The sequence below is a fragment of the Rhodococcus sp. BP-241 genome, from assembly GCF_019836145.1.
Lineage (GTDB): Bacteria > Actinomycetota > Actinomycetes > Mycobacteriales > Mycobacteriaceae > Rhodococcoides.
Map to the genome: position 1 here is coordinate 170821 of NZ_JABUEI010000002.1, position 57671 is coordinate 228491.

47 protein-coding genes (2 of these 47 only partly in view) are annotated in these 57671 nt (G+C 68.2%); 30 read left to right on the plus strand and 17 right to left on the minus strand.

The genetic code is table 11. The features are described from left to right. Positions 1-9697, plus strand: the 3' end of a protein-coding gene (locus HQ308_RS04210; protein WP_222645514.1) for a non-ribosomal peptide synthase/polyketide synthase. It extends 16811 nt beyond the left edge of the window; the window shows 9697 of its 26508 coding nt (coding positions 16812-26508); its start codon lies off the left edge, out of view; the stop codon is at positions 9695-9697. 52 nt (positions 9698-9749) lie between these two features. On the opposite strand, the gene HQ308_RS04215 is transcribed toward HQ308_RS04210, so the two are convergent. After that, complete coding sequence (locus HQ308_RS04215; RefSeq protein WP_027504637.1) at positions 9750-11129, minus strand: wax ester/triacylglycerol synthase domain-containing protein; 1380 nt, start codon at positions 11127-11129, stop codon at positions 9750-9752. A gap of 409 nt (positions 11130-11538) precedes the next feature. Between HQ308_RS04215 and HQ308_RS04220 the strand changes: the two genes are divergently transcribed. Then, positions 11539-20037, plus strand: coding sequence for a non-ribosomal peptide synthetase (locus tag HQ308_RS04220; protein WP_222645515.1), 8499 nt, complete (start codon positions 11539-11541; stop codon positions 20035-20037). On the opposite strand, the gene HQ308_RS04225 is transcribed toward HQ308_RS04220, so the two are convergent. The 7 genes from HQ308_RS04225 to HQ308_RS04255 form a co-directional block, all read right to left on the minus strand. Next, positions 20034-21476 (minus strand): wax ester/triacylglycerol synthase domain-containing protein, encoded by a 1443-nt coding sequence (locus HQ308_RS04225; protein ID WP_222645516.1) that lies wholly within the window; start codon positions 21474-21476, stop codon positions 20034-20036. The two genes, HQ308_RS04220 and HQ308_RS04225, sit on opposite strands and share 4 nt — an antisense overlap. Before the next feature lie 144 nt (positions 21477-21620). Continuing rightward, positions 21621-22466, minus strand: a complete 846-nt coding sequence (locus tag HQ308_RS04230; protein ID WP_027504639.1) for an ABC transporter permease — start codon at positions 22464-22466, stop codon at positions 21621-21623. Beyond that, positions 22463-23263, minus strand: a complete 801-nt coding sequence (locus HQ308_RS04235; protein ID WP_037184733.1) for an ABC transporter permease — start codon at positions 23261-23263, stop codon at positions 22463-22465. Before HQ308_RS04235 ends, HQ308_RS04230 begins: the two co-directional genes overlap by 4 nt. Continuing rightward, positions 23260-24258, minus strand: a complete 999-nt coding sequence (locus HQ308_RS04240; RefSeq protein WP_027504640.1) for a daunorubicin resistance protein DrrA family ABC transporter ATP-binding protein — start codon at positions 24256-24258, stop codon at positions 23260-23262. Before HQ308_RS04240 ends, HQ308_RS04235 begins: the two co-directional genes overlap by 4 nt. 230 nt (positions 24259-24488) lie before the next feature. Further along, entirely contained in the window at positions 24489-25454 is a 966-nt protein-coding gene (locus HQ308_RS04245; RefSeq protein ID WP_222631715.1) for a hypothetical protein, read from the minus strand. 50 nt (positions 25455-25504) lie between these two features. Further along, positions 25505-26965 carry a wax ester/triacylglycerol synthase domain-containing protein gene (locus HQ308_RS04250; RefSeq protein ID WP_222645517.1) on the minus strand — a complete coding sequence of 487 codons (1461 nt, stop codon included), beginning with the start codon at positions 26963-26965 and terminating at the stop codon, positions 25505-25507. A gap of 103 nt (positions 26966-27068) precedes the next feature. Beyond that, on the minus strand, positions 27069-28517 hold the full coding sequence (locus HQ308_RS04255; protein WP_081821133.1) for a wax ester/triacylglycerol synthase domain-containing protein: 1449 nt from the start codon (positions 28515-28517) through the stop codon (positions 27069-27071). A gap of 247 nt (positions 28518-28764) precedes the next feature. Here HQ308_RS04255 and HQ308_RS04260 point away from each other — a divergent pair, with 247 nt between their 5' ends. Both HQ308_RS04260 and HQ308_RS04265 read left to right on the plus strand, forming a co-directional pair. After that, a complete protein-coding gene (locus HQ308_RS04260; protein ID WP_027504644.1) occupies positions 28765-29799 on the plus strand; it encodes an alpha/beta hydrolase family protein in 1035 nt (344 codons plus the stop codon). An 87-nt stretch (positions 29800-29886) separates the two neighbouring features. Next, positions 29887-30777, plus strand: coding sequence for a glycosyltransferase (locus tag HQ308_RS04265; RefSeq protein ID WP_222645518.1), 891 nt, complete (start codon positions 29887-29889; stop codon positions 30775-30777). A 117-nt stretch (positions 30778-30894) separates the two neighbouring features. Here the strand turns inward: HQ308_RS04265 and HQ308_RS04270 are convergent, their stop codons facing one another. Further along, positions 30895-31371, minus strand: coding sequence for a hotdog fold domain-containing protein (locus tag HQ308_RS04270; protein WP_027504645.1), 477 nt, complete (start codon positions 31369-31371; stop codon positions 30895-30897). A gap of 588 nt (positions 31372-31959) precedes the next feature. Here HQ308_RS04270 and rpsJ point away from each other — a divergent pair. The 12 genes from rpsJ to HQ308_RS04330 all read left to right on the plus strand — a co-directional run bounded on the left by rpsJ (position 31960) and on the right by HQ308_RS04330 (position 38056). Beyond that, positions 31960-32265, plus strand: coding sequence for a 30S ribosomal protein S10 (rpsJ, locus tag HQ308_RS04275; protein ID WP_003938093.1), 306 nt, complete (start codon positions 31960-31962; stop codon positions 32263-32265). A 14-nt stretch (positions 32266-32279) separates the two neighbouring features. Continuing rightward, positions 32280-32945: a 50S ribosomal protein L3 gene (gene rplC, locus HQ308_RS04280; RefSeq protein ID WP_027504646.1), complete on the plus strand. Its 666-nt coding sequence runs from the start codon at positions 32280-32282 to the stop codon at positions 32943-32945. Beyond that, entirely contained in the window at positions 32942-33631 is a 690-nt protein-coding gene (gene rplD, locus HQ308_RS04285; protein WP_027504647.1) for a 50S ribosomal protein L4, read from the plus strand. The genes rplC and rplD overlap by 4 nt, the downstream gene beginning before the upstream one ends. Beyond that, on the plus strand, positions 33628-33933 hold the full coding sequence (gene rplW, locus HQ308_RS04290) for a 50S ribosomal protein L23 (RefSeq protein ID WP_027504648.1): 306 nt from the start codon (positions 33628-33630) through the stop codon (positions 33931-33933). Before rplD ends, rplW begins: the two co-directional genes overlap by 4 nt. Positions 33934-33980: 47 nt before the next feature. Then, on the plus strand, positions 33981-34817 hold the full coding sequence (rplB, locus tag HQ308_RS04295) for a 50S ribosomal protein L2 (RefSeq protein WP_027504649.1): 837 nt from the start codon (positions 33981-33983) through the stop codon (positions 34815-34817). A gap of 17 nt (positions 34818-34834) precedes the next feature. Then, positions 34835-35116: a 30S ribosomal protein S19 gene (gene rpsS, locus HQ308_RS04300; protein ID WP_027504650.1), complete on the plus strand. Its 282-nt coding sequence runs from the start codon at positions 34835-34837 to the stop codon at positions 35114-35116. Continuing rightward, on the plus strand, positions 35113-35517 hold the full coding sequence (gene rplV, locus HQ308_RS04305) for a 50S ribosomal protein L22 (RefSeq protein WP_027504651.1): 405 nt from the start codon (positions 35113-35115) through the stop codon (positions 35515-35517). The genes rpsS and rplV overlap by 4 nt, the downstream gene beginning before the upstream one ends. Continuing rightward, positions 35517-36320 (plus strand): 30S ribosomal protein S3, encoded by an 804-nt coding sequence (gene rpsC, locus HQ308_RS04310; RefSeq protein ID WP_027504652.1) that lies wholly within the window; start codon positions 35517-35519, stop codon positions 36318-36320. Before rplV ends, rpsC begins: the two co-directional genes overlap by 1 nt. A gap of 3 nt (positions 36321-36323) precedes the next feature. Continuing rightward, a complete protein-coding gene (gene rplP, locus HQ308_RS04315; protein ID WP_027504653.1) occupies positions 36324-36740 on the plus strand; it encodes a 50S ribosomal protein L16 in 417 nt (138 codons plus the stop codon). Further along, entirely contained in the window at positions 36740-36985 is a 246-nt protein-coding gene (gene rpmC, locus HQ308_RS04320) for a 50S ribosomal protein L29 (RefSeq protein ID WP_027504654.1), read from the plus strand. Before rplP ends, rpmC begins: the two co-directional genes overlap by 1 nt. After that, a complete protein-coding gene (gene rpsQ / locus HQ308_RS04325; protein ID WP_027504655.1) occupies positions 36982-37263 on the plus strand; it encodes a 30S ribosomal protein S17 in 282 nt (93 codons plus the stop codon). Before rpmC ends, rpsQ begins: the two co-directional genes overlap by 4 nt. Before the next feature lie 100 nt (positions 37264-37363). After that, complete coding sequence (locus HQ308_RS04330) at positions 37364-38056, plus strand: hypothetical protein (RefSeq protein ID WP_222645519.1); 693 nt, start codon at positions 37364-37366, stop codon at positions 38054-38056. Between the two features lie 6 nt (positions 38057-38062). On the opposite strand, the gene HQ308_RS04335 is transcribed toward HQ308_RS04330, so the two are convergent. The 6 genes from HQ308_RS04335 to HQ308_RS04360 all read right to left on the minus strand — a co-directional run bounded on the left by HQ308_RS04335 (position 38063) and on the right by HQ308_RS04360 (position 47021). Beyond that, on the minus strand, positions 38063-39607 hold the full coding sequence (locus tag HQ308_RS04335; protein ID WP_222645520.1) for a sodium:alanine symporter family protein: 1545 nt from the start codon (positions 39605-39607) through the stop codon (positions 38063-38065). A gap of 76 nt (positions 39608-39683) precedes the next feature. Beyond that, positions 39684-40688 carry an aldo/keto reductase family protein gene (locus tag HQ308_RS04340; protein ID WP_222631698.1) on the minus strand — a complete coding sequence of 335 codons (1005 nt, stop codon included), beginning with the start codon at positions 40686-40688 and terminating at the stop codon, positions 39684-39686. A 42-nt stretch (positions 40689-40730) separates the two neighbouring features. Continuing rightward, the gene (locus tag HQ308_RS04345; protein ID WP_222645521.1) at positions 40731-43850 is read right to left on the minus strand and encodes a helicase HerA domain-containing protein; all 3120 of its coding nucleotides are present in this window, start codon (positions 43848-43850) and stop codon (positions 40731-40733) included. A gap of 14 nt (positions 43851-43864) precedes the next feature. After that, on the minus strand, positions 43865-44551 hold the full coding sequence (locus tag HQ308_RS04350) for a hypothetical protein (protein WP_027504659.1): 687 nt from the start codon (positions 44549-44551) through the stop codon (positions 43865-43867). Beyond that, positions 44548-45570, minus strand: coding sequence for a DUF559 domain-containing protein (locus HQ308_RS04355; protein ID WP_308115666.1), 1023 nt, complete (start codon positions 45568-45570; stop codon positions 44548-44550). Before HQ308_RS04355 ends, HQ308_RS04350 begins: the two co-directional genes overlap by 4 nt. A gap of 137 nt (positions 45571-45707) precedes the next feature. After that, entirely contained in the window at positions 45708-47021 is a 1314-nt protein-coding gene (locus HQ308_RS04360; RefSeq protein ID WP_222645943.1) for an AIM24 family protein, read from the minus strand. Between the two features lie 182 nt (positions 47022-47203). Between HQ308_RS04360 and rplN the strand changes: the two genes are divergently transcribed. The 5 genes from rplN (at position 47204) to HQ308_RS04385 (ending at position 50369) form a co-directional block, all read left to right on the plus strand. Next, positions 47204-47572: a 50S ribosomal protein L14 gene (gene rplN, locus HQ308_RS04365; RefSeq protein WP_027504662.1), complete on the plus strand. Its 369-nt coding sequence runs from the start codon at positions 47204-47206 to the stop codon at positions 47570-47572. A 1-nt stretch (position 47573) separates the two neighbouring features. Beyond that, positions 47574-47888, plus strand: coding sequence for a 50S ribosomal protein L24 (gene rplX / locus HQ308_RS04370; RefSeq protein WP_027504663.1), 315 nt, complete (start codon positions 47574-47576; stop codon positions 47886-47888). After that, positions 47888-48454 carry a 50S ribosomal protein L5 gene (gene rplE, locus HQ308_RS04375; RefSeq protein WP_027504664.1) on the plus strand — a complete coding sequence of 189 codons (567 nt, stop codon included), beginning with the start codon at positions 47888-47890 and terminating at the stop codon, positions 48452-48454. Before rplX ends, rplE begins: the two co-directional genes overlap by 1 nt. Positions 48455-48458: 4 nt before the next feature. Then, the gene (locus HQ308_RS04380; RefSeq protein ID WP_027504665.1) at positions 48459-48644 is read left to right on the plus strand and encodes a type Z 30S ribosomal protein S14; all 186 of its coding nucleotides are present in this window, start codon (positions 48459-48461) and stop codon (positions 48642-48644) included. A 210-nt stretch (positions 48645-48854) separates the two neighbouring features. After that, positions 48855-50369, plus strand: coding sequence for an APC family permease (locus tag HQ308_RS04385; RefSeq protein WP_051613170.1), 1515 nt, complete (start codon positions 48855-48857; stop codon positions 50367-50369). 71 nt (positions 50370-50440) lie between these two features. Here the strand turns inward: HQ308_RS04385 and HQ308_RS04390 are convergent, their stop codons facing one another. Further along, on the minus strand, positions 50441-50926 hold the full coding sequence (locus tag HQ308_RS04390) for a hypothetical protein (protein WP_222645522.1): 486 nt from the start codon (positions 50924-50926) through the stop codon (positions 50441-50443). Positions 50927-51614: 688 nt separating this feature from the next. Between HQ308_RS04390 and rpsH the strand changes: the two genes are divergently transcribed. The 9 genes from rpsH (at position 51615) to map (ending at position 57251) form a co-directional block, all read left to right on the plus strand. Continuing rightward, the gene (gene rpsH, locus HQ308_RS04395) at positions 51615-52013 is read left to right on the plus strand and encodes a 30S ribosomal protein S8 (protein ID WP_027504667.1); all 399 of its coding nucleotides are present in this window, start codon (positions 51615-51617) and stop codon (positions 52011-52013) included. A 14-nt stretch (positions 52014-52027) separates the two neighbouring features. Then, positions 52028-52567, plus strand: coding sequence for a 50S ribosomal protein L6 (rplF, locus tag HQ308_RS04400; protein ID WP_042574890.1), 540 nt, complete (start codon positions 52028-52030; stop codon positions 52565-52567). Continuing rightward, positions 52567-52989 carry a 50S ribosomal protein L18 gene (gene rplR, locus HQ308_RS04405; RefSeq protein WP_037184745.1) on the plus strand — a complete coding sequence of 141 codons (423 nt, stop codon included), beginning with the start codon at positions 52567-52569 and terminating at the stop codon, positions 52987-52989. The genes rplF and rplR overlap by 1 nt, the downstream gene beginning before the upstream one ends. Positions 52990-53035: 46 nt before the next feature. Next, positions 53036-53707 carry a 30S ribosomal protein S5 gene (gene rpsE, locus HQ308_RS04410; protein WP_027504670.1) on the plus strand — a complete coding sequence of 224 codons (672 nt, stop codon included), beginning with the start codon at positions 53036-53038 and terminating at the stop codon, positions 53705-53707. Further along, positions 53700-53885, plus strand: a complete 186-nt coding sequence (gene rpmD / locus HQ308_RS04415) for a 50S ribosomal protein L30 (protein WP_027504671.1) — start codon at positions 53700-53702, stop codon at positions 53883-53885. Before rpsE ends, rpmD begins: the two co-directional genes overlap by 8 nt. Continuing rightward, a complete protein-coding gene (gene rplO, locus HQ308_RS04420) occupies positions 53882-54325 on the plus strand; it encodes a 50S ribosomal protein L15 (protein ID WP_027504672.1) in 444 nt (147 codons plus the stop codon). Before rpmD ends, rplO begins: the two co-directional genes overlap by 4 nt. Before the next feature lie 221 nt (positions 54326-54546). After that, the gene (gene secY / locus HQ308_RS04425) at positions 54547-55869 is read left to right on the plus strand and encodes a preprotein translocase subunit SecY (RefSeq protein ID WP_027504673.1); all 1323 of its coding nucleotides are present in this window, start codon (positions 54547-54549) and stop codon (positions 55867-55869) included. Then, a complete protein-coding gene (locus tag HQ308_RS04430; protein WP_222645523.1) occupies positions 55866-56453 on the plus strand; it encodes an adenylate kinase in 588 nt (195 codons plus the stop codon). Before secY ends, HQ308_RS04430 begins: the two co-directional genes overlap by 4 nt. A gap of 3 nt (positions 56454-56456) precedes the next feature. After that, positions 56457-57251, plus strand: coding sequence for a type I methionyl aminopeptidase (gene map / locus HQ308_RS04435; protein ID WP_056441857.1), 795 nt, complete (start codon positions 56457-56459; stop codon positions 57249-57251). Between the two features lie 28 nt (positions 57252-57279). On the opposite strand, the gene HQ308_RS04440 is transcribed toward map, so the two are convergent. After that, a protein-coding gene (locus HQ308_RS04440) for a glutathione S-transferase family protein (RefSeq protein WP_222631663.1) crosses the window boundary here: on the minus strand, positions 57280-57671 show its 3' end. 628 nt of this gene lie beyond the right edge of the window; the window shows 392 of its 1020 coding nt (coding positions 629-1020); the start codon falls outside the window, past its right edge — the gene reads right to left on this strand; the stop codon is at positions 57280-57282.

Here is a 57671-nt window from a genome sequence, read left to right on the forward strand (position 1 = left end):
TCTCGCCGGCCTCGGCGACGCGCTGCCGCTGCCCACCGACCGCCCCCGCCCCGCGGTGCAGTCGTTGCAGGGCAAGTCGATCCGCTTCGAGATCTCCGCGGACACCACCGCCGCGCTCACCCGCATCGCGCAGGAGCGCCGCGCGACGCTGTTCATGGCGATGCACGCCGCCTGGTCCGTCACCCTGTCCGCACTCAGCGGCAGTCGCGACATCGCCGTCGGCACCCCGATCGCCGGTCGCGGCGAGCCGGAGCTCGACGACATGGTCGGCATGTTCGTGAACACGCTGGCACTCCGCGTCGACGTGGACCCGGACCTCACGTTCGGCGCCCTCGTGGACGCGGTTCGCGAGTCCGATCTCGCGGCCTTCGGCAACGCCGACGTGCCCTTCGAGCAGCTGGTCGAGGCACTGAACCCCGTGCGCTCCACGGCGTACCACCCGTTGTTCCAGGTGGGCTTCTCGTTCCAGAACCTCTCGCCCGTCCGGTTCGAACTCCCCGACCTCACGGTCTCCGACGCGGGCTTCGACTTCGACGTGTCGCAGTTCGACCTGCACCTCATCGTCAGCGAGGACGCCGCCGCAGGACAGATCGCGATGCTCACCTTCGCCACGTCGCTCTTCGACGAGTCCACGGCACAGGTCTTCGTCGACCGCTTCCTGCGCGTGCTCGACGCCGTCACCGCGCGGCCCGAGGACCGCATCGCCGCCGTGGACGTCCTGTCGCCCGAGGAGCGCCGCGACATCCTCGTCACGCGCAACGACACCGCGGTGGCCGGCGTGCCCGAGCTCCTCACGGACATGTTCGCCGCGCGCGTCGCGGCGGCGCCCGACACCACGGCACTGACATATCTCGACGACTCGATCACCTACGGTGAGTTCTCCGAGAGGGTGTCCCGTCTCGCCCGGTTCCTCATCGGTGAGGGCGTGCGGACCGGTGACCTCGTCGCCGTCGCGATCCCGCGCTCGATCGACGCGATGGTCGCGATGTACGGCGTCGTCGCGGCGGGTGCCGGCTATCTGCCGATCGACCTCGACCACCCTGCCGAACGCACCGAATACGTCCTCGACAGCGCGTCCCCGTCGGTCGTCGTCATCGCGGGCACCCCGCTGTCCGTCGAGACCACGATCCCGACGGTGGATCTGGCGACCGTCGACGTGTCGCTCTTCGACGGCTCGCCCATCACCGACATCGATCGCAGTCGGCCCCTGTTGCCGCAGGACCGCGCCTACGTCATCTACACGTCGGGATCGACAGGTCGTCCCAAGGGCGTGGCCCTTCCGCATCGCGCCGTCGCCAATCAGATGACGTGGATCCAGAACGAGTACCGGCTCACGGCGACCGACGCGATGGTGCAGAAGACGCCCGCGACGTTCGACCTGTCCGTGTGGGAACTGTGGTGGCCGCTGACCGCCGGCGCGCGTCTCGTGCTGGCGTCGCCCGAGGGGAACCGCGACCCGTCGTACCTCGCTCGTCTGATGCGCGAGGAACGCGTCACCGTCGCCGACTTCGTGCCGTCGTTGCTCGGTGCGTTCTGCGCCGTCGCGTCGCGGGAGGACCTCGTGTCCCTGCGCGCCGTCCTGTGCATCGGCGAGGCGCTCCCGCGTGACGTCGTCCGGGCGTTCGAGGCACTGTCCGACGCGCCGCTCGACAACCTCTACGGACCGACCGAGGCCGCCGTCTCCGTGACCGCCCACCGCACGGTGCGCGGCGCGACCGGAGCCGTGCCCATCGGTACACCCGAGGCGAACGTGCGCGTCTACGTTCTCGACGACCGGCTGCGTCCGGTCCCGGCCGGCGTCGGGGGAGAGCTCTATCTCGGCGGCGTCCAGCTCGCACTCGGCTACGTCGGTCGCCCGGATCTGACGAGCGACCGCTTCGTGGCGGATCCGTTCGGCGAGAACGGGTCTCGGCTCTACCGCACCGGTGACGCCGTGCGATGGAACGCCGACGGCGCACTGGTGTTCCTCGATCGCACGGACACCCAGGTCAAGATCCGCGGGTTCCGCATCGAGCTCGGCGAGATCGAGAGCGTGCTCGTGTCCCACGAGTCGGTGGCCGCGGCCGCCACCGCCGTGTCCTCGGGACGCGGTGGAGACACCCTCGTCGGCTACGTCGTCGCCCGTCCGGACACGACCGTGGACGTCGACGCCGTACGGGCCGCGGCAGCGGAACAGCTGCCGTCCTACATGGTTCCGCAGCGCGTCGTCGTGATCGACGAACTGCCGTTGAGCGTCAACGGCAAGCTCGACCGACGTCGTCTGCCGCAGGTCGGCGTGGACACCGCCTCGACCTACCGCGCGCCGTCGACGCCGGTGGAGGAAGTGGTGGCGGGAGCCATCGCCTCGGTGCTCGGCGTGCCGCGCGTCGGCGTGGACGACAACTTCTTCGAGCTCGGCGGCAACTCGCTGTCGGCGACGCAGGTGATCGCCCGCGTCAACGCCGCACTGAACGCCCGCGTCGGGATCCGGGAGATCTTCGAGGCGCCCACCGCGGCCGGTCTCGCCCTGCGCGCCGAGCGTGCGGTGGAGTACGGCACCCGCGTACCGCTCGCTCCCCGCGAGCGCCCGGACGAGATCCCGCTGTCGCTCGCTCAGCAGCGCATGTGGTTCCTCAACCGGTTCGACGCGTCGTCTGCGGCCTACAACATCCCGCTCGCCATCAAGCTCACCGGCGATCTCGACGTCGCGGCACTCGAGCAGGCGGTCGTGGACGTCGTCGGGCGGCACGAGGTGTTGCGCACGGTCTACCCCGAGGGCGAGAACGGCCCGCACCAGGTGGTACTGCCGATCGACCGCACGGGGCTGTCGCTCACGGTCGACGACGTCGACGAGGCGGACGTCCGCGCACGCCTCTACGGCTTCGTGACTCGCGGGTTCGACGTCACCACCGAGGTGCCCGTGCGAGCGGCGATCTACCGGACCGGACCGTCGGAGCAGATCCTGGCGTTCGTCATCCACCACGTGTCGTCGGACGGGTTCTCGCTCGGGCCCCTCGCCCGCGACGTCATGGTGGCGTACTCGTCCCGCATCGCCGGCAACGCTCCGGTGTGGGCGCCGCTTCCGGTGCAGTACGCGGACTACACCCTGTGGCAGCTCGAGGTGCTGGGAGACGAGTCGGATCCCGAGTCCGTGCTCGCCCGGCAGGTCGAGTTCTGGCGTACCGCACTGGCGGGCATCGAGGGACCGATCGAGCTGCCGTTCGATCGCCCGCGCCCGGAGATCCAGGCCATGGAGGGCGAGTCGGTGCGCTTCACCATCTCCGCCGACCGTGCGTCCGCTCTGAACCGTGTCGCCGCGGCGTCGCGTTCGACGCTGTTCATGGCGATGCACGCCGCGTTCGCGGTGACCTTGTCGAAGCTGTCGGGATCGCGCGACATCGTGGTCGGCACCCCCATCGCCGGCCGCGGCGAGCAGGAGCTCGACCAGATGATCGGCCAGTTCGCGAACACGCTGGGCCTGCGGCTCGACGTCGACCCCGACAGCACGTTCGCCGATCTCGTCGAGCAGGCGCGCGGCCGCGATCTCGCGGCATTCGGCAACGCCGACGTCCCGTTCGAGCGTCTCGTCGAGGCGATCAACCCCGAGCGGTCGACGGCGTACCACCCGCTGTTCCAGGTCGGCTTCTCGTTCCAGAACCTCGAGCAGATCTCGCTGACCCTGCCCGGTCTCGAGATCTCCGACCTCGGCGTCGAGACCGGCGCGGCGCAGTTCGATCTGCAGTTGCTCGTGGGTGCGGAGGAAGGTGGCGACGGTGTGACCAGCGCGCTCGACTGCGCGTTGACGTTCTCGACGGCGCTCTTCGATCGCAGTACCGCAGATCAGCTCGTGGAGCGGCTGCTGCGCGTTCTCGACACGGTGACGGACGATCCGACGGTGCCGGTGCGCGCCGTCGACGTCCTGTCCGACGCCGAACAGCGCACGCTGATCGACTCGGTCAACGCCACCGACCGCGACGGTGCGCCGTCGCTGCTCTCCGCGATGTTCACGTCGCAGGTCGCGGCCACCCCGGACGCGGTCGCCGTCACGTTCGAGGGCGAGTCCCTGACGTACGCCGAACTCGGCGCCCGTGTCGCTCGCTCCGCTCGCCACCTGATGGCGTCGGGAGTGGGCACCGGCGATCTCGTCGCCGTCGCGGTTCCGCGGTCGCTCGACTCGATCGTCGCGCTGTACGCCGTCGTGCAGACCGGCGCCGCGTACCTGCCGATCGATCCGGATCACCCGGCGGACCGCACCGAGTACGTGCTCGCGGACGCCGGGCCGTCACTCGTGATCACCGGACCCGACGGGCTCGCCGTGTCGAGCGACCTCGTGCAGATCGATCTGTCCTCGGTCGACCTCTCGACGTACCCGTCCGATCCGGTCACCGATGCCGAACGCAGCCGCACACTCCTACCAGGTGACATCGCGTACGTCATCTACACCTCCGGGTCGACCGGCAGGCCGAAGGGCGTGGCCCTGCCGCACTGTGCCGTCGCGAACCAGATCTGGTGGATGCAGTCGGAGTTCGCCCTCACGGTCGACGACGCGATGGTGCAGAAGACGCCCTCGACCTTCGATCTCTCGGTCTGGGAACTATGGTGGCCCCTCACCACGGGCGCCCGGCTCGTCGTGGCGAACGCCGAGGGCAACCGCGATCCGGTGTATCTCGCGCGCCTCATGCGCGACGAGCGCGTCACGGTGGCCGACTTCGTGCCGTCACTGCTCGGTGCGTTCACGGCCGTCGCGACCCGCGACGACGTCGCCGCGCTGCGTGCCGTCGTCTGCATCGGCGAGGCGCTGCCGCGCGACGTGGTCACCGCGTTCGCGCGCCTGTCCGACGCGCCCGTGATCAACCTGTACGGGCCGACCGAGGCCGCGGTCTCGGCGACCGCCCACCGCATCACGGCGGCCGAGTCGGGTGTCGTGCCCATCGGCGCACCCGAGGCGAACGTGCGTGTGTACGTGCTCGACGACCGGTTGCGACCGGTGCCGCAGGGCGTCATGGGAGAGCTCTACCTGTCCGGCGTACAGCTCGCCCGCGGCTACCACCGTCGGCCGGGTCTGACGTCGGAGCGCTTCGTCGCCCACCCGTTCGGCGAGGGCCGCCTGTACCGGACCGGCGACGCCGTGCGCTGGAGCGCCGGCGCCGACGGGCCCGAACTCGAGTTCGTGGCGCGGACCGACGACCAGGTGAAGGTGCGTGGTTTCCGCATCGAGCTCGGCGAGGTCGAGTCCGCCCTCACGTCGGCCGACGGTGTGTCCGCAGCCGCGGCCGCGGTCAAGCGCATCGCCGGCGGCGACGTCCTCATCGGCTACGCCGTGCCCGAGGCCGGCAGCACGGTCGACGTCGACGCCGTCCGGGAGACCATGCGAGGGCTGGTCCCCGCGTACATGGTTCCGGCGCGGATCGTCGTCATCGACGAGCTGCCGCTCAGCGTCAACGGCAAGCTCGATCGCCGACTGCTCCCCGCGGTCGACGCGTCGGTCACCCGTGAGTACCGCGCACCCTCCACTCCCGTCGAGGAAGCGGTCGCGGACGCGTTCGCCTCCGTCCTCGGGGTTCAGCGTGTCGGCGTCGACGACAACTTCTTCGAACTCGGCGGCAACTCGCTGTCGGCCACGCGGGTCATCGCGCGGATCAACGCGCGCCTCGGAACCTCCGTCGGCATTCGCGAGATGTTCGAGACCGCGGATGTCGCCGGGTTCGCCGCGAGGGTGGAATCGGCGACGTCCGACACCCGCGCGCCGCTGGTCGCCAGGGAACGGCCGGACCGCATCCCGCTGTCGCTCGCGCAGCAGCGCATGTGGTTCCTGAACCAGTTCGACACCGTCTCGCCCGCCTACAACGTGCCGCTGGCCGTGCGACTCACCGGGCCGCTCGACGTCGACGCGCTCGTGCGTGCGGTGCAGGACGTCGTCGCCCGGCACGAGAGCCTGCGCACGTACTACCCGCAGGACGAACTCGGACCGTTCCAGAAGATCGTTCCGGCGGCCGAGCTCACCCTCGACTTCGAACGGGACTCCGTGGCCGAGGACCGCGTGCGGGGGCGACTGGTGTCGTTCGTCGCCCGCGGGTTCGACGTCACCGTGGGGGTGCCGGTGCGCGGTCTCCTGCTCGAGACCGGCGCGGACAGCCACGTGCTGATGATCGTCATGCACCACATCTCGGCAGACGGTTTCTCCGTCGCTCCGCTCGCACGTGACGTGATGATCGCGTACGGATCCCGGTCCGAGGGCAACGCACCCGTGTGGAGTCCGCTCGAGGTGCAGTACGCGGACTACACGTTGTGGCAGCGCGACGTTCTCGGAGCCGTGGACGATCCGGATTCCGTTCTCGCCGAACAGCTCTCGTACTGGAAGGAGTCGATGGCCGGGCTGGACGGGCCCATCGAACTGCCCTTCGACCGACCTCGTCCCGAGGTCCAGTCCATGAGCGGACACGAGATCGGGTTCTTCGTCCCGGCGCGCGTCATGGACGCGTTGCAGGAGGTGTGCCGAGGATCGCGGGCGACGCTGTTCATGGGTGTGCACGCGGCCTTCTCGGTGGTGCTCTCCAAGCTCGGCAACACCCGCGACGTCGTCGTCGGCACCCCGATCGCCGGTCGCGGCGACGAGGCGCTCGATCACCTCGTCGGCATGTTCGTGAACACGCTCGCGCTGCGACTGGACGTCGATCCCGACCTGTCGTTCGTCGATCTGGTGCGCAGTGCGTCGGCGGTCGATCTCGGCGCCTTCGCCAACGCGGACGTGCCGTTCGAGAACGTGGTCGAGGCGGTGGACCCGGAACGGTCGACCGCCTTCAACCCGCTCTTCCAGGTGGGCTTCTCGTTCCAGAACCTCGCACCGGTACAGGCGACGCTCTCCGGCCTGGAGGTCGCGGCGCTCGAACCGGGCTCCGAGATCTCGCAGTACGACCTGCATCTGGTCGTCGCCGAGGGACACGAGAACTCCGAGTACGGACGCGGTCTGGAGATGGCGTTCACCTACGCGACGTCGCTCTTCGACGAGGCGACCGTGCAGAGCTTCGCCGATCGTCTGCTGCGCGTGCTCGAGTCGGTCGCCTTCGCACCCGACACTCGGGTCCGCGACATCGAGATCATGAGCGACGACGAGCGGTCCGTCGTGGTGGTCGAGCGCAACCGCACCGAGATGGCGGGAGTGCCGCCGACGGTCACCGAGATGCTCGATCGTCAGTTCTCGGCGTCACCGGACGACACCGCGATCGTGGCGGGCGACGTCTCGCTCACGTACCGCGAGTTCGACGAGCGGGTACAGGCGCTCGCCCGCTATCTGATCGCCCACTCCGTCGGACCGGGAGACCTCGTGGCGGTCGCGATTCCGCGATCGTTCGACATGATGATCGCCCTGCACGCGATCGTGCGGTCCGGGGCGGCGTACCTGCCGATCGACCTCGAGCATCCGCCGGAGCGCACCAGGTACGTGTTGGCGAACGCGCGTCCGCGCGGCGTCCTGACGGTCTCCCCGGTGGTCCTGGATCTGGACGAGACGGGATGCTCACGCGTCGACGTGGACACGTTGGATCTGGACGAGTTCGCCCTCGGACCGATCCGCGAGGAGGAGCGCACCAGGCCCATCACGGGCGACGACCTGATGTACGTCATCTACACGTCGGGATCGACGGGCAAGCCGAAGGGCGTCGCGGTGGGTCATTCCGCCGTCGCGAACCAGCTGGCCTGGATGACGCGGGAGTACTCGCTGTCCACGGCGGACGCGGTGATCCAGAAGACGCCGGTCACGTTCGACGTGTCCGTGTGGGAGCTGTGGTGGCCGCTGACCGCGGGCGCCACGGTGGTGCTGGCCAAGCCGGGCGGGCAGAGCGATTCGCTCTACATCGCGGATCTGATCCGCACGCGGAACGTCACCGTCGCGGTGTTCGTGCCGTCCCCGTTCGTCGCCTTCCTCACGGTGGCCGAGGCCGCCGACGTGGCGTCGGTGCGTGCCGTGCTCTGCGCCGGCGAGGCGCTGCCGAGAGACAGTGTCGACGCGTTCGGCCGGATCAGCGACGCGCAGGTGGACAACCTCTACGGCCCGACCGAGGCCGCCGTCACCGTCACCCGTTTCTCGGGCGCGTACACCGGTACCTCGTCGTCGATCCCCATCGGGCGTCCGGCCGCGAACACCAGCGTCTACGTGCTCGACGGTGCCCTGCGTCCGGTCCCGGACGGTGTCGTGGGCGAGCTGTACCTGGCCGGCGACCAGCTGGCATGGGGATACTTCGGCCGGACCGAACTCACCGCGGACCGATTCGTTGCCAACCCCTTCGAGCCCGGCCGGATGTACCGCACGGGTGACGCCGTCCGGTGGACCACAGCCGGCGACATCGAGTACATCGGCCGTACCGACGATCAGGTGAAGGTCCGCGGCTTCCGCATCGAGCTCGGCGAGGTCGAGAAGGTTCTCGCCTCGTTCGACGGCGTGACCGTGGCCGCGGCCGCGGTCAAGCGCTTCGGCGGCAGCCCCGCCCTGATCGGCTACGTCGTCCCACAGGAGGGCTCGACGGTCGATCTCGCCGCGCTCGAGGAGTTCGCGGGAACCAGACTGCCGTCGTACATGGTGCCGAGCCGGATCGTCGTCATCGACGCCATCCCACTCGGAGCCAGCGGCAAGATGGATCGCAAGTCGCTGCCCAGCCCCGAGATGGCGGCCCAGCGGGAGTACCGGGCGCCCTCCACCCCGATCGAGGCCGCGTTCGCCGAGGCCTTCGCGTCGGTACTGGGCGTCGACCGGGTCGGCGTGGACGACAACTTCTTCGAGCTCGGCGGCAACTCGCTGAGTGCGACCAAGTTGCTGAGTACTGCCAGGGCGTCCGAGGCCATCGAACGCGACGTTCCGTTGCAGTGGATCTTCACCTCGCCCACGCCGGCGACGCTCGCGGCGAAGGTCGAGGCGGGATCGGTCGGGGACGACAAGGACGCGCTCGGCGTGCTCCTGCCCATCCGCACCACGGGCAGCCAGGCGCCGCTGTTCTGCTTCCATCCGATCGTCGGGTTGGCGTGGAGCTTCACCGGTCTGGCGTCGCGATTGAGCCCGGAGATCCCGATCTACGGCATCCAGACGCCGGCCCTGTCCGGGGACGACACCCTGGAGGAGTCGATCACAGCGGTCGCCGAGCGCTACCTGGCGGAGATCCGCACCGTGCAGTCGGAGGGCCCGTACCGGTTACTCGGGTGGTCGTTCGGTGGCACCGTCGCCCAGACGGTGGCGAGCATGCTGCGCGAGGCAGGGGAGACCGTCGAGCTGGTGGCGATCCTCGATTCCCGTGGCGGTCCTGCACCGACCGAGGCGAGCGGCGAGGAGACCTCACTGTCTCTGGCCGAGCTCCTCGGCGCTCTGGGCGTGAGCACCGAGGGCGTCCCGGACGTGCCCCTCGGCAGCTTCGAGGAGGCCGCTCGCATGATCGCGTCCGCACCGGCTGTCGCGGATGTCCTCGACGAACGCACGGTCGAGCTGATGCTGCGGGGTGCTGCGCACAACGGTGTGCTCATGGAACAGCACGAGTCGCCCTACTTCGACGGGACGCTGCTGTTCTTCGCGGCTGCGGCGGACGATCCGACCGGCCGCGTGTTCGCCGACAGCTGGATCCCCTACGCCGATGTCGTCGACGCGTACTCGGTGCCCGTGACGCACTGGTCGATGACCACCGACGCCGCGTGGGACGTCATCGTCCCGGTGATCCGCCGGGCCATCGGGGGCTGACGACGCCGGACCGGCGGGCGGGGCGACGCGACCAGCGCCGTCCCGCCCGCGGTCAGGCCCGAGTCGTGTCGACGTCCGGGTCCAGCAGATCGAGTGCGTGTCGGACGACGTCCATGTAGTGCTCGATGTCCGGCAGGGACCGTGCGTTCGCTGCGACGGACAGGGAGATCGACGTGCCGACCGACCGCGCCGAGTGCGTGAGATGCACCCCGCGCACGGCGGGAAGAACTCCGTAGCAGCCGACCACCGGCGCGCCGAGCAGCGCGAGTGGCCCGCGTCCGTAGCTCACGTTGCTGAGCATCGTGGTCACCGGCGCGGTCGCGGGATCGGTCGACGGCGCCCGCGTGAGGGCACCGATCACGGGGACCACGACGGAGGGCAACGCACCGAGAGGGTGTGGTGGGCCCGTGCGCTCGGTGGAGCGAGCCACCGATTCCTTCGCCGCCACCAGCGACTCGTGGATTCTGCGGAGGCGTTCCGCCGGATCCGGCACGTCGGTGTGCAGGTCGACCATCATCGGCGTGAGTTGGTTCGCGGTGGTCGCGTCGGTGAGCGAGCGTGTGCTCATCGGCATCGAGATCGAGAGACTGCCCGCGGGCAACTCGCCTCGTTCCTCGAGATAGGTCGAGAGGGCGAGCGAGATGATCGCGGTCAGCATGTCGTTGACCGTCGTGCCCGGGTACGCGGACTTGACGCGCCGGATGCGGTCGAGGTCGAACCAGGCCAGGTCCCACGACATGTCCGGTTCCTTGTCACCGTTGAACCGTGTCGCGGGCACTGCGGTCGGCGCGGTCGACGACGCCGGTGGGGTCCCGGCACGAGACCGCGTCGACCAGCGGACCGCCACCGCGGCGAGGCGCACCAGGTCGGCCGGAACGCGAGAGAGTGCCCGCACTCGACCGGGAACCGGAACCTCGGCGGTCTCCGGTCGCGGCTCTGCCGGAGTGGGGGACAACATGCGGGAGATGAGGTCGGAGGCACTCACACCGTCGATCGCGCTGTGGTGGAACTTGGCGATCATCACCGTGCCCCCGTCGGGGACCCCGTCGACGCCGTGCAGGTCCACCAGGAAGTGCAGTTGCCACGCCGGCCCGGTGGTGAAGTCGAAGAACTCACGGGAGAGTTCGACCGTCCGGCGGCGCACGATCTCGACGTCGCCGTCCTGCTGGTGCGTCACGGTGACGTGCGAGTCGACGTCCGCGTCCGGGTCGTCCACCCAGAAGGGGTAGTGGATGTCGCCGGGGTAACGGTGGAGCCGCTGCCGGAAGATCGGGTCGAGGTGCACGATCGAGCGGGCGTAGGCCACCGCATCGGCGTGCGTGCGTAGTCCGGTACCGGGGCCCGCGGCGACGTCGACCACGAAGGCGTGGATGAGGATCGCCGACGTGTGCGGCGACTCGAGATAGAGGTTGAGGGCGTCACGGGACGTCATCGGTCGCCCTCGGGTGGGGGTGGAGCGTCGTGTGGTTCGCCGGAATCGGCTCACGGGATCTCCTGTGCATGTCACGTCGGGTGGTGCCGCTTCCACGGTAGACAGCGGTGTCTCCGTCCAGGTGGTTCGTGCCTGATCCCGACAAGGTTCGGTCTGCTTTGTGTACTCTCCCGAATCGTGACGAATCAGTGATCGCGTCTCGCTTTCGCCGACCGACTCGGGTCGTACGTCGTCGGCTGACCGTGCAGCGAACTCGATGGTCGGACCCGGTTGCCTTGTCGGGGTTTTGGGACTGTGAAACACTGAATAACCGGATCGAGGACCAGCAGTCGAGGGTGGCGCGGACCGGGTTGCGATCCTCATCGACGACGCAGAGTGCGGTCGTCCCCGGATTCGGAGGTCCAGATCGGTGCAGTCGTTCGACACCGCGCGCGTAGCGAACCGAAGCGTCGGTATCGCCGAGGCGACGGACGCGGAGGACGACGGCGCCCGTGAGGACGGCCCAGCGCCCGTGCTCGACGCGGTTCCCCTGACCGCGGCTCAGCGCGGGATCTGGTTCGCTCAGCAGCTCGCCGGCTCCGTGCCGGTGTCGATAGCCCACTACGTCGACCTGCGTGGACCGGTCGACGCGGCGGCTCTCGAGGCGGCGATGATCTCGGTCGGCCGGCAGTTCGGGTCCGGGTTCGTGCGCATCGTCGAAGAGGACGGAGTGCCGGCCCAGGTGGTCGACCTGTCCATCACCGACACGGTGCGTTTCCTCGATCTGCGCGAGGATGCGACTCCCGTCGAGACGGCGATCGAGTGGATGCGCGCCGAGTGCGCCGCGCCTCTCGACATGACCTCCGACCGGCTGGTCGTCACCTACCTGATCAGGGTCGAGGACGAGCGCTACTTCTGGTACTGCCGGATCCACCACATCGTGTTGGACGGCTTCGGTGCGATGACCATGATCCGCCAGGTCGCGGCGCACTACACCGCGCTCGTCGAGGGCCGCGAGCCGACGCCGACGCGGGCGGGCGACCTCCGCACGGTCTACGACGACGACGTCGCCTACCGCGAGTCGACGCGATTCGAGAACGATCGCCGCCACTGGGCCGAGAAGTTCGAGACGCTCCCCACCGGAGTCTCGTTCGTCGACAGCACCGCACCGGTCTCGGTGCCGTGCCGGGCGGCGTCGGGACGCACTCCCGTCGAGGTCGCGGAATCTCTCGCGAAGGGTGTCGACTCGCTCGGCACCACCACGGTCACGCTGGCCATCGCCGCGTTCTCGGCGTTCGTCTCCCGCACCACCGGAACCACCGACGTCGTGCTGTCCCTCCCCGTGTCGGGCCGCGCGAGCGCGGTCCTGCGGCGCTCGGGCGGCATGGTCTCCAACGTCGTTCCCCTCGTCGTCCGCGTCGACGCCGCCGCCACCGTGTCCGACGTCATCGACCGCGTGCAGCGCGAACTCACCGGTGCGCTGCGCCGACAGCGGTACCGGCACGAGGACATCCGGCGCGACGCGGGTGAGATGACGAACACGCGCGGCCTCTTCGGTCCCACCGTGAACCTGATGATGTTCGACAACGAGATCGTGCTCGGCGACGTTCGTGGGTCGTACCACGTGCTCACCACCGGCCCGGTCGAGGATCTCTCGATCAACCTGTACCCGGCTCCCGGCGACGGCGACGAGCTGCAGATCGACTTCGAGTCCAACCCGAACCTCTACACCCAGCAGCGCGTCGAGGACCTGCGGTCGCGGTTCCTCGACTACCTCCGGCGCTTCTCGCACAGCGCTGCGGACGGCCGGGTCCTCGACATCGAGGTCCTCTCCCCGCACGAGCGCGCCACCCTGGTGCCCGCGCGGGGAGCATCGAGCGTTCGACCCCGGCGGTTCGTCGACGTCATCGACGACGCCGTCGCAGGGTCGCCCGACGCCATCGCGGTCGAGACGGCGCACGGCGCCCTCACCTACGCGCAGATGGACGCCTCGGCGAACCGCATCGCTCGACTGCTCGTCTCGCGCGGCGCGGGGCCGGAGACCACCGTGGCGATCGCCCTCCCACGGTCGCTGCACTCGATTCTCAGCACGTGGGCCGTGGCGCGAACGGGCGCGGCGTTCCTGCCGATCGACCCGGCGCTGCCCACCGCGCGCATCCTGCACCTCGTCTCCGACTCCGGGGCCGTCCTCGGTATCACCGACACCACCCGCGCGGGCAGCCTCCCCGATGCGCTCGACTGGCTCGCGATCGACGCCGTCGAGACCGACCGCCTGGTGTCGCAGTACTCGCCGGCGCGGGTCACCGACGCGCATCGGCTCTCGCCGATCCACCTCGAGACTCCGGCCTGGATGATCTACACCTCCGGATCGACCGGTCTCCCGAAGGGCGTCGTCGTCGGCAACGGCGGTGTCGCGAACCTGACGCGGGACATCGCTCTGCGTCTGGACGTCGAGTCGTCCTCCCGTGTCCTGGCCCTGGCCTCGCCCAGCTTCGACTCGTCGTTGTTCGAGATGCTCTCCGCCCTGAGCCGGTCGGCGACGCTGGTGGTGTCGCCGGCGGACGTCTTCGGCGGCGAGGAACTCGCGCGCTACCTGTCGGAGAAGGCGGTCACCCACGTGACCATCACCCCCGCCGCGCTGGCCTCGGTCGATCCGGACGGGCTCGATCACGTGCAGCACGTCGTCACCGCAGGCGAGGCCTGCCCACCCGATCTCGTGGCGCGGTGGGGTACCGGCCGACGCATGTACAACGCGTACGGACCCACCGAGATCACCATGATCAGCCACATGTCGCGGCCGCTGGATCCGGCCGCGCCGATCACCGTCGGCCGCCTGGTGCGCGGAGCCTCGTGCCTCGTTCTCGATCCATGGCTCCGGCCCGTGCCCGAGGGCGTCGTCGGCGAGCTGTATCTGTCGGGACCGTCCGTCGCGCGGGGTTATGTCCACGCACCCGGCGTCACGTCGGGGCGCTTCGTCGCGTCGCCGTACGAGCCGGGCGCACGGATGTACCGCACAGGCGATCTGGTGCGCTGGTCGGCCGACACCGAGATCGCGTACGTCGGCCGAGCCGACTTCCAGATCAAGATCCGCGGCATGCGCGTCGAACTCGGCGAGGTCGACGCGGTGCTGTCGATGCACGAGAGCGTCCGCGCGTCCGTGACCATCGCGCACCGACCGTCGTCCGGCTCCCTCGCGCTCGCGTCCTATGTCGTCCTGCAGGACGGCCGCACCGTCGACAGCGACGAGATCCACCGCTTCGCCGTGCAGAGTCTGCCGTCGCACATGGTGCCGTCGTCGGTGATGGTGCTCGACGCGCTCCCCATCACCGTCCAGGGCAAGATCGACCGGCGGAGTCTGCCCGAACCGGTCGTCGAGGTGCACGAGTTCCGGGCGCCGTCCATGCCTGTCGAGGAGATCGTCGCGTCGGTGTTCGGCGAGCTGCTCGGCGTCGACCGGGTCGGTCGCGACGACGACTTCTTCGCCCTCGGCGGGAACTCGTTGATCGCCACTCGCGCGGTCGCGCGACTCGGCAAGGCTCTGGACACCACGGTGACCGTGCGGACGCTGTTCGAGGCGCCGTCGGTGGCGGCCCTGGCGGCACGGGTGCAGTTCGAGTCCGGAGTCCCGCCGCGGCCACCCCTGGTCCGCCGCACGGCCGCCGACTCGGACGCTCTCGAGGACGCGCCGCCGTTGTCGTACGCGCAGCGCCGCATGTGGTTCCTCAACCGATTCGATCCGACGTCGGCCGCCTACAACATCCCGTTCGCCGTCCGGTTGGTCGGCGATCTCGACGTGCCGGCGCTGCAGGTGGCGATGCTCGACGTCATCGATCGGCACGAGTCGCTCCGCACGATGTATCCGGACACCCCGAACGGTCCCGTGCAGCTCGCACTGACGGCGGAGTCGATCGTTCCCGACCTCACCCCGGTCGACGTCCACGAGAACGCGCTGCCGTCCGCGGTGGCCGCGCTCGCCGGTCGTGCGTTCGACGTGACGGAGGAGGTCCCCGTCGCGGCGACCCTGTTCCGGACCGCGTACGACACGCACGTGCTCGCCGTCGTCGTCCACCACATCTCCGCGGACGGCGCCTCGATGGCTCCGCTCGCCCGCGATCTCATGGCGGCCTACAGCGCCCGGGTGTCGTGGTTCGCACCGACCTGGGCGCCGCTTCCCGTCCAGTACGCCGACTTCTCGGTGTGGCAGCGCGACGCCCTGGGCGACGAGAACGATCCCGAGTCGGTCATCGCGCAGCAGGAGCGGTACTGGCTCACCGCGCTCGCCGACCTGCCGGACGAGCTGCCCTTCCCGGTCGACCGGTCGCGGCCCACCGAGCCGACGTATGCCGGTGCGTCACACACCTTCTCGATCGAACCGGAGCTTCACGCGGCGCTCGTCGACGTGGCGCGCGCCCACAGCTCCACGCTGTTCATGGTCGTGCACTCGATCCTCGCGATCGTGCTCGCACGCCACTCGGGCACGGACGACGTGACGGTGGGGACACCGGTCGCCGGTCGCGGCGACGCCGCCGTCGACGACATGATCGGCATGTTCGTCAACACCCTCGCGCTGCGTACCCGCGTCGACGTCGGCGCCGGATACCGCGACCTGCTCGCCCACATCCGCGAGCAGGACCTCGGTGCCTTCGCCCACGCCGACGTCCCGTTCGAGCGGCTCGTGGAGGTCATCGATCCGCCGCGTTCACGCGCGCGGCACCCCATCTTCCAAGTGCTCCTGTCGTTCCAGAATCTCGGCCAGGCGCACTTCGAGCTGACCGACCTGCGCCTCGAGACCGTCGAGTTCGATCTGGGTGTGGCCAAGTTCGACCTGCAGTTCACCCTGGTGGACTCCCTGACACCGCTCGGAGCTCCGGACGGTCTCGCCGCGACCATCGCGTACGCGACGGACCTGTTCGACCGGGAGACCATCGGGTCCCTCGCGGAACGTTTCGTGGCCGTCGCCCGCGCGGTGGCCGCGGATCCCGATGTCGTCCTCGACGAGATCGACCTGCTCGGCGGAGTGGAACGCGAGCGCGTCACGGCGCCCGTGTTGCCGGAGGGGACCACGGAGGCGGTCTCGCTGACCTCGCGATTCCGTCGGCGCGCAGCCGAGAACCCCGATGCGACGGCACTCGTCGACGCAGCGGGTTCGCACACGTACGGAGACTTCGCGGCGCGCGTGAATCGCGTCGCCCGATCCCTGGTCGAGCGTGGCGTCGGTCCGGAGGTCGCCGTCGTCGTCGCTCTCCCGCGCTCGGTCGACGCACTCGTCGCGGTGTACGCCGTGCTCGAGGCCGGTGGCGCGTACGTCCCCGTGGATCCGGAGCAGCCTGCGGCCCGCATCGATCAGATCGTCGCCGCCACCGCGGCGCGCTGCGTTGTCGTGGCCGAGCCCGACGCACTCCCGGTGGCGGGCGAGGGAGCCGTGTCGTTGGCGACACTCGACGATCCGTCCGTCTCGTCCGCTCCGCTGACCGACACCGACCGGACGGGCTCCGTGCGCGCCGGCACCACCGCCTACGTCATCTTCACGTCCGGCTCGACGGGTGTGCCGAAGGGTGTGTCCGTCCCGCACGGTGCCGTCACGCACCAGGTGGACTGGTTCGCGCGCACCTACGCGCTGACCGAGAACGACGTGGTGCTCGCCAAGACCCCGATGACCTTCGACGTCTCGGTGTGGGAGATGTTCGCGACACTGGCGGTCGGGGGCACCCTCGCCGTCGCCGATGCCGACGGTCACCGTGATCCCGAGTACCTGATGCGGGCCATCTCGCGGTACGGCGTGACGGCCGTGTCGTTCGTCCCGTCCATGTTCGCCGTCTTCACCGAGGCCGCTGACGACTACGCCTGCCGCTCACTGCGTCTGGTGTTCCTGGCAGGTGAGGCCCTCGGTCGCGCCGCGGTGGACACGTTCCGCGAGAAGTGCGACATCGACGTGCACAACCTGTACGGCCCCACCGAGTTCGCGGTCCACGCGACGGCACATCCGGTCGGGCGGGGCGAACCGCCGTCCGTGCCGATCGGGATCCCGGTCGACGGCACCGCCGCGCTCGTGCTCGACGGTCGCTTCCGGCCCGTGCCGGACGGTGTCGTGGGCGAGCTGTATCTGTGCGGCGTCCAGGCGGCGCGGGGGTATCACGGGCGTCCGGACCTGACGGCGGACCGGTTCGTCGCACTGCCCGGCCACGACGGTGCGCGCATGTACCGCACCGGTGACCTGGCCCGGTGGAACCACCACGGCCATCTCGAGTTCGCGGGGCGCGTCGACCACCAGGTCAAGCTGCGTGGACTGCGCATCGAACTCGGCGAGGTGGAGGCGGCGGTCTCCGCGTCGTCGCGCGTCGCCCGTTCGGTCGCCATTGTCCGCGACGACACGCTCGTCGCCTACGTCGTGCCCGCGCCGGGAGCGACGGTCGACACCGACCTGCTCCGAGCGGACGCGGCGCGCATCCTGCCGGCGTACATGGTGCCGGTCGTGGTCGTCCTGGACGCGCTGCCCGTCAGCGCGAGCGGCAAGCTCGATCGCTCGGCGCTGCCCGACCCGGTGGTGGACGTGCAGCGATACCGCGCACCGCGTACGCAGGAGCAACGCGTCGTGGCCGAGGTCCTCGCGGAACTCCTGGGCGTGGAGCGCGTCGGGCTCAACGACAACTTCTTCGCTCTCGGCGGGAACTCGCTGGTGGCGACCCGCGTCGCGGCCCGCATCGGAGACGAGCTGGGTGTGCGGGTGCCGTTGCGCGCCGTCTTCGACGCGGCCACGGTGGCAGACCTCGCGGACAGCCTCGACACCGTCGTCACCACCAGTCGACACCTGACGTCGACTCCCCGCCCCGAGGTCGTTCCTCTCGCTCCGGCACAGCAACGGCTCTGGCTCGCCAACCGTGTCGATCCGACGGCGGCGACCTACAACCTGCCGATGGGCCTGCGGCTCACGGGACCACTCGATGTGGATGCCCTGCGCGTCGCGGTCGACGACGTCGTCGCCCGACACGAGACGCTGCGCACCGTCTACCCCGACGTCGACGGTCACGGGCGTCAGTCCGTGCTCGCACCGGTGGGCCGGCCGCTGACCCCGATCCCGGTGACGGAGGCCGAGCTCGCGGCGCGTGTGGTGGCGGTGGCGACCACGCCGTTCGACGTGACGACGCAGGTGCCGCTGCGCGTCGAGTTGTTCCGCCTCGGCGACGAGGAGCACGTGCTCGTCGTGGTCGTGCACCACATCGCGGCCGACGGCTTCTCGATCGCGCCCCTCACCGTCGACGTCGTGACGGCATTCGCGTCGCGCACGGCGGGCGTGCTGCCGGCGTGGACGCCGCTCGAGGTCCAGTACGCGGACTACGCCCTGTGGCACCGCACGCTGCTGGGCGACCCGGCAGATCCCGAGTCGGTCTCGGCACGTCAGCTCGCCTACTGGCGCGAGACCCTGGCAGGGCTCCCTGGTGAGCTGTCCTTGCCGCAGGACCGTCCGCGTCCTCCGGCACCGTCCGGTGTGGGTGCCTCCGTGCGCTTCGAGATCCCGGCGCAGACGTACGAGCTGGTCCGCGATCTGGCACGGGAGCGGCGCGCGACTCCGTTCATGGTGGTGCACGCGGCGCTGTCCGTCGCCCTGTCGCGCATCAGCGGGTCGACCGACATCTGCGTCGGCACCGCGGTGGCGGGTCGAGGCAGCGCCGAACTCGATCCTCTGGTCGGCATGCTCGTGAACACCCTGGTGCTGCGCCTGGCGGTCGACGAGGACGCGTCCGTCGTCGATCTCGTCGACGATGCGCGGGGTGTCGCCCTCTCGGCGTTCGCCCACGCGGACGTGCCGTTCGACACCGTGGTCGACACGGTGGCGCCTGCGCGGTCGTCGTCGCTGTTCCGCGTGGCTCTGGCGTACCAGAACACCGAGCGTTCGGAGATCGATCTCTCGGGTCTGCACGTCGAGCAGTTGCAGAACCCGTTCGATCCCGCCCAGTTCGATCTCACGCTGACCATCGAGGACTCTCCTCACCGCGAGCACTCGGACCCGGTGACCGGCATCGTCACCTATGCCACCGATCTGTTCGACGAGGCCACGGCGGCCACCTTCGCCACCGTCTTCTCGTCCGCGCTCGACGCGGTGGTGGCGGATCCGGGCGGTGCCGTCTCCTCGATCGCCCTGGCCTCGGGCCCGTCGACCGACGCCGACGAGCCGGTGGCCGCGGCCGTGCAGACGAGTCGGCCGCAGCCCGTCGACCTGCCCTCGATGATCACCGCGTCCGTCGAGGCGGATCCGGGAGCTCCCGCGTACGCACGGGGCGAGTTCGAGATCAGCTGGGCCGAGATGGACGCCCGGTCCAATCGCATCGCCCGGGTCCTGCTGGCCGAGGGGGGTGGGCCCGGCCGACCGGTCACCCCGCTGGTCGAGGCACCCGAGGACAGGATCGCGGCGACCTGGGCCGCGGCGAAGATCGGCGCGACGCTGACGGACGCGGACACCGCGATCCGGGTGACGTCCGACGACCGTTTCACGCAGGGCCCGGTCGGACCGCTGTCCGCCGCGGACGGCATCGTGTCCGCCGGTCCCGGCGATCCACTCGTCGCCCTGGGCGATGCCACGCTGACGCACGCAGCGCTCGCCTCGTGCATCACCGCGGACAGTCTTCAGGTGACGCACGAATCGCGGGTGGCGGTGGCCGCCGGGGCGCCGCTGGACCTCGAGGTGCTCGCCGTGGTGGTCGCTGCCGCGGCCGGAGCGACGACCGTGAGTCTCGACGCCTCCGACGATCTCGCCGACGCGCTCGCCGACGAGTGGGTCACCCATGTCGTGCTGTCCGAGTCCCAACTCGCGTCGCTCGACACGCAGGGACTGGACGACCTCGAGGTCATCGTCGTGAGCGATGCCGATCAGGCACCCGCGGCGGCGCCGCTGGACGTCACGGTGCTCACCGGGACGGCGCTGCGAGGCTAGTCGGTGTCGACGCTCGCGGGGGCCGCTGCGCGCGGCGCGGCGACGTCGTCGAGCGTGGCCGCCGCGAGCGCGTCCACGGCGTCCCGGATCATCGCGCAGTAGCGGTCCGGCTCCGCCATCATGGTCGACTCGACCGTCACGGTGAGTGCCAGACGGTCGCCGAGCGAGGTGATGTGGTGGATGAGTCCCATGCCGTCGACCGTGGGCATCGGCATGAACGCGGCCACCGCGCGGGCGCCCAGGAACCACAGGTCGTCGCTTCCGTGCGGCATGTTCGACACCACGGTGGTGGACGGCACTGTCGGACGGTCGTGAGGAGCCAGGGTGGACAGGGCGCCGATCGCCCGCAGGAGGAGGGGCGGAGCGACGTCGAAAGGGCTGACCTCGTGCCGAGACGTCAGATCCTGCACCCGCCTCTTGGCGTCGGCAGCCGAAGCGTGCACAGCGCGGAGGCGCAGGAGCGGGTCGACGACCGTGGTGTGCAGGTCGACGTCCGCGAACGTGGTCTGATTCGCCGCTGCGGTGTCGTGGGTCGCGTGGATGTCGAGCGGCATGGTCGTGCTCAAGGTGGCCGCAGGGTGTTCCCCTGCCTGGTCGAGGAACTGGGTGAGTGCCAGGGAGACCGCCGTGAGCAGCACGTCGTTCACGGTGATTCCGGGAACGGCTCGCGAGATCGTCCGGACGTGTGCGAGGTCCAGCCAGACGATCCGGACGCGGTGGTCGAGTGCGATCCGGGCGTTGAAGCGGGTCGCGGGCCGCGGTGGCCGCGGTGTCTCGGGTGCAGCCCGGCGCACGGCCGCCATCGTCCGGACGAACATCGCCGTCCGGCGGGGCATCGTGGCGGCGTCCTTCCACAGCGGCGGAATCGGGCCCGGAACCGCGGTTCCGCGGCGCTCCGCGACACGTCCGTCGTGCGAGAGGTCGGGAGACGCGAACAGGGCTCGGACCACGGCCACCAGCCCCAACCCGTCCATCGACGCGTGATGGACCTTGATCACCACCGCGGTCGCGCCCTCCGGAAGGTGCGGCACGCCGTGGATGCCCGTCAGGACGTGCAGTTCCCACCCCGACGACGCCAGCGTCATCGGAGTGGCCATGACCCGAGCGATGTGGCGCTCGACGGGGTCCCATCCCGGTCGATCGATCGGAGTGACGACGACGTGGTCGTCGAGGTCCACGTCGCCGGTCACCCAGAACGGGTCACCGAGATCGCCGGCGCGCCGTCGGAGCCGCCGGCGGAACACGGGGGAGACGTCGAGACGTCCACGCATCCACGCGCACACCGTGGCGTGGGTCGGGGATGCTCCCATCGTGCCGGCGGCGTCGAACACCATCACGTCGACGAGGTTGGCGATCACCCGCTCGCTCTCGGCGAGGACGTTGATCGCGTCCCGGGGTGATACTCGAACGCCGATGAAGGGCTGTCGGAATCGTGTCACGGCGTCGGTCCTCGCGTTCGGCCACTGCGCCGACCAGCATCCGCGGGCCGCGCCTACAGCGACTACATTGCCGGAACCGAGCGTTCTGTTACGCCCTTTTCGGGCCGATCGGGCGGCCATTGTGACCGGCCGGTCGCGGCAGCGTCAGAACGTCTCGGCGGCGCGACGGTACCCACGCACCGCAGGCCCCACGAACACCAGGAACAACCCGAACGACCAGGCCAGCGACTGCAACAGCGGGGAGGTGACCGGGCCACCGAGTGTGAGGCCCTTCATCGAATCGACCGCACAGGAGATGGGGTTGTGCTCGACGAACGGTTGCAACCACGTCGGATAGGCCCGCGTCGGGACGAAACCGGAATTGAAGAACATGAGAATGGTGAACACCATTCCGACGGCCTCGACCAGAGGGAAGGTGGTGGTCACGATCGCGGCCGAGGTGACGAACACCGCGAACCCGAGGCCGAACGCCAGCGGCACGAGCATCGCCAGCACGCCCGGAACGGGCCCCTGCTCGAACCGGAAGCCGAGCGTGAACCCGACGACGACGATGAGCAACGTCGTGGTGACGATGCGGGCGGTCTCGGCCAGGAGTCGACCCACCAGACCCGCGGCGCGGTGCACCGGCAGGGTCTGGAAGCGGGACACCAGACCGGCCGCACGCTCTCGGCGCAGACCCACCGCGCTCGCGAGCGACCCGGACATGGCGGCGACCATGGCGATCAGCGGGACGGTGCCGAAGATGCTGTTCTCTCCGGTGGCCGCCGACACGGAGTTGCCGAGCACCGTGCGGAGCATGAGAAGGAAGACCACCGGGTACACGACGGCCTGGATGATGGTGAGCGGATCGCGAGCCCAGCGACGGAGCAGGCGGCCACAGTGCAGCACGCTCTGCGACGCCAGCCCGGCGAGGCTGCGTTCGCCCACGAGGCGTTCCGGTTCGGGGAGCGCGCGCAGATCGAAGCGGGGTTCGGACGCGGTGTCGGTCATGATCGCCTCGTGCTGGCCCAGACCGCGAGCGGTACGAGGACCACGATGAGGCCCACCGCCCAGGCGATCGCCGGCCACAGTGTCGCGGAGTTGACGCCCCCTTCGGCCATGTCACGCATGGCCTTCGAGAAGAGGGAGATGGGCTGGTTGCGGACGAACGGACGGATCCATTCGGGGAAGCCTGTCTCGGGAACGAAGCCCGACGACAACATGCCGAGGATCAGCTGGGGCAGGGTCAGTGCCTGGCTGGTGGCCTCGGGGGACCGGGACAACGATCCGATCGCGTCGCCGCCCGTGGTCAGCGCCGCGCCGACGAGGAGTGCGAACAGCATGAAGATGACGGCGTCGTCGAGTCCTGCCTGGAATCGGAACCCGATGAGGGAGCCGTAGACCAGCGCGGCTATCAGGGAGAGACTCGCGTGCACCAGGTTGGCCGTCGCTCTCGACAGCAGCGGTACCCACGGGGTGACCGGCATCGTCTGCAGACGGGTGGTCATACCCGACTGACCCTCGATGGCAGCACGCTGCGCTGCGGAGATGGCGGTGAACGCCATGGCCTGCAGGCAGATGATCGGCATGAGGAACTGGGCGTAGTCCAGGCCCTGGAACTGCATGACGAGCCGGAGCGGCAGGTAGAAGCCGACCGTGTAGACGGCCGGGGCGACCACGGCGACCACGAGGCTGCCGGACCTGGCCATCGATCCCAGGGACCGTCCGGACAGGCTCGCCCACTGCTTGAACGCCGTGGGTTCCGGTGCTCGGTGCGAGGCACGTCCTGCGTCTCGGGTGGCCGTCACGAGGGTGCGCCCGAGCCGATGGCGGGTTCGGCCGGAGCCGCATCACCCTGCGACTGACCGGTGAGGCTCAGGAACACGTCGTCGAGGGACGGCCGGCGCAGACCGATGTCGGACAGTTCGATGCCCGCGGCGTCGAGCCTCTTCAGCGCCTCGGCCAGCGTGCCGGGGCCGTCCGGTGCGGGAATGATGATGCTGTCGCCCTGCAGGTCGGCGGCGCTGAAGGTGGGCGGAAGCAGACCGGCGAGAGCATCTGCGGCGCGGCGCAGTTCGGTGGGATCCAGCGGGCTGATGTGGCAGTAGTTGCCGCCCGTCATCGACTTCAACTCGTCGGCCGTGCCCTGCGCGATGACCCGACCGCGATCGATGACGATGATGCTGTCGCTGAGAACGTCGGCTTCCTCGAGGTACTGCGTGGTCAGCAGCGTCGTGATGCCCTGGTCTCGCAGCGACGACACGAGTGACCACACCGCCTTGCGGCTGCGCGGGTCGAGTCCGGTGGTCGGCTCGTCGAGGAACACGACCTTCGGACGCACCACGAGACCGCACGCGATGTCGATGCGTCGACGCATACCGCCGGAGTAGCCGCGGACCTGTCGATCCCCGGCCTCGATCAAGTCGAAGTCGTTGAGAAGGTTCTCGGCGCGCACACGGGCCGACTTCTTCGTCAGTCCCATGAGACGACCGAAGAGGACGAGGTTCTCCCGGCCGGTCAGGGCGTCGTCGAGAGCGGCGTACTGACCCGTCATGAGGATGGAACGCCGGACGGCCGCAGGATCCTGCGCCACGTCGTGGCCTGACACCACCGCACGTCCGCGATCCGGTCGGACCAGCGTCGCGAGCACCTTCACGGTGGTGGTCTTCCCGGCGCCGTTGGGCCCGAGAACTCCGAGGATGGAGCCGGTGGGGACGCTGAAATCGATGCCGCGCAGTGCGTCAACCGTTCCGAAGGACTTGTGAACGTCCTCTACGAGTACGGCTGTGTCGTCTGATGGCATTGGTCTCCACTGTCGTCGGGTGCGGTGTCGTCAGTGCTCGTCGCTCGAGAGCGATCATGCCCGACCGAGTCGGTCGCGGAGCGACGTGTCGAGCGTGCGGCACTGTCGAAGTCATCCCGCGAACCCCGACCGATGTTACTTCTTCCACGTGGGAGCCGTGGTGGTGGACCGAGTCCGACCACGTCCGAGGACGCGGCCGAACCCGTTTCGACTGTGTGGTGGCAGGTGAGTCAGGAGGCGACGTTCGCGCGCTCCCGTGCGTGGCGAGGGAGTGATCCCAGGCGAGAGAACTGGGCGGCGGCGGAGTGCTCCAGGCCTCGCAGCCCGTCCTCCACGTGGTGCAGAACGGTGGCGAGGTCGAGTGCAGGCACCGAGGAGGAGAGTGTCACCACGGTGGCTGCGCCGACACGGCACACGGTGGCGGTGACGGAACGCGCGTCCTCCGCGATGTGCGGTCCGAAGGACAGAAGGTCGGGCGTGTCGACCCCGGACGGCGGGACCGGCATGTCCGCGACGAGCAGAGCGGTGACGGGTGACGTCCCGGCCGGAACCGCGCGCCGCACGGCGGTGGAGACGACCGTCGACACCACGTCCGCGATCGTGGTCTGACCGAGTCCCGCGGAGATCTGCTCGAGTCGGACGGTGGGGAACTGCGCGACGAGTGAACGGGCGTCACCCCGTGGTGCCGGGTACGCCGGCGCGTCGGCACCGTCGAACGGTCGGTACGCGTGGCGTGCCACGGGCCCACCCGGACGAGCGGGACGGCCGGGAGCGAGGACGGTCTCGACGATGCGGGTGATCGTGCGCGACTCGACGGGCCCGACTGCGGAGCGGAACACGGCGACTGCCGATCCGCTCGGCACCGCATCGAAGCCCGACACCTCGGTGAAGACGTCGAGGCACCACGGTGCGTCGGTCGACGGGTGCGCGGCGTCGAGAAGCGCGACGACGGTGCCGGCCGCGACGCCCGGCGCGTGGACGGTCACCCGCGCGTGCTCGTCGGTTCCGAGCAGACCTGCCTCTGCGGCGAGGTCGGTCAAGTGCCTCGACATGCGATCCGGCGTGGAGCTCTCGGATCCCGGACGCACGACGAACACGTGACGGCGGAGAGACGTGGGTGCATGCGTCCAGACGCCGACGGATGCGCGAGGGGTGTCCGTCGTGGTGACGGGAGTGCGGCTGTGTCGGGGCGCCATGGCGTGTCCTTCGGTGTGCGGGTTCGGGCTGCGGAACGAGTGAGAGGACGTCACGGCGAGACCGTGATCGTCGTGGGGGTGACGGCGGCCTGCGCCGCCGGAGGATCGGCGTCGCTCGGAGCGACCGCCGCCTCCAGACGGTCGAATGCGGTGCGGATGTGGCGTATGTATCGAGCGGTGTCCGGCATCGCGTCGTCCACGGACGTGACCGACACGAACATCGACGCGCCGAAGGTGGCGACGGCGTGCGCCAGAGCCACTCCGGTGACGGTGGGGAGGGGCCCGAAGACGCCCACCATGGGTGATCCGGCGATCGTGACTCCGCCCACGCCGTACGGCACGTTGGTGATCATCGTGTTGGTGGCGACCCGTGCCGGTGCGGCCGGTGACCTCATGGTCTTGCCCAGCAACGCCATCAGCGGCGCCGGCATCACGGTGAGCGGATGCGCCGGCAGCCGGGTGGCGACAGCGGTGGCGTGGTCCTTGGCCCGCGACGCCGACGCGTGCACGGCCCGCAGGCGCACCACCGGGTCGATCACATCGGTGTGCAGCGACAACGTCGCGACCGCGATCCGGTTGGCGTTGGTGCTCTCCCCCATGGCGCGCGTGCTCACCGGGATGGTGGTGCCCAACGAGTCGGTGGGCAGCTCACCGTCCTCCGCGAGATACGCGGACAGCGCGAGCGAGACGACCGTGACCATGACGTCGTTGAGAGTGACGCCTCCGGCCCTGTTCTTCAGTGCGCGGACACGGCTCATCTCGAAGAACGTCATGTCGAAGACCATCGACGGGCGTACTCGACGGTTGAAGCGCGTGGCGGGGAAGGATTCGTGCGCTGCGGTGCCGGAGTCGGACGAGGCCTTCAGTGCGCGGGCCGCCGTTCGCCGCCGCAGCGCCGCTCCCGTGAGGGTCACGATGTCGCGCGGAAGTGCGCGTGCCGCTCGGACGGGACTTGGGACGTCCACCGCAGTGTCCGGGTCCACGCGCGGTGTCGGGTTCGGGCCGAAGACGCGGTTCACCAGTTCGACGGACCCCATGCCGTCGATCGCGCTGTGGTGGCTCCGGAAGATCACCACGGTGGCGCCCTCGGCCACCCCGTCGATGCCGGTGACGTCGAGGACGAAGTGGAACTGCCACGGCGGGCGTTCACGCGGCAGCCGTGTGGTCGTGAAGTCGGTGATCATCGACACGAGCAGGTCGCGGCTCTGTCCCGCCGGCGGCGTGTGCACGTACACGTGCTCGGTGACGTCGACCTCGGTCGGTACCCAGTGAGGGAACGCCAGGTTCGCGGGGACCGACACCAGCAGCCGGGTGAAGAGCGGGTCGAGCGCGAGGATGCCGCGCCCGAACTCGGCGGCATCGGCGACGGAGCGCACGGACGCGCCGTCGGCCAGGACGTAGCAGTGCACCACGGCGGCGGACGTGAGCGGCGACTCGAAGAAGAAATTGAGGGCGTCGCGTGCGTGCATGGCGGTACCACGTTCGGCCGTGCCCCGACGTGCCATGGTCATGTTCCGGCCCTTCAGCGATGTGATGAAGGGGAAAGCTACTCCGACCGAACGTTCTGTACAAGCTTTATGCCCGTTTTTACGCTGTAACAAAACTGTAGGCATGCTAAGCAACGGTGGCGACGGACGCGCGCTCGCTGGTGTCGGTCGCGACCGCGAGCGTGTCCAGCGCCGAGGCGAGCAGTGCCGTGTAGTGGTCGACGTCCGGCATCAGGGCGCGGTGGGACACCGCGGTCAGGCACATCCGACCGCCGGCCGACACGACGACGTGCGCGAGTTGGACCCCCTCCACCACAGGGAGGGGTGCGAACACGCCCGTCACGGGCGCGCCCGCCAGCTCCATCCGGTCGTTGCCGTAGGCGATGTTGGAGATCAACGTGTTCGTGCCGGTCGTCGTGGGGGCAGCGGGGCGGCGGGGCATCAGTCGAGCGATCGCCGCCAGGAGTGGGGCCGGTGCCGAGTTCATGGGATGGGAGGGGAGGCTGCGGAGCCGCGTCGCGAGGTCGGACTTGCGGTCGCGTGCTGCCGCGGAGACCGCGCGCAGACGGTCGACCGGATCTGCGACGTCCGTGAACAGATCGACCACGGCGATCGCGAGCTGGTTCGCGGTCTCGCCCGTCGTGTCGACGGTGCGCACGTTGACGGGGAACGACGCCCCGAGGCTCGTGGCCGGGAGCTCGCCGCCCAGGTAGTCCGACAGCGCGATCGACACCACTGTCATGACGACGTCGTTCACGGTCGCGCCAGGCACGGCGGATTTGATCGCGCGAACACGATCGAGGTCGAACCACGCCATTCCGAACGTCATGTCCGGAGCGAGATTTCGATTGAAACGCGTGGCCGGGTAGTGATGGGCGGTGGGTCGCTGTGCAGGGTCGAGCTGCCGGACCGCACGCCACCGGCGGACACCGCGGCCGGCGAAACCGGCGAACTCGCGGGGAAGCGAACGAAGAGCAGCGAACGGGGTCGGCACGATGATGCTCTCGCGGTCGAAGACGTCGTTGCGGTGCGCCGAGACGTCCGCGGACGGCGGGGCCAGCATCCGGTGTACGAGCGACGTGGTGCCCATCCCGTCGATGGCGCTGTGGTGCACCTTGAGGAGGAGCACACTGCCGCCCTCGGGAACGCCCGGTACTCCGCGCAGACCTGTCACGAGGTGGATCTGCCACGCGGGGACGTCGAAGTCGAACGGCGTGCTCGAGGCGTCCATCACTCGTCGACGCAGGAAGTGGTCCGGATGCTCGTCGGCCGCGGAAGCATCGTGGACGAACACGTGCGCGCGGACGTCGACGTCGCACTCGACCCACACGGGAAAGGCGAGGTCGGCGATCGTCGTCCGCAGGCGACGCCGGAACAGAGGGTGGAGGTCGAGCACGCTTCGCGCGAAGCGCTCGACGTCCGCAAGCGTGCGGAGCGATCCGTCCGAGCGGGCGGCGTCCACGACGATGCCGTGCACGATGGTGCCCGGCGTGCGCTCGCTCTCGAAGTAGTAGTTCAGCGCGTCCCGCGGTGCCATCGGCTCACCCACCGCGGAGGTATGTCGTCGTGTCGCCATCGGAAGTACCGCCTTCGTCTCGGTCGGGGCCGGAACGCTGTGACCGGGCCGCAGCCTCGTTCGGCCGCCTGTACCCGATGATCGCCCTGTTTCAGGCCCGTGTTACCGGAATGACGAATCTTCTTGCTCGTGCATGGCCGCACGCCCGTCTGTGACGTCGCCTAGAGTGCGAGGCGATGGGGCGCATGACACTGCTGTGACGGCAGTGCACTGTCGCCGGGAGTGCAGTGCGAGAGGGATTACGACGATGACGTGGACACGACGGCCGATCACCGCTCTGGTCGCCGCTGCGGTGGTCGGTGCGCTCATGACGGCCACCCCCACCGTCGCCCGAGCCGACGACGCACCGATCGCCGCGGTCGAGACCGGCTCGGGTGCGCGGGTGGAGAGCGTGGAGTTCGTCGGCGGTCAGCAGTACCTCGTCACCGTGTACTCGCCGTCGATGGATCGGTCGGTTCCGCTGCAGGTGTTCCGGCCCGCCGACACCTCGGCCCCGCGCCCCACGTACTACCTGCTCAACGGGGCGAGTGGCGGCGAGGATCCGTCGAGCAACTGGCCAGATCAGGCCGATGTGTCCACCTTCTTCGCGGACAAGAACGTCAACGTGGTCGTGCCCAAGGCCGGCGCCTTCAGCTATTACACCGACTGGGTCGCGGACGACCCGGAGCTCGGCCGCAACAAGTGGGAGACCTTCCTGCTGGACGAGCTGCCCCCTCTCATGAACCGCTCGCTCGGAACGACGGGTACCCAGGCCGTCGGCGGCATCTCGATGGCGGCGAGCGCGGTCCTGATGTTGGCCGCCGATCGACCCGGCTTCTACTCGTCGGTCGCGTCCTTCAGCGGCTGTGCCGGCACGTCGGACGACCTGGGCCGCGCCTTCGTCAAGCTCGTGGTCGAGGCGCGCGGCGGGGGCGACACGGAGAACATGTGGGGACCCGACGACGGTCCGGAGTGGGCGGCCAACGACGCGTTGCTCAACGCGGACAAGCTGCGCGGCACTCCTCTCTACGTCACCACGGGAAGTGGGCTGCCCGGCTTCGACGAGACTCTCCAGAGTGCCCGCATCGCAGGGGACGTCCCCGCACTGATCAACCGGGTCGTCGTGGGCGGCGGCATCGAGTCCATCACCAACACGTGCACACGGACGTTCGCGGAGCGACTGGCGCAACTCGGCATTCCGGCCACGGTGAAGTTCCGAGACAACGGAACGCATTCCTGGGCATACTGGCAGGAGGACCTGCACGAATCCTGGCCCATGGTGGCGGCGTCCCTCGGAGTCTGATTCTCCGGCTGTGCGCCACGGCCGCGAGCGTGTCGAACTTTGCGGCGCGTCCCCTTATTGTCGACGGTGGAAAGGGGGTCGCCGATCATGACATTGCAGGGAACGGTCACCAGTCTCGTCATTCCTGTCCTCGACGAGGAGGACTACATCGCAGCGTGTCTCGATCACGTGTTGCCGCAGATCGACGAGTTGTCCGAGGTCATCGTCGTGGACAACGGGTCGATGGACGACACGGTGCAGATCGTGAAGGAGTACGCGGCGCGCGAGCCGAAGATTCGCCTCGTGCACGAACCGCGAAAAGGATTGTTCTTCTCTCGTAATACGGGTTTCCGGGAAGTGACATCGGACATCGTCGGGCGTATCGACGCGGACACCCGAATCGGCGCCGGATGGGTGTCCGCCGTGAAGCAGACATTCCGGGACGCGGATTCCGATCTCAATCTCGGTGGTATCACGGGATTGAGCGCGCCCTACGACTCACCGTTCACCAGGTCGAAGAAATGGCTCGTCGACGCGCTCGTCCGGGCGAAGGTCCTGGGCAACGGCATGAAGATCGACAACATGCACGGCGCCAACATGGCGGTGCGGCTGGAGGCCTGGGACGCGGTCCAGGACAAGCTGACGTCCCGTTCCGACGTGCACGAGGACATCGACTTCGCGCTGTGTCTCATCGAGGCCGGCTACTCCATCGTCCAGCCCACCGAGATGTGGGCCGACATCTCGCCGCGGCGCGCGTTGACACCGCCGCTGCAGTACACGTCGTTCGTCAAGGCCGGCATCACCAGTTTCGAGATCCACGGTCGCTCGAACTGGTCGTTGCGGTGGCTCGTCGCACCGGTCACCTGGCTCTCGCACGCGGTGTTCTGGTTCCCGTACCGCGCCTACGACCCTGTACGCCGGTCCTTCTCGCCGAGACGTCTGCTCACCGAGCGCACCTTCCGGCCGGCAGCGCTGTCGGAAGCACCTCCCGGGAGCTGACCGACAGCAGAGCACCGGATGTCACCGCGGGCAGGCCGGAGGCCGGTCGGATGTCACCGCGGGCAGGCCGGAGGCCGGTCGGATGTCACCGCGGGCAGGCCGGAGGCCGGTCGGATGTCACCGCGGGCTGACCCACACGGTGATGTCGGCGTGGACGACCTCGGTGCCGCCGGCGTCGCGCAGGCTGACCGGGATGACGAGTTCCACGCCGCTGGTCACCGATTCCCAGTCCGGCCGATCGTCGAGCAGCGCGGTGGCGGTGAGCCCGGATCTGCCGGGGGCCAGGTACTGGACGTTCATGCCCTTGGGGATCCACCGGTGGGTCGTGGGGATCGTCGCCTCGGCGAGCATCCCCATCGCCACCTCGGCCAGATTGCAGGCCGCGATGGCGTGGAAGGTGCCCAGGTGGTTGTGCACTCCGAACCACGTGGGCCCGGAGACCACGCACCGCCCGGGGGCGAGCTCCCGTACGCGGGGGAGGACCGTGGCGAAGAAGGGCACGCGGACACACATTCCCGCGGAGAACGCCAGGGAGCGGGTGATCCCGCCGGGGAGTCGCTGCCAGAGCGCGTACGTGCTGGTGACCGTTGCCATGGCTGCACATTACTCGGCGGTAAGTTGGTCGGGTGCGGTAAATCCGCGCGCTCACCGGTCGTCCGCGCTGGTTGCATCACGTGCGGATGGGTACAACCTGCACGGATCGCTGCGATCGACCGTGCGCTCCGGCCGCGGTACCGCCTCGATTTGAACTCGACCCCCGGCGTGGGTCATACTGTTCGGGTTGCCTTGACCGAGGTGATCTCTGTCGTGCGTGTTGCGACGTGATCTCGCGGTCGAGGTATGCGACGAGAACGACATGCAGTGATTGCGCCGGCACGATGGGCGCATCCGGTCCGCGTTCTCCCGCCGGTCGAGTTCGGGCCGAGGGAGAATCATGTGCGGGAATGCGACACGCCCGACCGCGTGGACCGGAGAACCATGACAGATGAACAGCGGCAACGGATTCCTCCTGGCCACGCGTGTGCGTGGATGCGAGAGTCCGCCACGTTCGTCCTCATGGATGCGCCTCGCGCTCGGCTTCATGCCGGCGTCGGGTCAGCACACTGCCGGGTTCTCCGGATCGACATCCGGAGACGAGAGACCTGACCAACGGTTAACCAGGGCAAGGAAGAGGACATAAGCGTGGCGGGACAAAAGATCCGCATCAGGCTCAAGGCCTACGACCACGAGGCGATCGACGCGTCCGCGCGCAAGATCGTCGAGACCGTGACCCGCACCGGGGCACGCGTGGTCGGACCTGTGCCGTTGCCCACCGAGAAGAACGTGTACTGCGTCATCCGTTCGCCGCACAAGTACAAGGACTCTCGCGAGCACTTCGAGATGCGCACGCACAAGCGACTCATCGACATTCTCGACCCGACGCCGAAGACGGTCGACGCGCTCATGCGCATCGACCTGCCGGCAAGCGTCGACGTCAACATTCAGTGAGCGCGGAGACAACCATGACTGACAACATCAAGCGTCCGGCCAAGGGCATTCTGGGCACCAAGCTCGGCATGACCCAGGTCTTCGACGAGAACAACCGCGTCGTCCCGGTCACCGTCGTGAAGGCTGACCCGAACGTCGTGACCGCGATCCGTACCGAGGAGCGCGACGGCTACAGCGCCGTCCAGGTCGCCTTCGGTGCCATCGATCCCCGCAAGGTGAACAAGCCGGTCACCGGCCAGTTCGCCAAGGCAGGCGTCACGCCTCGCCGCCATCTCGCGGAGCTGCGCGTCGCCGACGCCGCAGGCTACGAGATCGGCCAGGAGCTCACCGCAGCCGAGTTCGAGGACGGCGCTTTCGTCGACGTCACCGGAGTCAGCAAGGGCAAGGGCTTCGCGGGAACGATGAAGCGCCACGGCTTCAAGGGCCAGGGCGCGAGCCACGGTGCGCAGGCTGTCCACCGCCGCCCCGGTTCCATCGGTGGCTGCGCGACCCCCGGCCGTGTCTTCAAGGGCATGCGCATGTCGGGCCGCATGGGTAGCGACCGCATCACCACGCAGAACCTCTCGGTGCACAAGGTCGATGCCGAGAACGGTCTGCTGCTGATCAAGGGTGCGATCCCGGGCCGCAAGGGCGGCGTCGTGATCGTCAAGAGCGCAGTGAAGGGTGGTGCGCGAGCATGACCAGTCTCGAGAAGAAGACCGAAGCCAACCTGACGCTCGACGTCAAGGAGCTCGGTGGCAAGACCAACGGCACCGTCGATCTCCCCGCCGAGATCTTCGATCGCACCGCGAACATCGCGCTGATGCACCAGGTCGTCGTCGCGCAGCTCGCTGCGGCACGTCAGGGAACGCACTCGACGAAGACGCGTGGCGAGGTCCGCGGTGGCGGCAAGAAGCCGTACCGCCAGAAGGGCACCGGCCGTGCACGTCAGGGCTCGACCCGCGCACCGCAGTTCGTCGGCGGTGGCACCGTCCACGGCCCGCAGCCGCGCGACTACAGCCAGCGCACCCCCAAGAAGATGATCGCTGCAGCTCTCCGCGGTGCCCTCTCCGACCGGGCGCGCAGCGAGCGCATCCACGTGATCACCGAGCTCGTCGCGGGACAGGTGCCCTCCACCAAGGGTGCTCGCACGTTCCTCGCGGAGCTCACCGATCGCAAGAAGGTTCTGCTGGTCATCGGCCGCGCAGACCTGGCCGCATGGAAGTCCGTCCAGAACCTCGACGGCGTTCACCCCATCGCGCCCGATCAGCTCAACACCTACGACGTCCTCGAGGCAGACGACGTGATCTTCAGTGTCGAGGCACTGAACACGTTCATCGCAGGACCGGCCAAGGCAGCAACGGATTCACAGGAGGAGGACAAGTGAGCACCATTGCCGATCCCCGCGACATCCTGCTGGCCCCGGTCATCTCGGAGAAGTCGTACGGGCTCATCGAGCAGGGGACCTACACGTTCATCGTGCACCCCGACTCGAACAAGACGCAGATCAAGATCGCTGTCGAGAAGGTCTTCGGCGTGACTGTGACCAGCGTGAACACCGCCAACCGGCAGGGCAAGCGCAAGCGGACCCGATTCGGCTACGGCACGCGTAAGAGCACCAAGCGCGCGCTCGTGACCCTCTCGGCCGACAGCAAGCCCATCGAGATCTTCGGAGGCCCGGTCGCGTAAGCGGCCGGAGCTCAGAGGGTCCTCGAGGATCAAGGGACGAGACAAACATGGCAATTCGTAAGTACAAGCCGACCACTCCCGGTCGTCGTGGCGCGAGTGTCTCCGATTTCGCGGAGATCACGCGCTCGACACCGGAGAAGTCGCTCATCCGCCCGCTGCACGGCCGCGGTGGCCGCAACGCACACGGCCGCATCACCACCCGTCACAAGGGTGGCGGTCACAAGCGCGCCTACCGGCTCATCGACTTCCGCCGCAACGACAAGGACGGCGTGCCGGCCAAGGTCGCTCACATCGAGTACGACCCCAACCGCACCGCCAACATCGCGCTGCTGCACTTCGCAGACGGTGAGAAGCGCTACATCATCGCGCCGAAGGGCATCTCGCAGGGTTCGCCCATCGAGTCGGGTGCCACGGCCGACATCAAGCCCGGCAACAACCTCCCGCTCCGTAACATCCCGACGGGTACCACCATCCACGCGGTGGAACTTCGTCCGGGTGGCGGCGCCAAGATGGTCCGCTCCGCCGGTGCCGGTGCTCAGCTCCTCGGTAAGGAAGGCGCCTACGCCACGCTGCGTATGCCGTCCGGTGAGATCCGTCGAGTCGACGTGCGCTGCCGCGCCACCGTCGGCGAGGTGGGCAACGCCGAGCAGTCCAACATCAACTGGGGCAAGGCCGGCCGTATGCGCTGGAAGGGCAAGCGCCCGACCGTCCGTGGTGTCGTCATGAACCCGGTCGACCACCCGCACGGTGGTGGCGAGGGCAAGACCTCCGGTGGTCGCCACCCGGTCAGCCCGTGGGGACAGCCGGAAGGCCGTACCCGCAAGAACAAGCCGAGCGATCAGCTCATCGTCCGCCGCCGCCGCACTGGCAAGAACAAGCGATAATCAGGAGGGAGTAGCAGATGCCACGCAGTCTGAAGAAAGGCCCGTTCGTCGACGACCACCTCCTGAAAAAGGTGGACGTTCAGAACGACAAGGGCACGAAGCAGGTCATCAAGACCTGGTCACGCCGCTCGACCATCACCCCCGACTTCATCGGTCACACCTTCGCCGTCCACGACGGTCGCAAGCACGTCCCGGTGTTCGTCTCGGATGCGATGGTCGGACACAAGCTCGGTGAATTCGCGCCGACGAGGACCTTCAAGGGTCACATCAAGGACGACCGGAAGGCGAAGCGGCGATGACCAACTTCACCCCCACCGACAACCCGATCGCCCGGGCCACGGCCAAGCACGTTCGCGTGACGCCGATGAAGGCACGTCGCGTCGTGGACCTGGTCCGCGGAAAGAGCGTCGAGGATGCCCTGAACATCCTCAAGTTCGCACCGCAGGCTGCCAGCGAGCCCGTCGCCAAGGTCGTTGCCTCGGCAGCGGCCAACGCGGAGAACAACCTGGATCTCGATCCGAGCACGTTGATCGTCTCGGCTGCATTCGTCGACGAGGGCGCGACCCTCAAGCGTTTCCAGCCTCGTGCCCAGGGTCGTGCGTTCCGCATTCGTAAGCGCACATCTCACATCACGGTCATCGTGGAGAGCCTGCCCAAGACCGGCGGCTCGACACGTGGTCGCCGGAAGGGAGCTCAGTAGTGGGCCAGAAGATCAACCCGCACGGCTTCCGCCTCGGCATCACGACCGACTGGAAGTCCCGCTGGTACGCAGACAAGCAGTACGCGGAGTACGTCAAGGAAGACGTGCAGATCCGCAAGCTCCTCGCCACGGGCATGGAGCGCGCCGGCATCGCCAAGGTGGAGATCGAGCGCACCCGTGATCGGGTTCGCGTCGACATCCACACCGCGCGTCCGGGCATCGTCATCGGTCGCCGCGGCGCCGAGGCGGATCGCATCCGTTCCGAGCTCGAGAAGCTGACCGGCAAGCAGGTCCAGCTGAACATCCTCGAGGTCAAGAACGCCGAGTCCGAGGCACAGCTCGTCGCACAGGGTGTGGCCGAGCAGCTCTCGAACCGTGTCGCTTTCCGTCGTGCGATGCGCAAGGCCATTCAGTCGGCCATGCGTCAGCCGAACGTCAAGGGCATCCGCGTTCAGTGCTCCGGTCGCCTCGGCGGCGCGGAGATGAGCCGTTCCGAGTTCTACCGCGAAGGTCGCGTTCCGCTGCACACGCTGCGTGCGGACATCGACTACGGCCTCTACGAGGCGAAGACCACCTTCGGTCGCATCGGCGTGAAGGTCTGGATCTACAAGGGCGACATCGTCGGTGGCAAGCGTGAAGCTGTCGCCGCCGCTGCTCCGGCAGGCGATCGTCCCCGTCGTGAGCGTCCGTCTCGTCCGCGTCGCAGCGGTGCCTCGGGCACCACGGCGACCAGCACCGAGGCCGGCCGCGCAGCGACCGCAACCGCTGATGCACCCGCTACGACCGAGCAGAAGGAGGGCTGACGCATGTTGATCCCCCGTCGGGTCAAGCACCGCAAGCAGCACCACCCCAAGCGTTCGGGTGCCGCCAAGGGCGGAACTCAGGTGACCTTCGGTGAATACGGCATCCAGGCTCTCGAGCCCGCCTACATCACCAACCGTCAGATCGAGGCAGCCCGTATCGCCGTCACCCGCCACATCAAGCGTGGTGGCAAGGTCTGGATCAACATCTACCCGGACCGTCCGCTCACGAAGAAGCCTGCCGAGACCCGCATGGGTTCCGGTAAGGGTTCGCCGGAGTGGTGGGTCGCCAACGTCAAGCCCGGCCGCGTGCTCTTCGAGCTCAGCTACCCGGACGAGCAGATCGCTCGTGAAGCACTGACGCGCGCGATTCACAAGCTGCCGATCAAGGCACGCATCATCACGAGGGAGGTTCAGTTCTGATGGCTACCGGTACCCCGGCTGCCGAGCTCCGCGAGCTCGGCGACGAAGAACTGATCACCCGCCTTCGTGAGTCGAAGGAGGAGCTGTTCAACCTCCGCTTCCAGATGGCCACCGGCCAGCTGGACAACAACCGTCGGCTGCGCGTCGTCCGCCACGAGATCGCGCGCATCTACACCGTGATGCGCGAGCGCGAGCTCGGGCTTGCCGCCGGACCTTCCGAGGACACGGCAGGTGACGCAGCATGAGCGAGGAAACAGTGACTGAAGAGACCACCCGCAACAGCCGGAAGACGCGTATCGGATACGTCGTCTCCGACAAGATGCAGAAGACGATCGTCGTCGAGTTGGAGGACCGTGTGAAGCACGCCCTCTACGGCAAGATCATCCGACGCACCACCAAGGTCAAGGCCCATGACGAGAACGGAGTCGCCGGCGTCGGCGACCGCGTTCAGCTCATGGAGACTCGTCCCCTGTCCGCCACGAAGCACTGGCGACTGGTCGAAGTCCTCGAGAAGGCCAAGTAACACCTGCAGCACCCATGGACGACCCCGCACTCCTCGTGAGTGCGGGGTCGTTCTGCGTTCTCCGGTCCTCGCTACGATGGCCGGACGAGAGGGGATCGGCATGGACAGTGTGATGCAGTTCGCCGGGCAGTACTGGTGGCTGGTGTTCGTCTTCGGCGGATCCATCGCCGGTGCGGTGAAGGGGATCGGTGCTGCCAACGAGCGGCGGGCCGACCGTCGCCTCGAGCGGTACCGCATCAAGCAGCAGGCCAAGGTCGCAGCGCTCGAACTCTCGAAGTCCACGAAGCAGGACGCGGAGACACAACGTCGATCCGTCGAGAAGGCGCTCGCCGAGCACGACGACGTGAACGCTCGGTGGTTCGCCTACGAGACCGACGTCATCAACCTGCTCGAGTTTCCGATGATGACGAACATGCGCGACCCGATGACGGTGGCCTTCCACCGAGCCAAGCTCGAAGCCGACTCCCTCCGGCCGTCGGCGGCGGACGAACTGGTCGGCGATGTCGAGGCGCAGCGGCTCTACCGCTCGGCCGTGCACGACTACGCCGTGGCGTTCACCGCCGCCGAGTCCGAGGCCAAGCGTCGCCGCCGCGGGAACTTCAGTGAGGCGGAGCAGAACCGACTCACTCGCGCGCAGTCGCTGCTGCGCATGGCCTTGGACGGCGCCTCGACCCCCGCCGAGCGACAGGCGGCGTACCGCAAGGCGCGCACCGAGCTCGAGGGTCTGGTGACGCTGCCGACGACTGCGTACGCACAGATCGAACAGCGGATCGCGGGGGCGTTGGAGGCGTAGGCGCGGTCAGCCCGTGACGTCCACGTCGTCGACCGCCACCGTCTCGCCCCGGCGATGCGCCATGTAGTCGCGCAACTCCCGCTTCACGACGGGGAGCAGCAGGTACAGGCCGATGATGTTGACGAAGGCCAGGGCGAACAGCGCCGCATCCGCGAAGTCCAGTACGGATCCGAGCGACAGCACCGTGCCGACGACGGTGAAGAGGCAGAAGATGACGTTGAAGCTGTGCTTGGCGAGGGCGCTGCGGCCGAAGAGGGACGTCCACGCCTGCGACCCGTAGTAGGCCCACGTGATGGCGGTGGACAGCGCGAAGAGCGCCACCGCGACGGTCAGAATGTACGGGAACCAGGGGAGCACCGTCTCGAACGCGTCCGAGGTGAGTGTGACGCCGCCGGCAGGAAGAGCGCCGGTCTCCGCGACGATGGCGCGCTGGTCCTGCCAGGACTGCGTGTTCGCGATGACGATCGTCAGAGCGGTGGCCGTGCAGATCACGACCGTGTCGATGAACGGTTCGAGCATGGCCACGAATCCCTCGGTGACCGGATGACGCGTCTTGACTGCCGAGTGCGCGATGGAGGCCGAACCCAGTCCCGCCTCGTTCGAGAACGCGGCGCGCTGGATGCCGATGATCATGACGCCCAGTACGCCACCCGCCACGCCCGTGGGGGAGAAGGCGCCCGTCACGATCGCACTCATGGCGCCGGGGACCTGCTCGATGTTGACGGCGATCACCACGGCGCATCCCAGCACGTAGACGATGGCCATGGCGGGAACCAGCTTGGCCGTCACGGCGGAGATGGACTTCATCCCGCCGATGATGACCAGCCCGATCACCACGGCGACGACGAGCCCGAAACCGAACTTCGCGCCGTCCGAGCCGAGGAAACCCTCGTCGCCACCGGTGACACTGCGCACCTGAGCGTAGGTCTGGTTCGCCTGGAACATGTTTCCGCCGGAGATGCCGAAGAAGATGATGATCACGGCGTAGACGGTGGCCATGATCTTCCCGACTCGGCTCATCCCGCGCTCCGCGAGCCCCTTGGTGAGGTACTTCATGGGACCACCGGAGACGGTGCCGTCCTCGTGGACGTCGCGGTACTTCACACCCAGCGTGCACTCGACGAACTTGGTGGCCATACCGAGGAAGCCGGCGAGGATCATCCACAGCGTGGCACCGGGTCCGCCCAGGGTGACCGCGACCGCGACACCGGCGATGTTGCCGAGCCCGACGGTGCCGGACACGGCGGCGGTCAGGGCGCGGAAGTGGCTCACCTCGCCGGGTGCTGTGGGGTCGTCGTGTTTCCCGCGGACCAGTTCCACCGCGTGTTTGGCGCCGCGTACCTGCAGGAACTTGAAGGTGACCGTGAAGATGATCGCGGCGGCCAAGAGCCAGATCACGACCAGAGGCACCGACGCGCCGCCGATGTCGACGGAGAAGAAGACGACGGTGGTGACCGCCTCGGTGACGGGTTCGAAGGTGGAATTGATGGCATTCTCGATGGTGGTGAGGGTGCCACCGTCGGCCGCAAGGATCCGGGGTACGGAAGTCATGTCTCATTCGACCCCGGCATCCCGGATCCTGCACGCCTTCAGACGTATCTGACCGATCCTTTACCTGATCTTGACCTCAGACCAGACGCTTCTCGGGACTCACCGTCTTCGACGGATCCTTCTCGACGATGTCGCCCAGCGCCTCGTCGATCTTGGCGAGCACGTCGGCGTCGAGGGTGACGTCCTGCGCCTTGACGTTGTCGGCGATCTGCTCGGGACGAGACGCGCCGACGAGAGCGGCCGCGATGTTGTCGTTGGCCAGCACCCAGGCGATGGCGAGCTGGGACATCGTGATGCCCAGGTCGTCGGCGATCGGCTTCAGCTTCTGCACGCGCGTCAGCGTCTCGTCGTTCATGTAGCGCGAGATCATGTCCGCGCCGCCCTTGTCGTCGGTCGCGCGCGAGCCCTCGGGAAGCGGCTGTCCGGGAACGTACTTGCCCGTGAGGACGCCCTGAGCCAGCGGTGACCAGACGACCTGCGAGATACCGAGTTCCTTGGACGCCGGGACCACGTCGGACTCGATGACGCGCCAGAGTGCGGAGTACTGAGGTTGATTGGAGACGATGGAGAAACCGCGCTGCCGGGCCAGTGTCTGCGCTTCGCGGAGCTGGTCCGCGGTCCACTCGGACACACCGATGTACAACGCCTTGCCCTGCTGGACGACGTCACCGAAGGCGGCGATGGTCTCCTCGAGCGGCGTCTCGTGGTCGTATCGGTGCGCCTGGTAGAGGTCGACGTAGTCGGTGCCCAGGCGTCGCAGCGAGTTCTCGATGCCCTCGAAGATGTGTTTGCGCGAGAGCCCCGTGTCGTTCGGGCCCTTCTCGCCGACCGGGAAATACACCTTGGTGAAGATCTCGAGACCTTCACGACGCTCGCCCGCCACCGCCTTGCCCAGCACGGTCTCGGCCGCGCCGTTGGCGTAGACGTCCGCGGTGTCGAACGTCGTGATGCCGGCGTCGAGAGCCGCCTTCACGCAGGCGGTCGCGACGTCGTTCTCCACCTGCGACCCGTGGGTGAGCCAGTTGCCGTAGGTGATCTCGGAAACCTTGAGTCCGCTGTTGCCCAGAAATCTGTAAGCCATGCGAACAACGCTACTCGCGCGCCGGCGCCAGGACTTCTCCTCTCACTCGCGCGCCAGCGCGAGGACCTCCTCTTCGGTGGGAGGACTCTTCGGGTGGAAGGTGAGGCACAGGGGAGTGGCCGTACGCCGGAACTCCGAACCCTCGACGGCCGCGTAGAACTGACCTGCGGGGAGACGTCCGACGTCGGGTACGGAACCGCCCTTGGCGCGCGCCATCTCCTGCGCCGCCTGGATCTGGGCGGGGCTGTTCAGCAGGCCGTAGAACTGGGTGGCCGCGTTCCCGGCGATGCGGTTGTGCAGCCCCTTGGGGGCCTGTGTCGCAAAGACGAGGCCCAGGCCGTACTTCCGGGCCTGCGACGCGAGTGCGAGCGTGCTGTGCGTGGCCGGTGTCGCTTTGTCCGAGGGCGCGTAGTTCTGCGCCTCGTCCATGACGAAGAGTCCGCCGAGCGGTCGATCACCCGCCGGGTTCTTCTTGATCCAAGCGAACAGACCCATCTGCAGCTGATTGACGAAGCTCTGCTTCTGCTCCTCGGTGGTGAGCCCCGAGAGGTTGATGACGGACACGCGCGCCTTCTTTCCCTCGGCCGGGGTGAGCAGCACGCCCGGATCGACGGGAGTGCCGGACCCGGCGAACATCGGGTCGTTGGTCATCGCGGCCTTGAGGTTCTCCGCGAGGTCCGCGGCGATGCGAACCGCGTCCCGCATCTCGCTCGCATCCGCCGGCAGGTTCTCCAGCAGGTCGATGAAGTCGGACATGTCGCCGGCCGAGCGCCGGCCGAACCCGTCGAGTGCCGCGCGCAGCACCGCCTGGCGGTGCTTCGCCTTCTCCGTGGTGCCCGTCGCCAGTGCGGCGGGAGCCAGCGCCGCGAGGCCCGACTCGACGGACGCGTCGAACTCGTCCTTGTCGTTCACGACGCTGGCGAAGTCGGGGAGCGGCTGGAAACTGAGCGGCCGCCCCGACGACTTGCGCGGAGTCCAGATGACGACGTCCGTGTCCCGCAGGTACGCAGCAGCTTTCGCCTCGTCGCCCGGCGGCCACGTGCGCTCGTCCTCCGGCCACGGTGTCCCGAGGCGGGCGAGATCGTTGTTGATGTCGAGCACGATCGACGAGACACCGTGCAGGGCACACTCCTCGACCAGCCGGCGGATGAGCACGGTCTTACCGCTGCCCGATCCGGCGAAGATCGCCGTGTGCTTGCGCAGCGCCTCGAGCGGAATGCGGACCTCGGCGTTGGTGCTGAGCTCCGTCCCCATCTCGATCTGCTCCCGGCGCGGAGTTGCCGCTGGAGCCTGCGACACCTCGGGTTCGATGAGTGCCTGATCGTCGTCGACGACGCTCGCGTCGGGCAGCACCTCGCGGAACAACGCGATCTCGTGCGCCGGCTTGCGGGCGAGCAGCCACGACGTGAGGGCCGGCGAGTTCTCCGACCGGAGAGCGCCCAGGGCGTGCAGCGAGCGCCGATCGTCCTCGCTCAGCGGCACCTCGACACCACCGGCGCGGTGCAGCGCCGCCACGGTCTGTTCCGTCTTCGCGCCCTTGGGCCACGGTGCGTTGCGGATGAGGATCAACCGACGGCGCGGCATGTCGATGTGGAGACCCGCCGCGGTGACGGCCCGCTCGATACGGGCCAGGGCCGCACGGGCATTGGTGGAGGAGACGGCGCGGAAGCACCAGTGTTCCTCGTCGTCGGTGTCGCTGTCGACGGTGTGGCGGAGCCGTGCGTGCAGTGCCGGGCGGCCGCTCGGCGGAGGATCCTGCGCGAGGCTGTCGTCGGACGACTGGTGTTCGTGGATCCACGCGTCGAGACCGGCGGAGAGCAGTGCCGGGACGAGGCTGTCCTCGGTGCCGGGCTCGAGCGGTGTCGACACGTCCGCGGCGCTGCGCAACTGCGCGTACCGCTCGTCGAGCGCCTCGAGTTCGGATCGCTTGGCCGTGGGGAGCGATGGTGTGTCGGATCCCCCTCCGCTGGAGGCGAAGTCGGTCAGTTCCGTCGCGACCCCCGTCTCGAGGCAGTGGCGGATGTGCTTGTCGACGGCGATGAGCAGCTGGCGGGGAGTGAAGTCCGGCGCCTTGTCGAACGCGTCGACGGCCACCGGCCATGTCGGGTGCGGGGTGGCGAAGCCGACCTCGCGGAAGCACGCCTCGAGGCGACGCTCGAGCAGCAGGCGGCCGACGTCCGACGACGGAATCGGCTTGAGCCGCTGCGTCACCCGGAACCGGTCACGCATCGGTGCGACCCCGCGAGCGGCGATCAGATCCCACGCGCTCGACAGCGCCGACAACACGGAGGCGGTGCGCGGCAACGTCTCACGGAGAGTCATCAGACCGTGGGCGAGCTGCTCGACCACCTTGTCCTCCTGCTCGTCCGCGTAGTCCTTGTCGGCGCCGGTGCGCGCCTGCGCGACGAGGGTGTCGATCTGATCGATGGCGAGGATGGTGGGACCCGTGATCGCGAGCAGTCGGGAGATGTTCTCCGCGATGCCCTGGTGACCGAGCTCCGCGCGGCGGATGCCCCACGACTCGAACTCGTCGGCGTCCACGTCGTCGATCGACTGCAGGTAGGCGTCACCGATGTCCTGCACGGCCGCGTCGGGTGCGATCGAGAGGACCAGGGCACGCAGGGTGTGCTGGGAGGTCCGACGATGGCGGGGATGGGCCTTGTAGACGCCGGTGACGAACTCGTTCAGCGTGTCGGCGTCGATCATGTTCTCGCCCATGACCTGTCGCCGCTGGTCCTCGCTCACGCCGGCGATGTCGCAGAGCCGCCGCAGGACCAGGCGGAGCTGACTGTCGTCACCGCGACCCGATGGGCGGTTGAGATCGTCGAGCATGCCCATCAGCGTCGAGCGCCAGAAACCCGCGGCGTCGAGGAGCCGGATGAGGAAGAAGTAGCCGCCGCGCGACTGCACCTCCTCGCGGACCTGCCCGAGAAGGTGCGTCTTGCCGGAACCCGCGGGGCCCTGCACGACGACGCCGAGCGGACTGGCGTCGTCCGAGTTCTCGGCGTCGGTGTACGCACTCATGACCTCGGTGAACACCCGCTCGTGCATCCCGGGCACGTGGACGTCCGACTGGGACCGCCACACGTCGTCGGGTGTGGGGGCCCAGCTCAGCCGCACCGACTCGAGAGCGCGGATCTGTTCGGACTTCGTGGTCGTCATCGTGGAGCCGCCCATCACTGTTCGATCGCCAAGAGGTGGTTCTGCTGGTTGCCGACATCGACGGCCGCGGCGCGGTCCTCGTCGGTCAGCGTCTTCTGGTTCTCCTCGGGGATGAGGGAGACGTCGGGGGCGCGTCGCAGCCGGGCGAGCGCCTCGTCGAGATCCGTGCGCGAGATGTCGGACAGGGCGGGCCGCAGCCGCGACAGCCGCACCCAGGCCCCGGGCTCACGAGCGAGGTCCGCGTACGTCGACCGGATCCGCTGTTCGACGTCCGCGGCGGACAGTTCACCGCGGACCGCGGGGGCGACGATGGCGTTGGGTGGCGTCGGCGGCGCCGTGATCGACGTCGGAGTGTCGCGCGGGAAGAAGACCTCGGCGGGACGTACGTCGTCGCGATGGAACCACCGGCCGAGGCCTGCCATGACGGTGAACAGGGCCTTGCCGGGGCCGGCCGCACCCTTCGGCGCCTGCGTGCCCATCAGGTCGGAGCAGTGCTTCCAGCCCTTGTCGGTGAGCTCGACGGTCATCGTCCGACCCTGCTTGCCCACCTCGATCAGGCCGAGCGACGCGAGGTGGTCCCGGTGGGGCTTCTTCAACTCGGGCCCGAGCGTCGACAGTTCGGGGTTGCGCACCGCGCGTGCCTCGGCCATCAGCACCATCAGCACGGACACCTCGGTGCCGGTCAACTCGTTCGCGCTCACGTGGGAGTCCCCTTCGATCGTCGTCGGTGCAGTGCCTGTTCGATCATCGTCATCACGCTCTCGTGGTCCGCGAGCACGTCCTCGTTGGTGAAGCGCAGCACGATCCAGCCGTGCGTCTGCAGCAGGTTGTCGCGGGACCGGTCGTCGGCGAACTGAGCACGCGCACGGTGCTCGTGGCCGTCGATCTCGATGGCGACCCTCTCATCGACCCACGACACGTCCAGCGTGAACGGTCTGCTCAACGTCGTCGGCCGGACGGAGCGGTTGTGGCGTCGGCCCGCCGCCCACTCGCGGGTGGAGAGGACGCGGTCCAGCAGGATCTCCGCCGCGCTGGCCGCGTGCGGACGCCCCTCGACGGGCGGGTAGCTCAGCGGCCGGAAGCGGTCGACGATGGTGTCGACGTCGTCCGGGGTCGACGGAGTGCGCACGGTCAGCACCGGGAACCTGTCCACGGCGGGTGCACCGGCCCCGGTCAACCACACGCCCGTCCCGGTGCTGCACCACCATTCCGCGGCGGTCGCCACCGCTGCCGGGTCGGCGTCGGCGGGGACGTCCACGACGAGGACGGCGCGCTCTCGCCCGTGGACGTCGGCGATCACGCGGGCGGCACCGGCGGCTCGGGTCTCGCGAGCGAAGGCGTCGACACGCAGGGGACGACCCGACGTCGACGCGCCCGCGAGATGGGCGAGGTACGGACCGAAGTGTTCGCTCGTCGACGCCCACTGCCGCGCTCGGGTCCGCGCGGCGTCGCGGGCCAGCGACGAGCGGTCGCCGACGTCGCCGGGCAGCAGGAAGGGGACGAGGTCGAGCGCGGCCTGCTCGATCGCGGCGACGACGGCGTCCACCATCTCCGACGCGGAGCCGTTCGACAGGGTGAAGAAGAGTGCGGCCGGAGCATCGGACGGCAGCGGGTCCACCGACTCGGCGAGATCCCTCATCGCGGCGCCGGACAGTCGTACGACCCGGTCGAGCGGGGCGTCGTGCCACCAGGGCGTCGCGGTGTCGACGCGTGTCGTCACGTCATCACCCCCGCCCTGGTGTCGAGGCCGACCGGACCGGCCACCGCCCCGCGGCCGATTTCGGCCGACTTCAGGCCTGCCCTGTCGGTTACCATCCCCGAAACCGTACCCGGGGACGGGAACCCGTGTCGCGCGGGTCACCGTCCGAGCAGGCCACCCAGCGCGCCGCCGACACCGGCCTGCTGCCCGCCGCCCGTGCCGCCGACGAACCCGCCGGGCGGCTGCTCCGACGGCTGCACGACGACGAACCCCTGCCCGGAGAACTGCAGGGTGAAGCGCTCGCCGGTGCTGCGGCCGATGAGGGTGCCGAAGTTGAGTTGATCGTTGCTCTTCACCGAGGTCTGCAGGCTCGACGACCACGCGACCGCAGCCTGCGGATCCGCGAAGGTGGGCTGGTCGACGTTCAGCACGACGGGTTGCCCGTCGGTGGTGATGGCGATGCGCCCCTGCCCGGTGAAGATGCAGTTGAACAGGCCCGCGTTGCTGCTGGCGGCCGCACCCTGGACCCGGCCGATGCGGTACGACAGCGACGAGTCGAACGCGAGCACGTTGGCGCCGTTGATGGTGAGACCGTCGCTGCCGTCGAGGTCGATGATGTGCACGTCCTGGGCGGCGTTCGCGAGGAAGAGGTCGCCTCTACCGGACACCTTCATCAGCGGCACGCCCTCGCCCGTCACCGTGCGACGGATCATGTTGCCGATGCCGCCGGATCCCTGCGCCTCGAACTTCAGGTCGCCCTGGTAGGCCACCATCGATCCCGAGCGCGCCATGATCTCGCCGTTCATCGCGACGCGGGCCATCTTGCTGCCCTGCTTCTGGATGCCGACGCCCTGGACCTCGGCGTGGGTGGGGGCGAACAGTTCACTTCTCACGGCCAGTGCTCCCTGCGTCGGTACGGGTGGTGGTGCTGCTGTGGTGGGGACGACGGTCGGTGTCGGTGTCGGTGTCGGTGCCGGTGTCGTGGCCGGCGCGGGCTCGTCGTCGACGGTGATGCCGAAGTTCGTCGCGATGCCCGCGAGCCCGTCGTCGAAGCCCTGGCCCACGGCGCGGACCTTCCAGGCGTCGCCGCGTCGGTAGATCTCGACGCACACGACGGCGGTCTCGCTCGTGAGTCCGCTCATCCGGAACGACAGGTCCGGTCCGATGGAGATGGTCGGCTCCAGGCCGCCGAACGTGGTGGGGCCCGATCCGTCCAGGCTGGCGGTGACGGCCACGGTGTCGACGTCGCGGGGCACCGCACCGGTGTCCACGCGGATCCCGCCGCTGCCGTACGTCACGCCGGGGCCGACCGGGTTGTTGAAGAAGACCAGGTCCGCGTCCGATCGAACCCGGCCCGCGGAGTTCAGCAGGAGCGCCGAGACGTCCACGGCGGCGCCGGACACGGAGATGTCGAGGCTGTCCGAGGGTGCGGGGCGGTTCTCCCCCCGTGCGAGGCTGTCCACGGACCTCAGTGTGCCACCGGCGCCTGACAGAGTCCTGTGCCGTCGCCGCGGTGGAGGATTTGGATCCCGTCCGCGTGTTCCCTACACTAGAGCGGTTGCCCGTGGTAGACGCATGCGTCGGCCAGGGCCACAGACCGCGCGCGTCGGGTCGGTATCCGCCGCGTACGTACATCCAGGTCACTAGGAGACCCATGATTCAGCAGGAGTCGCGGCTTCGCGTCGCCGACAACACGGGTGCCAAGGAAATCTTGTGCATTCGCGTTCTCGGTGGCTCGTCACGCCGTTACGCCGGGATCGGCGACGTCATCGTCGCCACCGTCAAGGACGCGATCCCCGGTGGAAACATCAAGAAGGGCGAGGTCGTCAAGGCCGTCATCGTCCGCACCACGAAGGAGCGTCGCCGCGCCGACGGTTCGTACATCAAGTTCGACGAGAACGCTGCCGTTCTCATCAAGCCTGACAACGACCCCCGCGGTACCCGCATCTTCGGCCCGGTCGGCCGCGAGCTGCGTGAGAAGAAGTTCATGCGCATCGTGTCGCTGGCTCCGGAGGTGTTGTGAGATGAAGGTGCACAAGGGCGACACGGTTCTCGTCATCTCCGGTAAGGACAAGGGAGCGAAGGGCAAGGTCATCACGGCCTACCCCGAGACCTCCAAGGTCCTCGTCGAGGGCGTCAACCGCATCAAGAAGCACACCGCTGTCTCGGCCAACGAGCGCGGCGCCTCCTCGGGCGGCATCGTCACGCAGGAAGCCCCCATTCACGTTTCCAACGTCGCGGTCATCGACTCGGACGGCAACCCCACCCGCGTGGGCTACCGCACCGACGACAACGGCAAGCGCGTTCGGATTTCCCGTAAGAACGGGAAGGACATCTGATGACGACCACCGAGAACAAGATCGTTCCGCGCCTGAAGACTCGCTACCGCGAGGAGATCAAGGACGCGCTGAACACCGAGTTCGAGTACGCCAACGTCATGCAGATCCCCGGCATCGTCAAGGTCGTCGTCAACATGGGTGTCGGCGACGCCGCCCGTGACGCGAAGCTGATCAACGGTGCGGTCGCAGACCTCGCCGCGATCACCGGCCAGAAGCCCGAGATCCGCAAGGCCCGCAAGTCCATCGCGCAGTTCAAGCTCCGCGAGGGCATGCCCATCGGCGCGCGCGTCACGCTGCGCGGCGACCGTATGTGGGAGTTCCTGGACCGTCTCGTGTCCATCGCGCTTCCCCGCATCAGGGACTTCCGTGGCCTGTCGGGCACGCAGTTCGACGGCAACGGCAACTACACGTTCGGCCTGAACGAGCAGTCGATGTTCCACGAGATCGACGTCGACAAGATCGATCGCCCTCGCGGCATGGACATCACCGTCGTCACGACGGCCACCAACAACGACGAAGGCCGCGCGCTGCTCAAGCACCTCGGCTTCCCGTTCAAGGAGAACTGAGCGTATGGCTAAGAAGGCACTGGTCAACAAGGCCAACAAGAAGCCGAAGTTCGCGGTTCGCGCGTACACCCGCTGCCAGCGTTGCGGCCGTCCGCACTCCGTGTTCCGCAAGTTCGGCCTCTGCCGTATCTGCGTGCGCGAGATGGCGCACCGCGGCGAGCTCCCCGGAGTGCACAAGTCTTCCTGGTGAGACAAGCCTCCTGGTGATCTGATCACCTGATCGACCCGACAGGCCCGAGCCATCACGGCTCGGGCCTGTCGGCGTTCACGGATGCAGTGCGTCGAGGAATGTCGCGCGGTCCGAACGGTCTGTTCCTCTCTGCGTGTCTCCCGCCGTATGCCTCGCGCCGGCGCCTCACCGGGCCTAGTGTTGCGCGACGGGGGAGCGAGCGGAGGAATCATGACTCAGACCGCGGAGACCGAGACCTCGGCCACGCCGGAACTCAAGCGGGTCCTCGGACCCGGACTGCTGTTGCTCTTCATCGTCGGCGACATCCTGGGCGCCGGCGTCTACGCCGTGACAGGCGACATGATCGCCAATGTCGGCGGAATGGCGTGGCTGCCGTTCATCCTCGCCTTCGTCGTGGCGACGCTGACCGCGTTCTCCTATCTCGAGCTGGTGTGCAAGTACCCGCAGGCCGCCGGCGCCGCGCTGTACACGCACAAGGCCTTCGGCATCCATTTCGCGACGTTCCTCGTCGCGTTCGCCGTCATCTGCTCCGGCATCACCAGCGCCTCGACGTCCTCGAACGTGGTGGCGGGCAACCTGTTGGCCGGCCTGCACGAGACCTTCAGTACCGAGGACGGCATCGGGTGGTTCGACGTACCCACCGGCGACACAGCGCAATTGGTGGTCGCACTGGCCTTCATGCTGCTGCTGGCGGCGATCAATCTGCGCGGTGTCGGCGAGTCGGTCAAGTTCAACGTGATCCTGACGATCATCGAGATGGCAGCGCTCGCCATCGTCATCGCGATCGGCTTCGTCGCGGTGGGAAGTGGTAGCGCCGAGGGCGACATCGCCAATCTGGTCGTGTTCGACGACGCCAACGAGAAGGGCTGGTTCCTCGCCGTCACCGTCGCGACCACCATTGCTTTCTTCGCGATGGTCGGCTTCGAGGACTCGGTGAACATGGTCGAGGAGACCAAGGAGCCCGAGAAGATCTTCCCGAAGATGATGCTCTCCGGACTCGGCATCGCCTGCCTCATCTACGTTCTCGTCGTCGTGGCCGTGATCGCGGTCCTGCCGCTGGACTACGACTCCGGCAGCGAGGGCATCCTGCTCCACGTCGTGCGACTCGGCGCACCGGGACTGCCGATCGACGAGATCTTCCCGTACCTGACGGTGTTCGCCGTCGCCAACACCGCGCTGATCAACATGCTGATGGCGAGTCGGTTGATCTACGGCCTCGGGCGTCAGCGCATCCTGCCCAAGTCGCTGAGCGCTGTTCTGCCGACGCGTCGCTCGCCGTGGGCGGCCATCATGTTCTCCACCGTCATGGCACTGGTGCTGATCGTGGTGGTCAACCAGCTGCAGGGGAACTCGGTCGTCAGCGCTCTGTCCGGAACGACCGGGCTGCTGCTGCTCTGCGTGTTCGCGGTGGTCAACGTCGCCAACCTGGTGCTCAAGCGCAAGAAGGAGACGACGGGCTTCAGTGCGCCGCTGTGGGTTCCGGTGACGGGCGGCACGCTGTGCCTGTTCCTCGTCGGACCGTGGGCGCGGACCGATGCGCAGATGATCCAGTACCGCATCGCCGGCGCGATGCTGCTCCTCGGTGTGGCGCTGTGGGTGGTGACGTTCTTCGTCAACCGTGCCACGCAGGGCAAGTCGCGCTTCATCGACGTGGATGCGCTCGACCGCGACGAGAAGGCGAACCTCGGTGACCGGGTGCGTGATCGGGGAGACGGCAAGGACTGACCGGCGGGGTCGACCCGCGCACGAGACGAGCCCCGGACCTCCCTGAGGACCGGGGCTCGCGTCGTCGAGCGTCAGCTCTCGAAGATGTCCAACGGCAGAGAGCCACCGCCACCGACAGGTGGGACGACAGGCGGGAGGCTGCCCTCCGGAAGCACTGTGACGGGGAGGTCGACGAGCGCATCGACCGATGTGCCGCCGTCGTCACACGTCACCGCGACGCTGTAGAGCCCGGCCTCGAGTCCGTCGATGACGATGGTGCCGACGGCGGGAGCGATCGGCAGGAATGGCGTGGCGGGGCCCGAGGCGCTCGCCGTGTTGGTCTCGTCACCCACTTCGGTCGCGGTGACGGTGCAGTCCACCGCGCCCGTGAAGGCGAGAGCGGGTGTCACGGTCACCAGCGTGCTGATCGATTCGACGCCGGGCGTGGGTACCGCGACGACGGCGAGCACCGCCGCCGACGCCGTTCCCGACCCTGCCAACAGCGCCGCAGCAGCTGCCGCTCCCACCATTCCGACCTTGCCGAATGTGCGTACACCGGTCTTCACATCGTCCTCCATCACTCGTCGTGCGCGATAAACGTTGTGAATGGACACTAAAAGGCTGAACGAGAATGGCGGAGCGAAACGGACCAATCGGTCACCGAACTTGGTTCCGCGGCTGAACCCGACCGATGTCGCGGTGAACCGTTCGGGCCGGCGCAGGGCACCGTGCACACCTCCCGTGAGGCTCACACCTGTTGCGGCAGGCCGGAGGGGGTGTTCGCCCACCGCAACCTGTGTGCACACCCCCTGCGGCACCGGCGAGTGCCACACCGGCACCTCACGCCGCACCCGGCCGACACCACTGCCGCGCACTCGTCCCGTGATGCGCACACCCCTTGCCGCAGGCTGCAGAGGGTGTCCGCCCACCGGAACCGGTGCGCACACCCCTGCAGTACCGGCACCACCCGCCCTACCTGCACCGATTTGGTCCCCGCAGGTCACTCCCTTACACTTGACCGGTTGCCCGGGTACCGTCATGCCTGCATACGACCCGAGCTACTCAGGTTTCTTGCCATGATGCTCGAAACACCCGCCAGTGCTCACGTCTGCACTGGCAGGAGCGCAACCCCTGACCGGCAACAGTCGGTCAGGACAGAACACTTCGCTGTAGGCCCACGACGGGACGAGTCAGGCCCTGCTACCAGGGCACCAGCTCGCACGTGCTGTATGGGAACCGCTGCGAGAAAGGGCCATGAACTCTGTCATGACCATGACCGACCCGATCGCAGACTTCTTGACACGTCTGCGCAACGCCAACTCGGCGTACCACGATCAGGTGAAGCTGCCTCACTCGAAGATCAAGGCGAACATCGCCGAGATCCTCAAGCGTGAGGGCTACATCTCCGAGTACCGCACCGAGGACGCCGAGGTGGGCAAGACCCTCATCGTCGACCTCAAGTACGGTCCCAGCCGCGAGCGCAGCCTCGCCGGTGTGCGACGGGTGTCCAAGCCCGGACTGCGTGTGTACGCAAAATCCACCAATCTGCCCAAGGTGCTCGGCGGCCTCGGCGTGGCGATCATCTCCACGTCCACCGGCTTGCTGACCGATCGCCAGGCGGCCAATCAGGGCGTCGGCGGCGAAGTCCTCGCGTACGTCTGGTAAGGGAGGCCACCACTATGTCGCGTATCGGAAAGCTTCCTGTGACAGTTCCCGCCGGAGTCGATGTCACCATCGCCGGCCAGGATGTCACCGTCAAGGGCCCCAAGGGCACCTTGAGTCTCACCATCGCCGAGCCGATCACCATCGCCAAGAACGATGACGGATCCCTCTCGGTTTCTCGGCCCGACGACGAGCGTCGTAGCCGCTCGCTCCACGGCCTCTCGCGCACTCTCGTCGCGAACCTCATCACGGGTGTGACCACCGGTTACACCACGAAGATGGAGATTCACGGCGTCGGTTACCGCGTGGCACTGAAGGGCAGCGACCTCGAGTTCGCTCTCGGCTACAGCCACCCAGTGCCGATCACGGCGCCCGACGGCATCACCTTCGCGGTCGAGACGCCCACCCGATTCTCGGTCTCGGGTATCGACAAGCAGAAGGTCGGCCAGATCTCTGCCAACATCCGTCGTCTCCGTCGTCCCGACCCGTACAAGGGCAAGGGCGTTCGGTACGAGGGTGAGCAGATCCGCCGCAAGGTCGGAAAGACAGGTAAGTGATGAGCAACTCCGCAGCAACGAAGGGTTCCGACGCGAACCCGAAGCGCATCCCGTTGGGCAAGGACGCCTCCACGCGTCGTCGCCTGTCCAAGACGCGCCGCCACTTCCGTCTTCGCAAGAAGGTCTCCGGAACCGCCGAGCGTCCCCGTCTGGTCGTCAACCGTTCCTCGCGTCACCTGCACGCACAGCTGATCGACGATCTGACCGGCCGCACTCTCGCGTCCGCGTCCAGCATCGAGGCCGATGTGCGCGCGACCGAGGGCGACAAGAAGGCCCGTGGCGCGAAGGTCGGCGCTCTCATCGCCGAGCGTGCCAAGGCGGCCGGCATCGAGGCAGTGGTCTTCGACCGCGGTGGCCACGGTTACGCCGGACGCATCGCGGCACTCGCCGATGCAGCTCGCGAAGGCGGGCTGACGTTCTGATGACCAACGCAGCGAAGATTCAGCTCACCAACGGAAGGACAGCCTGATGCCGGGACGTCAACGGCGTGACGGCGGCAGCGGACCCGCCGGAGCCAACGCAGGACCCAATGCAGGCGGAGGTGACAACCGCGGCGGAGACAACCGTGGAGGTCGCGACCGTCGCGACTCGCGGGGCGGCAACGCTCCCGAGAAGAACAACCTCGAGCGCGTCGTCGCGATCAACCGCGTCTCCAAGGTCGTGAAGGGTGGTCGTCGCTTCAGCTTCACCGCCCTCGTGATCGTCGGAGACGGCAACGGTCTGGTCGGCGTCGGCTACGGCAAGGCCAAGGAAGTTCCGGCCGCCATTCAGAAGGGTGTCGAGGAGGCTCGCAAGAGCTTCTTCCGCGTCCCGCTGATCGGTAGCACGATCACGCACCCCGTCCAGGGTGAGGCTGCGGCCGGTGTGGTCATGCTGCGCCCGGCAAGCCCCGGTACCGGTGTCATCGCCGGTGGCGCGGTGCGTGCCGTGCTCGAGTGTGCAGGTGTCCACGACATCCTCGCCAAGTCGCTGGGTAGCGACAACGCGATCAACGTCGTGCACGCCACCGTTGCGGCTCTCAAGAGCCTGCAGCGTCCGGAAGAGGTCGCGGCTCGTCGTGGTCTGCCGATCGAGGACGTCGCTCCCGCCGGCATGCTGCGCGCTCGCGCCCAGGCAGCAGCAGGAGCAGCTCATGGCTGACCTCAGAGTGACCCAGATCAAGAGCACCATCGGTCAGAAGAAGAACCAGCGTGACAGCATTCGCACGCTGGGCCTCAAGAAGATCCGCCAGTCGGTGATTCGCGAGGACACCCCGCAGACCCGCGGGCTGATCAACGTGGTGCGTCACCTCGTCGTCGTTGAGGAGGTCACCAAGTGACCATCAAATTGCATCATCTTCGCCCCGCACCTGGTTCGAAGAGCGCGAAGATCCGCGTCGGTCGCGGTGAAGGCGGAAAGCGCGGCAAGACCGCAGGTCGTGGCACCAAGGGCACGGGCGCTCGTAAGAACGTCCCGGCCGGCTTCGAGGGTGGCCAGATGCCGATCCACATGCGGCTGCCGAAGCTCAAGGGCTTCACCAACCGCAACCGGGTCGAGTACCAGGTCGTGAACCTGGTCGACATCGAGCGACTGTTCCCCGAGGGTGGCGAGATCTCCAAGGACGATCTGGTCGCCAAGGGTGCGGTGCGCAAGAACCGTCTCGTCAAGATCCTGGGCGACGGCGACCTGTCGGTGAAGGTGTCCATCACCGCCGACAAGTTCACCGGCAGTGCCAAGGAAAAGATCAACGCAGCCGGCGGATCCGTCACCGAGTTGTGAGTTCGGCGGCCCGCTCACTCGACGAGTGAGCGGGCCTCCGGCAGTACGGACCGATGGCCGTGGTACGACTCTCGTGCTGCGGCCATCGGCCGTTCGGTGCCACGGTGAGTGGGTTGTCCGGCTCGGCCCGGGCTGCGCACTCCGCGGCGCTGTTAGAGTTCGACGGGGTGCCAGTGCGCCCCGACCATCTCCCTCGTTAGTCACCCCGTCCAGGAGGATCGTTGCTTTCCGCCTTTGTGTCGGCCCTCAGGACACCTGACCTGAGACGGAAGATCCTCTTCACTCTCGGCCTCATCGCTCTGTACCGCTTCGGCGCGACGCTGCCGTCGCCCGGTGTCGACTACGGCAACGTCCGTCAGTGCATCGACCAGGTGTCGGGTGGCGACTCCGCCGGCATCTACTCGCTGATCAACCTGTTCTCGGGCGGCGCTCTGCTGCAGCTGTCCGTGTTCGCGATCGGCATCATGCCCTTCATCACCGCGAGCATCATCGTCCAGCTCCTCACCGTGGTCATCCCGCGGTTCGAGGAACTCCGCAAGGAGGGCCAGGCCGGCCAGGCGAAGATGACGCAGTACACGCGCTATCTCTCCATCGCGCTGGCGATCCTGCAGGCCACGGGTCTCGTCGCGCTCGCCTCGCGCGGGCAGCTGCTCCAGGGCTGCAACCTCGACATCATCGCGGACTCGTCCATCTTCGGACTGGTCACCATCGTGCTGGTCATGACCGCGGGTGCTGCCCTGGTCATGTGGTTCGGCGAGCTCATCACCGAGCGCGGCGTCGGCAACGGCATGTCGCTGCTCATCTTCGCCGGCATCGCCTCGCGCATCCCGTCCGAGGGCAAGTCGATTCTCGACAGCCGCGGCGGCATCGTCTTCGCGCTCGTCTGCCTCGCCGCTCTCGCCATCATCATCGGCGTCGTCTTCGTCGAGCAGGGCCAGCGCCGCATCCCGGTGCAGTACGCCAAGCGCATGGTCGGCCGCCGCATGTACGGCGGCTCGTCCACCTACCTGCCGCTGAAGGTCAACCAGGCGGGTGTAATCCCGGTGATCTTCGCGTCGTCGCTGCTGTACCTCCCCAATCTCATCGCCCAGCTGACCAATGCCAGCACGGCGGCGGATCCGAGTTGGTGGCAACGCGCCATCAACACGTATCTGGTGAACCCGGCGAACCCGGTGTACATCGCGATCTACTTCGGCCTCATCGTCTTCTTCACCTACTTCTACGTCGCCATCACGTTCAACCCCGAGGAACGTGCCGACGAGATGAAGAAGTACGGCGGATTCATCCCGGGCATCAGGCCGGGACGTCCGACGGCCGACTACCTCAATTTCGTTCTCAGTCGCATCACGCTGCCCGGTGCCATCTACCTCGGCACCATCGCTGTGCTTCCCAACCTGTTCCTCGACATCGGTAACTCCGGTGGCGCCCAGAACCTGCCCTTCGGCGGAACCGCGGTGCTCATCATGGTGAGCGTGGGACTCGACACGGTGAAGCAGATCGAAAGCCAGCTGATGCAGCGCAACTACGAAGGGTTCCTCAAGTGAGACTCGTCCTCCTCGGTCCTCCCGGAGCAGGCAAAGGTACGCAGGCGACGCTGCTGTCGGAGAAGCTGGGAATTCCCCACGTCTCGACGGGCGATCTCTTCCGCGCGAACATCGGCCAGAAGACGCCCCTGGGCATCGAGGCCAAGAAGTACCTCGACGCGGGCGACCTGGTCCCGAGTGCGCTGACCGTGGACATGGTGCGCGACCGTCTGGCCGAGCCCGACGCCACCAACGGCTTCATCCTCGACGGCTTCCCGCGATCGACCGATCAGGCCGACTCACTCGCCTCCATCCTCGAGGACGCGGGCACGACGCTCGACGCCGTCGTCTCCTTCGTCATCGACGAGGACGTCGTGGTCGAGCGCATGCTCGCCCGTGGGCGCGAGGACGACAAGGAGAGCGTCATCCGGAACCGGATGAAGGTCTACCGCGACGAGACGGCTCCGCTGCTCGAGTACTACAAGAGCCATGGTCGCAGCGGGCAGGCCGGAGGCCGGTCGGGACTACTCGTGACCGTCGACGCCGTCGGCGAGGTCGAGGATGTCAACAAGAAGGTCATCGACGCGATCCAGGGCGACGACTGACCCATGGCTTTCGGACGTAAGCGCAAGGTGGTCCCGTTCCGCAGCGCCGGTGAGCTCGATGCCATGGCTGCGGCCGGGGCCGTCGTGGGCGCCGCTCTCGTGGCGGTGCGCGACGCGGCGAAGCCCGGCGTGTCCACGCTCGAACTCGACGCCGTCGCCGAGTCGGTGATTCGCGCCGCCGGCGCGGTGCCGTCGTTCCTCGGGTACCACGGCTTCACGGGCAGCATCTGCAGCTCGATCAACGATCGCGTCGTGCACGGCATCCCGAACTCGTCCGACGTGCTCGCCGAGGGTGACCTCATCTCGATCGACTGCGGCGCCATTCTCGACGGCTGGCACGGCGACTCCGCCTGGACGTTCGGTGTCGGTGCCGTCATCGAGGCAGACGAGCAGCTGAGCGAGGCCACTCGGTTGTCGATGGAGGCCGGTATCGCCGCGATGCTCCCGGGCAACCGCCTGACCGACGTCTCGCACGCGATCGAGCAGGGCACGCTGGCCGCCTCGGCGGCGCACGGACGTACCTACGGCATCGTCGACGGCTACGGCGGCCACGGCATCGGCCGCGAGATGCACATGGAGCCGTTCCTCGCCAACGAGGGTGCGCCGGGCAAGGGCCCCGAGCTGGTGGTGGGGTCGACGCTCGCCATCGAGCCGATGCTGACACTGGGCACCCACGAGACCCGCGTGTTGGACGACGACTGGACCGTGGTCACCACGGACGGATCGCGATCCGCGCACTGGGAGCACACGGTCGCCGTCACCGAGGACGGGCCGAGGATTCTCACTCTGCGTCCCTGACGCAGATCCTTCCGACCCGTCCGGGTCGTCAGGCCCAGTGCTCGGCCGGAACCTGCTCCGACTCCTTCGGCGGCGGCGGGGGAGTGCCGTCTCCGAACGGCCTGCCGCCCAACGCTTCCCGGCCGTGTGGGCTCAACCAGCTCGACAGGTCCGGCCCCTTGGGCACGATGCCGGTCGGGTTGATGTCGGTGTGCACCTCGTAGTAGTGCGACTTGATGTGCACGAAGTCCGTGGTGTCGCCGAATCCCGGTGTCTGGAACAGGTCTCGGGCGTAGGCCCACAGCACCGGCATCTCGGAGAGCTTGCTCCGGTTGCACTTGAAGTGGCCGTGGTAGACGGGATCGAACCGCGCCAGCGTCGTGAACAGACGGACGTCGGCTTCGGTGATGGTGTCGCCCACCAGGAATCGCTGGTTCTCGA

Excerpts from the sequence above, each read along its gene's own strand:
- HQ308_RS04215 (WP_027504637.1), bottom strand. The coding sequence starts at position 11,129 with ATGACGTCCCGTGACGCCCTCAACCTCTATCTCGAGTCGCCGCACACG.
- HQ308_RS04230 (WP_027504639.1), bottom strand. The coding sequence starts at position 22,466 with ATGACCGACACCGCGTCCGAACCCCGCTTCGATCTGCGCGCGCTCCCC.
- HQ308_RS04240 (WP_027504640.1), bottom strand. The coding sequence starts at position 24,258 with ATGCCATCAGACGACACAGCCGTACTCGTAGAGGACGTTCACAAGTCC.
- HQ308_RS04245 (WP_222631715.1), bottom strand. The coding sequence starts at position 25,454 with ATGGCGCCCCGACACAGCCGCACTCCCGTCACCACGACGGACACCCCT.
- HQ308_RS04250 (WP_222645517.1), bottom strand. The coding sequence starts at position 26,965 with ATGACCATGGCACGTCGGGGCACGGCCGAACGTGGTACCGCCATGCAC.
- HQ308_RS04255 (WP_081821133.1), bottom strand. The coding sequence starts at position 28,517 with ATGGCGACACGACGACATACCTCCGCGGTGGGTGAGCCGATGGCACCG.
- HQ308_RS04260 (WP_027504644.1), top strand. The coding sequence starts at position 28,765 with ATGACGTGGACACGACGGCCGATCACCGCTCTGGTCGCCGCTGCGGTG.
- HQ308_RS04265 (WP_222645518.1), top strand. The coding sequence starts at position 29,887 with ATGACATTGCAGGGAACGGTCACCAGTCTCGTCATTCCTGTCCTCGAC.
- HQ308_RS04270 (WP_027504645.1), bottom strand. The coding sequence starts at position 31,371 with ATGGCAACGGTCACCAGCACGTACGCGCTCTGGCAGCGACTCCCCGGC.
- rplC (WP_027504646.1), top strand. The coding sequence starts at position 32,280 with ATGACTGACAACATCAAGCGTCCGGCCAAGGGCATTCTGGGCACCAAG.
- rplD (WP_027504647.1), top strand. The coding sequence starts at position 32,942 with ATGACCAGTCTCGAGAAGAAGACCGAAGCCAACCTGACGCTCGACGTC.
- rplB (WP_027504649.1), top strand. The coding sequence starts at position 33,981 with ATGGCAATTCGTAAGTACAAGCCGACCACTCCCGGTCGTCGTGGCGCG.
- rpsS (WP_027504650.1), top strand. The coding sequence starts at position 34,835 with ATGCCACGCAGTCTGAAGAAAGGCCCGTTCGTCGACGACCACCTCCTG.
- rplV (WP_027504651.1), top strand. The coding sequence starts at position 35,113 with ATGACCAACTTCACCCCCACCGACAACCCGATCGCCCGGGCCACGGCC.
- rplP (WP_027504653.1), top strand. The coding sequence starts at position 36,324 with ATGTTGATCCCCCGTCGGGTCAAGCACCGCAAGCAGCACCACCCCAAG.
- rpmC (WP_027504654.1), top strand. The coding sequence starts at position 36,740 with ATGGCTACCGGTACCCCGGCTGCCGAGCTCCGCGAGCTCGGCGACGAA.
- rpsQ (WP_027504655.1), top strand. The coding sequence starts at position 36,982 with ATGAGCGAGGAAACAGTGACTGAAGAGACCACCCGCAACAGCCGGAAG.
- HQ308_RS04330 (WP_222645519.1), top strand. The coding sequence starts at position 37,364 with ATGGACAGTGTGATGCAGTTCGCCGGGCAGTACTGGTGGCTGGTGTTC.
- HQ308_RS04335 (WP_222645520.1), bottom strand. The coding sequence starts at position 39,607 with ATGACTTCCGTACCCCGGATCCTTGCGGCCGACGGTGGCACCCTCACC.
- HQ308_RS04340 (WP_222631698.1), bottom strand. The coding sequence starts at position 40,688 with ATGGCTTACAGATTTCTGGGCAACAGCGGACTCAAGGTTTCCGAGATC.
- HQ308_RS04345 (WP_222645521.1), bottom strand. The coding sequence starts at position 43,850 with ATGACGACCACGAAGTCCGAACAGATCCGCGCTCTCGAGTCGGTGCGG.
- rplN (WP_027504662.1), top strand. The coding sequence starts at position 47,204 with ATGATTCAGCAGGAGTCGCGGCTTCGCGTCGCCGACAACACGGGTGCC.
- rplX (WP_027504663.1), top strand. The coding sequence starts at position 47,574 with ATGAAGGTGCACAAGGGCGACACGGTTCTCGTCATCTCCGGTAAGGAC.
- rplE (WP_027504664.1), top strand. The coding sequence starts at position 47,888 with ATGACGACCACCGAGAACAAGATCGTTCCGCGCCTGAAGACTCGCTAC.
- HQ308_RS04380 (WP_027504665.1), top strand. The coding sequence starts at position 48,459 with ATGGCTAAGAAGGCACTGGTCAACAAGGCCAACAAGAAGCCGAAGTTC.
- HQ308_RS04385 (WP_051613170.1), top strand. The coding sequence starts at position 48,855 with ATGACTCAGACCGCGGAGACCGAGACCTCGGCCACGCCGGAACTCAAG.
- HQ308_RS04390 (WP_222645522.1), bottom strand. The coding sequence starts at position 50,926 with ATGGAGGACGATGTGAAGACCGGTGTACGCACATTCGGCAAGGTCGGA.
- rpsH (WP_027504667.1), top strand. The coding sequence starts at position 51,615 with ATGACCATGACCGACCCGATCGCAGACTTCTTGACACGTCTGCGCAAC.
- rplF (WP_042574890.1), top strand. The coding sequence starts at position 52,028 with ATGTCGCGTATCGGAAAGCTTCCTGTGACAGTTCCCGCCGGAGTCGAT.
- rplR (WP_037184745.1), top strand. The coding sequence starts at position 52,567 with ATGAGCAACTCCGCAGCAACGAAGGGTTCCGACGCGAACCCGAAGCGC.
- rpsE (WP_027504670.1), top strand. The coding sequence starts at position 53,036 with ATGCCGGGACGTCAACGGCGTGACGGCGGCAGCGGACCCGCCGGAGCC.
- rpmD (WP_027504671.1), top strand. The coding sequence starts at position 53,700 with ATGGCTGACCTCAGAGTGACCCAGATCAAGAGCACCATCGGTCAGAAG.
- map (WP_056441857.1), top strand. The coding sequence starts at position 56,457 with ATGGCTTTCGGACGTAAGCGCAAGGTGGTCCCGTTCCGCAGCGCCGGT.